The following is a 44,879-nucleotide window of genomic DNA, read 5'->3' as shown; positions in this document are numbered from 1 at the left end:
ATTAGCCGGCTTAGCTCAGTAGGTAGAGCAACTGACTTGTAATCAGTAGGTCACCAGTTCGATTCCGGTAGCCGGCACCATATAAGAACCCGTTATCTCGCAAGAGATAGCGGGTTTTTTATTGGGACAATTTTAATCTTGAAATAGAGAGATTAAACAACACCCCATAAAAAGGATTGGGGTGTTGTTGTGTATTATAATGCTTACCAACCCATCACGGACCAATTAAATACTCGCCCCAAAATTTTCACTTCTTCTAATGTAGAACGCTCATCGGGGTAATCAATAGTATTATAACTACGGATGATAATGGTGTTATTAGGGAGTCGATGTAAAATTTTGACTCTCAAAAGATCGCCTTGTTGAATGGCATAAATACCGCCATCAACAATTTTTGTATGTCCTGTACTGATAGTTACGATCGAGCCATCAGGAATAACGGGGGACATACTGTCACCATGAACTTTAAAAGCAACGGCATCACTAGGTTGAACGCCATAGCGATTAAATGTAGAACGAGAAAATCTCAATAATTCCACCTTTTGATTATCAGTGGTACAACTTCCGAAACCTGCAGCTAATTCAATAGTCGTATAGAAAGGGATCTCGACTTCATCTCGTTCTATCGGCGTATTATTATCCCAATCATCAACGGGGGTCATTTCATTGACTGAAACACCATCGTTTCTTTTCGCTCCTCGCCCATATTCTAACCATTCTGCTCGAACATCGAGCCATTGACTTAATGCTAAGATATTTGTTGGATCGGGAATTGATTCACTGTTTAGCCATTTCCATACCGCTGGAGCACTGACTTTTATACCTTGTTCAGCGAGCGCGTCTGTAATTCTTTTACCTACCCCACGTCCTGCAATCCCTGAATCTAAGCAAGCTTCTTGAAGCCTTTTGGTGAATTCCGTTTTATTATCATTATTAACCATCAGTTAATTTCCTTTGCTACTTGACGTCACTTTGGTTAAAATATAGCATTAACCATTAGTTAATAAAAGTGCAAAAAGCACAAAAAATTAACTAAATAAACCAATGCAAGAGTGGTAAGTAAAAATCACGTTGAGATAACGCCGTAAAATGCGGGTGATTTAGATGCATAAATGCCATGCCTTGTCGTGGTACATGGATGACCAATAAGTAGTGATAGGAAATCAAAAGGAGCATTAAATGAGACTAGCAGACTTACCTAAATATTTTTCACCAAAAAGCCTTGTATTAAGCGATGTAAGAACTGTTAAAGCGGTCGATTCACTTTCAGTCACCGATGTTATGACATCAATCAGTCTCGCTACCCGAAAAGGGCGTATGGGAATAGAGCTATTTTTAGCTAAACATAGTATTAATAACCCAAGCGAAGCGATAGAAAGCCTTTACCAATATGCATTAACGCAAGCTTATCAATATAAAGCGATTGATAAATTAACCGAAAACGATAAAGCTAACGTTTTACATATTATTGCTAATTATGCTTTTCAAGATTACGCAAGAAGTGCTGCAAGTAAAAAAGTATGCCCTGATTGCAGTAATGGATTTATTGAAGTTGATGTTTTTACTACCAAAATCTATACCTCAAAATCGATTAAAGGGCTTGAGCGAAATCTTAAAAATGAGCTTAAAATTAAACCAAAAAATAAGACTTCTTACCGTGAAGTGAGAGAGACAACTCGAGTTGTTTGCCCTACATGTAAGGGAAAAGCTGAAATTCGTTTAGCATGTCGTTGTCATGGTCGTGGTCAAGTGGTGGATAAAAAAGAGAGTGAAAAGCAGGGGATATCTATTTTCAAACCTTGTAATCAGTGTTCAGGACGCGGGTATCCTCGTTTAAAATTCAGCGAAGTATTAGAGCAAGTGCAGACGGTGGTGAATGTTTCTAAAACGGTCGCGTACAGTAACTATAAGCCGTTGTTTGAACATTTAGTTGAAGAATGCTTTAAAGAAGAATCCTTATCAGAAAAAATTCTTCAAGAAGTGACTGTTAAGTAATAATTTTCTCTGTTTATTTGTTTTTGTGGAAACTTATTGTTGACTTTCAGGAAAAATAAGCATACTATAACTCCACAGTGAGAGATTTGTATCTAAAGACCTCACAACAGAATATAAAAGCCCCATTTCAAAAATGGGGCTTTTTTGTATCTTTATTTTCTTAACGAATATAAATTAACGATATCTGTTAAATTCTATCTTCAATGGAAGACCACTATGTGGTCTTTTTTTATATCCGCCATTTATCTAATTAGATAAATAAAACATAAAAATACTCATGTTAAAACAGAGCTTAGATTTAAGTGCTGTGGATGAGTATATCATTTATTACAGTTCCTCCTATTTGGAGGTAAGCCATGAGAAACAATGAAAGAAAATCCAGATCTATGGGAACAGATATTTATTGCCCTTTCTTCAATGAAAGAGCAAGGAGTATCAGCCTCTCTCGCTGGAGGAATGGCTATTCTTCGAGGTTTATATAACGGCGGAGGATGGAAAAAAACCTCTATAGATGGGCTGATGTGTGCAATGTTTGCTTGGTTTATTAAAGATATTTTAATTTTATTTAATATTAATCATGAGTTTGCTTATTTAGCCAGTGTGTTTATTGGCTATGTCGGAGTAGATTCCGTGAGTAAACTCCTTAAAGGAAGAGCAGGAGTTAAAAATGGCTAAAATAGCACGAGGTGAGCGTAATAATAACCCTGGCAATATCCGACACGGTTCGAAATGGCAAGGATTATCCACACAGCAGACAGATAAAGATTTTTGCCAATTTATTTCACCTGAATATGGAATACGGGCTATCTACAAATTATTACAAACATACCAAAAAAAATATGGTTTAAATACGATTAAAAAAATAATTAATCGTTATGCGCCACCTAACGAAAATAATACAGAAGGTTATATTATCCGAGCATCAAAAGAAATTGGTGTTGAGGTTGATAACCCAATTAATACACAGTTAAAAAATATCACTATTCCTTTAGCTGTGGCGATCGTTAATATTGAACTTGGTTATCAACCTTATTCTGAAAAAGTTTTTGAAGATGCTTGGTTGTTATTATGAGTTATTTATCAAAAATAATGGTAATCATGATTTTATGCCTAGGTATAGGATTGCTTTGGCTAATTGATAAAAATAAATCCTTGAGAAATGAGTATAATAATATTAATCAATCTCTTATTCAGCAAATTGCGGAAAATAAAGATTATCAATTAAGAATAAATCAGCTTAATCAACTTGATAATCGTCATTTACAGGAACTTGTTCATGCAAAAAAAGAAATTGATCAGTTGCGTGATATTAGTGAGCGTGCTCCTGAGCGGGTGTATATCAAAGCAGAATGCCCCAAAGTTTCAGCCACTTCCACCACCAGCCTGGTTAATGCAAACACCGCCCGACCTACTGACACCGCTATCCGAAATTATTGGATACTCCGAGAACGAATTGCGCAGTCAGAACGGATCATTTTAGGTTTACAAGATTATATTCGCCAAGAGTGTATTCATTAAAATTCTTTTAATTAAATTATAGGTAATAATAATTTATTTATAAAATAAAAGAGATTAAATTTTAAAAAGAAAAGGAGAATTATATTAAGGAAGTGAAATGAAAGATAATGATATTAATATTGCCATTCGTGAACAACTATTAAAACAATTTAAATCAGCAAATATTCATGTTGATGTTATTGCTGGTTTTCAGCCAGAGAAAAAACAAGATAATAATATTATTATGTTTTTTCCTATAAAGGAGGTTGGTCAAGGTTGGCAAAAAAGGAATTATAATATTCAAGGTAATAATGCAAACCATAAAGAACAACAACTGATCGAATTAACGTTTCAGGTTCAAGGTTTTATTAAACAACACCCAAATTTAACAGCAGGTGATTTAGTTCGAATGACTCGAATGATTATTAATTCGCTGTCTTTTGTTGAATCAATGAGAAAAATGGGAATAGGGATACAGCGAGCGACGGAAATTAGACGAGCGCCGATAATAAATGCTGGAAATAGCTACGAGCATAATCCTTCATTTGATTTTAATGTCACTTTTTCCAGTACGTTATCTTTAGACACTGCTGCAACAAATTTACTTATTTCTAATCTATTTCGTATTTAAGGATAAATATGTCTATTAAACAAACGCGCTATATTGATATTGCGAGTGCGGTTATTGGTGCATCCGCTGCACCTATGCGCAAATTGACCGCTCGTATTTTCTCAACAAATCCTAAAATTCCAGCAGGGAAAGTACTTGAATTTGCGAGTGGACAAGTAGATGAATTACTGGGTGCGGGATCACCAGAAGCAAAATTTGCGCGTCAATATTTTAGTTATGTTAGTCCCGCACCTATTAGTAAACCTAAAGCGCTACAAATTGCTTCTTTTGAACCCGTAGGTCGAGCACCGACATTATTTGGTACGCCAGCCGCCACTCTTGATAAATTAAAGTTAATTGAAGAGGGTGAATTTACTGTCACTATCGGGGATATTTCAAAAAATATAACGGATATTTCGCTAAAAGATGCGGAGTCCTACGCTGATGTTGCTTCTCTGATCCAAGCTAAATTAAACGCGGAAAGCGAGCCTCAATTTGCAAATTGCTATGTTACTTTTAATGCACTTGATGGTGCTTTTTTGATGAGTGGCGGTGTACAAGAAAAAGCAAAAATCATCATGGAACATTCTCCTTTAGCTGATGCTATGGGGTTAAGTGACGGAGAGGCATCTGAAGGTAATGTCGCACAAACGGCACTGCAAGCATTTATCGCTGCCGAAGCGATTTCCGATTCATTTGGTAGTGCAACATTTTTAACTGAGCTTTCAGTAGAGCAAAGTGTTGAGTTAGCAGAGTATATTGCGGGTGAAAATGTCAAATATCAGCTCTATTTGTCAGTTCCAGATAAACAAGCCGAAATTTATAGTAAAGCCTTAATTGGTACTGCATCAACGGGATTAAATTTAAAAACAGAGGATAGCTTTTTTGTTCAAGCTTTACCGATGGCAATCATGGCAGCAACAGATTTTGATCGCACAAACGCGACCACGAACTATATGTATCGTCAATTTGGTATCACTTTCCCCTCTCAAGTTAAGACCGATATAGCAGCGGATCGATTAGATAAATTACGTGTGAACTATTACGGTGAAACGGCGGTTACTGGTACCGAAATCAGTTTCTATCAACGTGGATTTTTATGTGGAAATACGTCTAATCCATTAGATATGAGTGTTCATACTAATGAGCAATGGTTAAAAGCGTATATTGCACAGCAATGGTTAAGCTTATTGCTTTCCACTCGTGGTATTCCCGCGAATAAAGATGGTGAAGCAAGAGCTATGATGGTTATTGCCAGTGCTGTCACGAAAGCATTAAACAATGGCACTATTCTCGCTAGTAAGCCGTTGACTGAATTACAAAAAATCGCCATTACAGATGCCGCTGGTGATGATTTAGCGTGGCACGATGTACAGAATAAAGGTTATTGGTACCACGCTGAAATCGTTGAAGAAACAGGCCCTTCTAATTTACCAGAATACACCATGAAATATGTATTAATTTACGGTAAAGGCGATTGGGTTCGTAAAGTTGAAGGCTCACACAATTTAGTTTAAGGAACAAACAATGAACGATATTTCAGCAACAGGTTTAAGTTTAATTATTCAAGCAAGCAATACATTTCCTGCGGGTATTCCCATTACCACATTTGCAGATGATGGTGATCCTTTAGATTTACCAGCAGTAGATATCACACAAACCGCAGTGGATATTAATGGTAATTTAGTTAGTTGGTCAGCACCTACACCTCAAACAGTAACGATCAATGTATTAGCAGGTAGTGAAGAAGATGAAAACTTGGCGATTTTACTTGATGCAAATACAGCAAGACGAGGCCGTCGTCATACAAGCGATATTATTACGTTAGTCGCTTCTTATGGTGATGGTTCTATGACTACGGCTCGTAATGGTCGAATGACGAATGGTAGCCGTGGTAATTCAGTTGCGAGTGCAGGACGTCTCAAGTCTAAGCAGTACACCTTTATTTTCCAAGATTTTGATCGTGTCAGAGCTCGTTAATTATTAGCGTTATTCTTATTCATCTAATGGCGGCTTCGGCCGCCTTTTTTATGGAATTCACTTATGTTAATTAAACCAAAAGAGATCACGGTTATTGATAGTGATCGTGAAGAACATACTTTTATTATTAGTCGATTACCTGCAACGATTGGGCGAGAGATCCTCGCTAAATATCCTTTATCGAATGCACCTAAAATTGGTGATTATGAAGTGAGCAAAGAAGCCATGTTAAAAATGATGGCTTATGTGGCAGTTGAAAAAGAAGGGCAAGAAATTTATCTAAAAACCAGCACCTTAATTGATAATCATGTGCCTGATGGGGAGGCTTTGATTCGTCTTGAGCTTGAAATGCTGAAGTACAATACCAGTTTTTTCGGCAAAGACGGGAGCCAAAATTTCCTACAATACCTTCTAGGCAAGTTCAGCGGTTCTCTCCCGTCGATTATAAAAACGCTGATGGCTTCTTTGCCGTCATCATCTCCGCGGGTTTCGCCTCCTTCACAGAGCTCAAAACAACCATAGATCTAGAGGAAGCCTTTGATCTGTGGGAGATCGCGATTACTAATCGTTATAACGAGGCGCTTGCGGCGTCAAAGGAGAGATAATGTCTCTATTACAGGTATTTTCTCAGGTACTGATGTTGGAGGCTGAAGTCTCTGATAGTGCATTAGCAAATATCAGAAAATCAGCAGATGAAATTCTTGCTGAAATGAAAAATATTGAACAGGGTGTTTCTGGGGGGATGACTGGTTTCTATAATTTTGTTCAAGAAATTCATCTCAATCTTGGTGAACTACCGGAAGATCATGACATAAGTATTTCATTTAATAGTGATGAAATTATAAGTGCTTCTGTAGCCGTTGAAAATTCAATTCAAAGCATTGTTAAAAGCGCACTAATGGGAACTCAAGAGTTTGATAAATTCTTGCAAGAAATCTTAGTGGGTATGCTGGGTTTATCACTTAATGAGCCAATAAATATTGATCTTAATATTAGTGAAACGCAAGACAAAATTAATTCAGTAACACAACGTATTGATGATCTGAAAAGTTCTATGTCGGTATTAGATTATCAAAGAGGATTGGTCAATAACAACGGTGCAGCTGAAGCGCATATTTTAGCAAGTCTCAATGCTGAATATGATGCTATGGAGGAGCAACTATCCTCACTGAATAATGAATTGGGAGTGTTAACTGAAGCAGAGAAGAAGAATAAAGAAAGTAAAATTGCTATCGATGCACTGATTAAACAATTAGGTGCCGATTACGATACTTTTATTACCACAATGCAAACACAAGGCATTGAGGCTGCAGTTAAAGAAGCAAAGGCTCAACGTCGATTAGGCGATAGTGTTGATGAAACAGGTAAAAGCTATCAAAAAACCGTAGAGAAAATGAAGGATTATATTCTTAACGCCACGGGTGTTAAGGATATTATGGGTACTTTGCAAAAGGTTTTCTCTGCTTCATTAGATCGTGCCAAAGAAATCGAGTCACTAGACAAACTGAGTAAAAAAATAGGTATCGCAGCTATCGATATCGATGCTTTTTCGGGTGCCATGGCTGAAATGGGAGGTACAAAAGAAGCTGCTCAAGCGGATTTAACGGCAATGGCTAATGCATTTAATGATACAGAAGATCCTATTGAACAGCTTTTACAAACCGCCGATAAAGTCAAAGAAATGAACTTTGAGGGGGCCCAAAAAGAGCTAGAAAAATTGGGTGTTGTGGATGAAAAAACCATTGAATTAATGATGAAAGGTCGCGAAGAATTAGAGCGTACAATGGGGGTGCAAAAACAATTCTCTGGTATTAATGATGAAAGTATCGAAAGTTCTATTCAACTTAATGCGGTAATGAATAAATTTGATCAATTAGCGGCACAATTAAAAAATAACTTTTTGGAGATAATTATCCCCGTCCTTGCAAAAGGCATAACGTGGTTTGATAAATTAGTTAATTTCTGTATTGAGAATAAAGATTTTGTTATTGGTTTTTTTTCAGCTATTGGTAGCGCTGTTGCTATTTATTATTTACCCGCGATGGTATCTGCGGCAGTTGCCACACTTGCAACGGCACTTCCTATATTAGCCATTGCCGCTGTTATTGGCCTTTTAGCGACGGCATTTAAACTCGTCTATGACGATATTATGAATTTTATTAATGGTAATGATTCAATGATAGGCAGTATTTTGGATCAATACCCCGCGCTGAAAGACGCCATAATGGTTGTATGGGAAGCATGGCAAGTTTTTGTTCAATCTCTAAAGATTGCTTCAAAGGCTATTGCTGAACATGTTATTGCTGCTTGGAATTATATATCTGATGCATTTGAACAATTTGTTATTGCGCTTAATGCGGGCATTAATAGTATTATCGAGTGGGGACAATCAATAATTAATGTCTTTATTTTTGTCTCTGATGCTGTGGTGAATGTATTTAGTTGGATGTGGGAATATATAGAGAAAATATTAGGTTGGGTTAATGAAGGTATTGATTCCATAAAAGGAATTTGGCAATCAGCAAAAAGCTTTTTGGGAATGGAAGATGCTGAAAAAGAAGTCACTGTTGTTCAGAAAGTAGAACGAAAATTATCTGACGAAGGCAGTCTCAATTATTCCATGCCACAGTCAAACCCTGCGGTACGATATTATAATCCAATACAAGATGTGAATGCGTTAAATCATGGATTAACACTATCTTCGACAAATAGTTTAAACCCGATGACCAGCCAAATGATCAGTAACCAATCAAGCATTAAAAATGAAAGTAATGTTCAAATTGGTGAAATCAAAATTGAAACACAAGCCACGGATGGCCCTGGTGTTGCGAAAGCTTTAGATGACGTATTGAAAGATAAAGGTGCTAAAGAAATTTCACAGCAACACTCTAGTGGATTAAAGAGTTAATTATGATAACTGAAGTTAGAATTTTTGATTTAGAGTCATTTGTAACGCTATTTGATAGCGTTAATCTGACTAAAGTCTCAGTTACTGATAGTCATCAAGCCATTAAATTTGCGATTGAAAATGGTGAAAATCGTAGCGACCACGTTGTTATTAATCCTATTAGTATTGGTGTCGATTTACTATTAACGGGCGATATTGCACATCGCTATTCTATTATAAAACAGCTTTATGACGAACATACGCTGGTGGGCATTCAAACTAGAGTTAGAACCTATCAACCTATGTTGTTAGAAAGTCTGACTCATGATGAAGATCCTGCAAAAGTGGATGCAATGGAATTAAAACTTAAATTTATAGAATGGAAAACAATAGAGCCTGAATATAATAAAAAATCCCCTAAATCGACTAAAAAACCAAAACAAACTTCGACAGTCAATCGTGGAAATATCAAAAGTAAAAAATCAACACGAGCAGGAAAAAACGAAAAATAGGAGATAGACAAAATGCAAGAAATTCCATTACAAGCTATTCCTAATCAACAATTTTCTGTTGAAATATCGGGCGTTGATTGGATATTTACGCTAAAAGTCGCTAATCAAACGATGTTTTGTGATATTGAGCGAGACGGTGAAGTGCTGATGACAGGTATTCGTCTGGTTGCTAATACACCGATTATTCCTTACCGCTATTTAAACCAAGGGATTAATTTAATTTTTCTCACAGAAAATGATGCTTTACCGTGGTATGAGGAATTTACAAAAACACAATCATTAGTGTATTGGAGTAATGAAGATGGATCTTCGACGAATAAGGGTGGGTATTGAGGTCGGAGAAAGGCTTCAATGGTATGAAGGATTACGCATATCAGCAGGAGGAAAAAAATATGCAAATCCATTACAAAACGAATGTAAAGTTGCTATTACAGGGCTTAATGCCGAGACAAGAGATTATTTACTGACGGAAACCAGCCCTTATAATAAAAATAAACAAGTTCGGCGGCTTTATTTAGAAGTTGGTCGAATTAACACTGGTGTGTTTTCGCTTTTTGTTGGCGATATTGTCAGTGCAGAAATAGATTCTCCTCCGAATGTCACCGTAACGTTATCGGCAAAAACTAGTCATCATTGTTCTGGAAAAATTATTTCCTCTAGTGGTGGCGCAATGCAAAAATTAAGTGAAATTGCATTAGCCATTGCTAATGATTGTGGTGTGAAATTAGATTTTCAGGCGACCGATAAGAATATTGCAAATTGGTATTATTGTGGCTCTGCATTACATCAAATAGAGCGTTTACAAGAGTCAGGAAATGTTAAAGCTTTTATTGATGATGATACGCTATTCGTAAAAGATGACGATAAAGCATTAAAAAATCGATTTCGTATTTTGAATATGAATTCGGGCATGATCGGCATTCCCAAAGCCACAGAGAGTGGATTAACGGTGAGCTATCTTATTGATAGTACTTCTGAATTAGGTGGAATGCTCCGCCTTGATAGCAAATTAAATACCTCACTAAATGGTGATTACATTATTGAGCAGCTTGAGTTTAAAGTTGCTTCACATGATGCCGATTTCACCTATACCGCAACGTGTAAACGAGCCTAATTATGAGCAAACCTAATAATGATATTGCCAGTGTTGGTTCATTGGCAGGCGCTTTTTCGTCAGCATTTCGCCATTTAATGATGAATACAGATGATATGTTACCCGCAACGGTAATTAATTATGATGAGCAGACAAATAGAGCCATGATCAAACCGTTAGTCATGATGTTGACTACCGATGATGAAAAAATCTCTCGAGCTCCTGTTGCTAATATTCCCGTGTTTCGCTTTGGTGGCGGTGGATTTTTTATTAGAGCCCCCATTAAACCAGGTGATTTTGGCTGGTTAAAAGCGAGTGATCGCGATATTAGCCTTATTTTTCAACGTGGAGGTTTAGAAGATCAACCCAATACAACGCGATTACATTCGTTTAGCGATGCGATGTTTTTTCCTGACACGATCAAAGGATGGGCAATTGATGGGAAGAACATTGATGCCTTGGTTATTCAATCAATGGATGGCTCAGTCTGTTTTTCTCTTCATAACGATAAAGTGGTATTAGAAACGCCAAAGTATGAAATTAAGTCGCCTGAAACGATATTTACCGGCAATGTTACTGTTAATGGCAACTACGCTGTAAATGGTAATAGCGATTCACAAGGTGGGCTGATGCGCCATAACGGAAAAGATATCGGCTCAACACATACTCATAGTGGGGTGCAAGCAGGAAAAGACAATACAGGGAGTCCAATATGAGGACATTTTCAATAAACCAGCAGAATGATTTTGCGATAGGTGCTGATGGTAATCTCCAAATTTGTGACAACGATGAAGCCGTAAAAAATCTTTGTCAGCATTTTATTAAAGCGGTGCGTGGTGAAATGCTACATAAAAAAGATAAAGGTATTCCTTATTGGTCAGCAACCTTTAGCCGACAAGTTGATCTTCCTTTATTTGAAATGGCGTTTCGACAACGGATTGCTGAAATAGAGGAAGTTGTCTCTATCACCTATTTCCATGCTTTTCTAGAAGAGGGAATATTGAAATATCAGGCAGATATACGCACGATATATGGAGGATTTACATTGAATGGCTGACTATCGTTATATTAATAATAAAGGAGTGATTGTGCCAGATACATCGACGTTACGAAATAACGTCGAAGATGAATTTCGTACTGTATTTGGTCAATCTATTAATTTATCGCCAGAAACCCCACAAGGGGTATTGGCAACCATGGAAATTGAAAATAGAGATGCGATTGTTCGTAATAATGCTGAACTGGCAAATCAAATAAACCCAGATATTGCGGGGGGCATTTTTCTCGATGCAATATGGGCGTTAATGGGCGGAGAGCGTATTAATGCCACACATTCCTATTTAAGTCATGTCGAGTTTACGGGTATTCCCGGTACTATTATTCCTAAAGGCTCTCAGGCAATTACAATAACGGGGGCTGTTTTTGAAACGTTAACACCATTAATTATCGCTAATAATGGAAAAATTAAAGGTGATATGCGAGCCAAAGAATATGGTCCTATTACTTGTGGTATTGGGCAATTAAATAAAGTAGCAAGTTCTGTATTAGGATGGGAAAAAGTGAATAACTTAACCCATGCTGTTGTTGGTCGTCATGCTGAGTCAGATATAAAGGCAAGGCGTCGGCGTAAACAAACACTAGCTAAAAATACAGTCAGTGTTGCAGACGCGATAACTTCTTCATTATATGAATTAGAGGGTGTTAATTCTCTCTCTTTTCGTGAAAATTTTAATGATAACGCATTAATTGTTGATGGTATTTCATTATTACCGCATAGCATTTATGTCTGTGTAGAAGGTGGAGATAGCCATGAAATTGCGAAATCATTATTAAGAACAAAAACAATAGGTGCTGCATTTAATGGTGATATTGAAATAAAGGTAATAGAGCCAGCAAGTGGTCAGGAATATCCTATTAAGTTCTCTCGACCGAAAGAAATACCTGTGTTTTGCCGTGTTTCGGTAAAGAAATCCAATATTGATGCTCAAACCATTATTCCTAATGCATTAGAGAAATGGGTACAGGGTGAAATAGAAGGTGATAATGGGCTGGTGGTTGGGCGAGACGTTTCTCCTTTTGAAATTTCAGCTGCGGTTAATGCGGTTGAGCCTCATTTATTTGTCACTAAAGTTGAGCTTTCAACAGATGGAAAGAATTGGAATGTTGCATTAATTCCTATTGGTCTTAATCAGATTGCCCGATTACCAAAAGGGGCGGTACAAGTGGTGATCGTATGAATATTCAAGAATTTGATTTTCATTCTGATCTACTCAAAGCGATCCTCTGGCAATATGAAAATGCAGATAAGCTAAAAGCATTAGCGCATTTAAAAGCGGCTTACTTTCATCAATCTACAGTTTCATTCTGGCAAAACTGGTATCGAGATGTCTTTAATATTGATACAGCTAACGACTTTGGTTTATCCGTATGGTCACGTATTTTAGATGTGCCTTTAGGGATAGATATTCCACCGAGTGATAAAAATAAAATAGGGTTTGGTTTTGGTAAAAAGAAAACTAATTTTAAGGCAAACTTTCGACGAAATGCTGATTACACTCTATCGCTGACGTTAGATCAAAAAAGAATGTTGGTGAGAATGCGTTATTTCAATCTCACTCAAAGCCCTACCGTAACTAATATTAATGAATTTCTTAAACGTTTCTTCTGGCGTGAAGATAGCAAAGTCTTTGTGCTTGATCCTTTTGATATGACGTATATGTATTACGTTTTTAATTTTAATCCAGATGAACGTTTACGCCTTTTATTAGAGAACTTCGACTTAATGCCGCGTCCTTCTGGCGTGGGTGTCAAATATCGCATCATAACCAAAAAAGCGTTTGGTTATGGTCAATATCGTAAAAACTTTCTGAAGAGTAATTTCGGAGAATAATTCCTATGACTAAAATATTTAAAACCCCCTTTGCAACACAAGGGGATAAAACCGTTGTGCCTGTAGAAATCCAATCTGATGGTTCTGTGTCTTATACACAAGGTTATGGTTATGATTATGAGCGTGACCAAGTGACTGATCCAGCAGCAAAAGATATTGAACGTGAAAAAATGAATAGCTTATTTCACGATATCACCGAATCTATTGGCGAAATGCAATTACAGGGTTTTGCAAAATGGTCTGAAGCGGGCAAGCCTTACCCAATGCGTAGTGTGGTTTATCATAAGAATAAAGCTTGGCAGTCTAAAATAGAAAATAATAATGTCGAGCCAGTTGCAGGTAATGCCTGGATTGAATTAAAAGCGGATATTACCGCCAATGAAGTTGGTGCTTATTCTAAAGGTGATGCAGATAAACGCTTTCAACCCGTAGGTAAATATCAGGCTGAAGGTCACAGTTATTCTAAAGCGGAAACAGATACCAAATATCAACCCAAAGGAAATTATGCACCCGCTGGAAACTACGCGAATAAAGGGGATAGTTACACAAAAGCAGAATCAGAGGGTAAATTTCAGCCAAAAGGAAGTTATCAACCGTCTGGAAATTATGCAACTAAAGGTGAAAGCTATACTAAAGCAGAATCGGATAGTAAATATCAGGGAAAAGGAAATTACCAAGCAGCAGGTTATAGTTACTCAAAATCTGAAGCGGATAATAAATATCAAGCGAAAGGTAATTATGTTGCTACCACGCGTAAAGTTAATGATAAGCCATTAAGTGGTGATGTGACGATAACCTCGCAAGATATTTTTAATGGTCAAGCTATTTCAATTGGCGCTAATCAAAACTTAAATAACTATAAAACGGCGGGTATCTATTTTCAGCCAGCAAATGCAAATGCGACTACAAATTTAAATTACCCAGAAGCCATGGCGGGTACGTTAATTGTTTTAAAAAATGCGGGTATTACTCAGCTTTATTATGTTTATAACACGAGCCGTATTTATTCTCGTAGCCAGTACGGTACTGGAGGTTTTACACCATGGGCGAAAGAGTTTAATAGTCAAAATAAACCGACCGCAGGTGATGTGGGGGCGTATTCAAAAGGTGAGTCTGATGGAAAATATCAACCGAAAGGAAATTATCTAGCATCGGGTTATAGTTATTCTAAGGGCGAATCGGATGGAAAATATCAGCCAAAAGGGAATTATTTAACATCGGGGTATAGTTATTCAAAAGGTGAATCTGATAATAAGTATCAGCCAAAAGGGAATTATGCCATTGCTGGGAGTAGTTACACTAAAGCAGAAAGTGATAACCGATTCGCAAAATATAAAGTAACTGGTTGGAAGGAGCTATATAACGGTGATTGGCTAAGTGATAATGGTGTTAATATAAATGAAGATATTCGAGGAAAAATAGTATGGGTTGATCTAGGTGGTAGTCAGTGGACTTCATTTATAATGCCCCCTGTTGATAATATTCCAATGTGGTGTGGTCACTCTGATAATAACTGGTGTACGTTCAAAACATCTAACAATGGTAAACGAATACATCGTGCTTTTGGTAAGGGAAACACAGGAATAGTCAGAGTTTTTGTTGCTAGTTAATTAACTTTAATATTAAATTTTGTTCTTCTAGCTATTAATATTTCTCAATAGTAGTAAGACTAAGAAACCATGAAAATCACTCCTGCCACATACCATCACCTATCTGCGCTTATTGAGTTAGATACCTATGCTCAACAGAACGCCTCACGTATTGATGAAATTAAAGCTTGGCTTGATAGCCAAGCTGTTTACCTTCTTGAGAGTAATGCGGAAGTGGTGGGATATGGTGTTATTCATCATCACTTTTTTAATAACCCATTTATTGAACTTGTGATGATAGATAAGAAGTATCGCCAGAAAGGTTATGGAAAATGCCTGATTACTTATTTTCAGGAAAATACGCAAGGAGATAAGCTATTTACATCAACCAATAAATCTAATCATGCAATGCGAAATATGTTAATTCAGTCAGGTTTTATTGAAAGTGGTTGCATTGAAAACCTTGATGAAAACGATCCTGAAATTATTTATTGTTTTATTAAGTAAAAATAATTTCTTATAGCGTATTAGACGAAAAAACCATCTAGAAATAGATGGTTTTTAACAAAATTATTTTATCTTATTTTTATCATTTAGCTCAATTTCGATCGGAATATAATAATTCACATCTTTCACTAAAGGAATCGGTTTGTAAGCTAGGTTAGAAACGGGATATTCTTCTTTAAAAATATATTCCTCAATATCCGGTGATCCTTTTTTTCTAGGTATATTTAACTTTCTAAGTAAAATACCATATATATTATAGATAATATCTTTATACTCTAATGTGAGTAATTTTTCAGGGATTGTGAATTTAAGGTATTTGGCATTCTCAATATGTGCTCTATGCAAAAATTGTGTATTATGTATTTCAGGTTTATTTTCCATCATAGTTGCATATTTTATCGTTAATTCATTATTTTTCTTAGATAAAATATTGTGTAAAGCATAAACCCGCTCATGTTTGTAGAGTGCATGTTGAAAGAACACTTTCCAGTACTCTTCTCGTGATTTTTCTGTACTAAAATTCCAATCGATTGCATTGGCTTTATAGGTATGATCTATTCCCGTTAAAGAGAGAGAATCAATAGTAACGATTTCAATATCTAAATTAAAACCACTAAATTTTCTTAATGGCAATGTAAAGCCATGAGCTTGCCAATTTTCTTTTCTACGGTAATTATAGGGCGTCATATTAAATAGCTTTTTAAACGCTCTAGAGAAAGTTTGTTGCGAATCAAAACGGTATTTTAACGCAATATCAAGTAGTGGCGTTCTTTGTAAGCGTAATTCAACAGCAGCACAAGAAAGTCGTCTTGCTCGAATATAAGACGCTAATGTCAATCCTGTTTGCTCTTTAAACATGCGTTGAAGATGCCATTTGGAATATCCTGATTTTTGTGAAACATTCTCAAGTTTTAGATCTTTCTCTAAATTTTCTTCAATCCAATAGATAATATCTGTAATGACATTTTCACTAAACATATTCTAGCTCTAATTAAAAAATTATTATTGGTGATAGTAAATAATACGCGTATCAGACCAATTTACATAAGATACTGTAATGAAATTAAGTTTGATTGTAAATTTATAAAAATATTTACTCTAAAATTAGCGTTTAAAGCGATGCTCTATTTCGATAAGTTTAATATTAATTATAACATGCTGATATTACTTGATAAGGTTGTAATCGACTGAGTAAAATAACGAGCAATTAGATATTCTTTTTTAGATAAAATCTAAGCTAAAAGTGTTATTTTTGCAAATCCATGAATATATTTATTTAAGAATGAAACTATAAATAGCTATTATTCTAATTTAATAGAATATAACTACTTTTATTAAGTTGAAATTGAAAAAATTAGCTAAAAATAGAGAAGATAAGTGCCATAGGAAAGCTAAGAGGCCAAGTTAAGGCGATTAATAATGCACTTAAAAGTCGCATGGCTAGGCTAGGATCTTTGGTTAAAAAGAAAGTAATAATAAACGATATTACAGCTCCAATAAGGTAGCTTATTCCAATAATAGAGATAGCAGACATAACAGATCATTCAGTAAATAGACTGCGACAATTGTACTCCAAAATTGTTAAAGAAACAGAGGAATAGGGCAAACTTTTCAATAAATGTCATGACTAATGTGTGAATTTTAAACATTCATCTCACTTTTGATCTCTAGTTTCTTCAATGGGTAATCACACAAGATAATAACAAGGTTAAAGTCAATAAATCAAAAAAATAAAATGTAATAGATTGATTTAATTTATTATTTATAACAATCTTTATTGTCTCAAAATGAATTTCTATAAAAAATAGAACAGAGTGGTATAGATCTTTTTTAGTGGTTCCACTATAAAAATTAACATTTTTAAATGCTGATTTTTAAGGCAGGATAGTGATGAAGAGATAACGTTGATGTTTGTAAAATGTACAGGCTAATTCTATTACATCATGATATCGACAGAATGTAATAAATGGAGTCAATGCCATTTTATACATACTTGTAGATAAATTGGCTTATGGATGGCGCGACTTAATGGATTTAAGCGTTAGCTAGGAAGCATTTAAAATCCCCTTTCAAGATTGGAAAGGGGATTTATTTTATGTTCATTTCGGATAGGGGTTAATAGCCGTTGCGATATTAAAATGGTAACTTATTAAAGTAGTAACCCGTCAATGACGTTTATTTTGATGAAAATAAACGCTGTTTTGATTAATAAACAACTAGCGTGGTAGTTTTTATGATCCCTTATCAATCAACTTTGACGTTTTGGTTTGAAGAATGTACACCAGAGCAATGGTTTAAAAAAGATCCTCAGTTTGATAAAGAAATTAACCATAGATTTGGTGAATTATGTTTAAGCGCGAGTCGTGGCGAGTTGGCATCATGGAGAGATACGATAGAAGGGCGCTTAGCTGAGGTCATTATTCTTGATCAGTTCTCACGTAATATTTGGCGAGATACGCCAAAAGCCTTTGCCCAAGATAATATAGCATTAATCTTAGCGCAAGAAGCTATCCGGTTACCTGAATATCTGACATTAACACCGGTTAAACGTAAGTTTATGATCATGCCATTTATGCATTCAGAATCGCCTAAAATTCATCAAGATGCGGTTATTTTGTTTTCTCAGCTTAATGATGAAAATACTTATCAATATGAATTAAGACACAAAGAAATTATTGATAAATATGGTCGCTATCCTCATCGTAATGAAATTTTAGGACGAACATCCACACCAGAAGAATTAAATTTTTTACAACAACCTGGCTCTTCATTCTAAAAAAAATGCATACCTTTTTTTCGGGTATGCATTTTGTTTCTTTTCTATGGCGGATTAATCAGCCATAACATCAAGATTACATCGTAATATGCCATAAATTATAGAAGGCGATACGACCGGATAATTCGGCAATGATGACCGCAGCAGCACATGTTGCTAACGTCATTTTTGATGCTTGCGCTTTTACTGCAGTAAATCCTACGATAACCACGCCTAATGCTAAGACAGCTAATTGGAATCCCCAAAAGAGAGATTGATCAGCGCTGAGTTCTGGACCTGTAAAACCAAGGAAGCTGACATAACCAGAGCGAGTAGCAAAAGTAATAATGGCACCGATAATAAAGGACAATGCACCTAAACGTCTTGCACCTGTTGCCATTGCTAAGACACCACCACCTACTAACAGTGTCATCCAGAATTGCAATGTGGTGTAGCCTGTATTCCAGTTAGCAATTGTAGGAATATGATAAACTTGCGGAATAGACCAAACAAATGCTAGACCAAAAACAACGGTAAATAGGTTACAAATTTCACGTAAGCCTTTCCATTTTTTCATTACAGTGAGTGCGACAGTGGCAAAAGCAAAACCTGTAAACACACCACTTAAAAACGCTTCGTTACTCATTGGAGAACGACCAACGCCTAAAAGCATATTGAAAAAACGCAGTGGCTGCCCAACGTGTAATCCACCAATACCTAAGCCAACTAATGTTAAAATCAGGGCTAAAATATTCGCATTACGTAGTTGGTTTTCATCAATTTGACCTAATTTTTTACTGATATAAGCAATAAGAAACAGACCAGCTGCTGACGAACCTAAAACAGTAAAAAAGACTAGAGGAAGTTCATGCATGGTTTATACCTCCGCCGCATTTTGAACTGAGCCGGTTTTATCACCAGAAGGTTTCGCTTCTTTGTGTGCTTTGATCACGATATTTGGATTGGTCAAACTAGGATCAGGCATTGGTGCGATACCACATTCAGTACCATGTTTTGCTCTGATCACTTCAATATCATCAAAATCAAGCGCACGTTGAGGACAAGACTCAACACAAACCGGTTTCATGCCTTGTGCTACACGTTCGTAGCAACCATCACACTTAGACATGAGTTTTTTCTTCTCATCGAATTGTGGTGCACCATACGGGCAACGTAATTCGCAATAACGGCAACCCACACAAATATCTTGGTTAACAACCACTAAACCATCTTCTTCGCGTTTATGCATAGCGCCAGTTGGACAACCGGCAACGCAAGTCGGGTTTGAACAATGGTTACAAGAAATGGATAAATAATAACTATAGATATTTTGTGTCCAGATCCCGTCTTGTTTTGCCCAGCTACCACCACCGTATTCATAAACACGGCGGAATTTAGGGCCTAAATCTAAATCTTTTTCATCCTTGCAACTGACTTGACAGGTTTTACAGCCAGTGCATTTAGTGGAGTCAAAATAAAAACCATATTGCTTCATGAGTTAACTCCTTATGCACGTTTCACTTCAACAAGGTTTGTATGTTGTGGATTTCCTTTAGCAAACGGCGATGGGTGCCAGCTTGTTAATGTATTAATACATCCACCGGTATCTACACCTGTTGTATCAAGTGAACGCCATGCACCTTGCGGTACTGCAATCACACCAGGTAATACACGATCGGTTACTTTGACGAGAATATTTAAACGGCCACGAGCATTATAAATCTCAGCAATATCGCCAGATTTTAATCCGCGTTCAGCCGCATCAATTGGGTTTAACCAGAATTGATGAGGGATAGCTTCACGTAACATAGCAACGTTATAGTAACTTGAGTGAACGTGACCTTTATCGTGGAAACCCGTCATTTGCAGAGGGAATTTCTCTTTAAGCTTAACGTTTTCAACACCTTCTTCATTCTTACAATATTCTGGAATTGCAGGGATACGGTCGCCTTCGGGTAAAACCCAGCCTTCAGTATCTTGCATCAGTTTTTCAGAATAAATTTCAATCTTACCTGACGCTGTTTTCAATGGATTAGCGATAGGATCTTGACGGAATGCCTCAAGTGCAACGTATTGATTACGGTTAGGTAATTTACGATCGATAATTCCTACATCATTAGTTTCTGCAAATGTAGGCAGTGCTGGGTTTTTCTCACGCATTTGGTTATAGCAATATTCAATCCACTCTTCATAAGTACGTCCTTCAGTGAATTGCTCTTTGGTACCCATCTTTTCTGCAATATCGGTTAAGACATCATAGCAAGGGCGGTTTTCCCAAAGTGGTTTAATCGCATTTTGTAAACGGACAACATAGTGGTAAGCACCACTTGCGTAAGAGTTATTGATAAGATCGTTTGTCTCAACGGTTGTCACATCTGGCAGTAAGATATCAGCGTATTTTGCAGAGGGGGTCATGTGGTTATCCCACACTAAAATAAACTCACATTTTGATTCATCTTGCAGTAAATCATGCGTTTTATTCAAGTCAGCGTGTTGGTTACCAATCACGTTACTGGAATAACACCACATAAATTTAATACCCGTATCGAGTTTATCTTTATTTCTGACACCTGCATTTTTGCTGGTCAGTTGATCACCACGAGCAATTGCTTCAGACCACATAAATGTTGGGATCAAGGTCTTAACTGGGTTAGGCAGAGCAAAACTGGCAACTGGATAAGCAACGTTACCCCCCCAACAGCCTGTATTTGTACCAGGGCGACCAATATGACCTGACATTAATGGTAGCATCATAATCGCACGACATGCTTGCTCACCATTTGAAGTACGTTGAATACCCCAACCTTGAGAGATCCACGCAGCTCTTGCACCACCAATTTCACGTGCTAATTGGATAATACGTGCAACAGAAATACCGGTTAATTTACTTGCCCACTCAGGTGTTTTTGCAATGCCATCAGGGCCATTACCTAAAATGTAATCTTTATAAGAGCCATTTTCAGGTGCTGATGCCGGTAATGTTTGTTTATCCCAACCGACACAATATTCGCGTAAGAAATCTTCATCGGTGATGCCTTCTTGGATCATCACATAGCCTAATGCAGCGACTAACGCAGCATCAGTACCTGGATAAATTGGTATCCATTCGGCACCTAATGTTGTCACACTGTCGGTACGACGAGGGTCAATAATGATAACTTTACTTTTGCTCTTATCTAACGCATTTAACGTTTCATAGAACTGACCACCACCAGACATACGTGTTTCAGCGAGGTTATGACCAAACATCACAACTAAGTCTGAATTCTCAATTTCTGTTAATAGTGATTCCAGCATGTCACCATAAACATAAGGCACAATACCGGTTAATTGAGAGTATGAATAAGTACCATAGTCACTTAAAAAACCACCAACAGTACTTAATAATCGTTTACAAGCAGTACGGCCGTGTAAGTTTGCACCTGTAGAGCCTGTACCATATTGGTAATAAATAGACTCATTACCGTATTTTTCGATGGTATATTTTAATTTTTCCGCGATGATTGAAGTGGCTTCATCCCAAGAAATACGCTCAAATTTACCTTCACCACGTTTACCAACACGTTTCATTGGGTATTTTAAACGATCGGGGTTATAGGTTTTCCAGCGTACAGAACGACCGCGTAGACATGGGCGAATTTGGTGAAGACCAAATGTTGAATCGTCATACATCGTTTCATTAGAAATACGACGAATAACGCCATCTTTCACATGCACTTTTAATGGACAACGGCTACCACAGTTCACTAAACATGCACTGTATTTGATGGTTTCAGAAGTCTCATCAGGACGAATACCCTGGGGATTTTGAGCATTAGCAGCGAATGGTAATGAAACCGTTCCTGCAACAGCAGCTGCGCCAGAAATAACGGCTGCAGACTGAATGAATCCACGCCGACTCATTTCAGTAATAGAAGTATTATTTTTAATTTTTGACATTGACATTACCCTAACATTTTTTACAACAAGTAAAGTTGTATATATATGTTAAGTTATAACCCCTCTACCTATAATGATTTATATCAATATAAAAAATGTTAATAACGTTATATAAAAAAATAATTATTAAACAAATGGTTACAATTTCTGATTAATACCACTTTAGTGGTAAATGAAATATCAAATAAATAGGTATTAACAATCGTTCGATATATATAAAATAATATAACGATATTTATTAATAATAGAGAAAAACAAGATTGTTAACATGATAACAAAATAAGAGATTAAAAATATTTGTTAATAAGAAAAGTAAAAAAGAAGAATTATTCTTCTTTTTTACTTAATACTAAATTAATTTATTGTGGATTATTTTTATCAGGAAACCTGAGTGCTCTGACATCATTTCCTGTTGGAGATTGGTGAACCCTTAAGCCAAATTGAGGCAAAATAGCAAAGATATGATCAAATATATCTGATTGAATTGCCTCGTATTGAACCCAAACGGTGGTGTTCGTAAAGGCGTAAATTTCAATGGGAAGCCCATCCGAGGTTGGTGCTAATTGTCTTACCATAATCGTCATTTGCTGATGAACATGAGGATGATTTTTTAAGTAAGCTTCAACATACGCACGGAAAGTTCCAATATTGGTCATGCCTCGTTGATTTAATGGTGTTTGACATTCATTGCCTAAGGTTGCATTGAATTGATTAATTTCACTTTCCTTATTTTTTATATAAGGGGCCAACAAGTGAGCTTTTTCTAGATCATCAAGTTGTTTTTTATCTAAAAAATGGATGCTGTTAATATCAAGAGCAAGACTTCGTTTAATACGACGTCCTCCTGATTTTGTCATTGCTTGCCAGTTTTTAAAGGAATCTGAAATGAGAGAATAAGTTGGAATAGTCGTTACCGTATTATCCCAATTACGCACTTTAACGGTTGTTAAACTAATATCAATGACGGCGCCATCAGCACCATATTTAGGCATTTCTAACCAGTCACCAAGGCTTATCATGTTGTTTGCTGATAACTGAATACCGGCAACTAATCCCATAATAGGATCTTTAAACACCAACATTAATACCGCCGTCATGGCGCCTAGACCACTGAGTAAAATAAGGGGTGATTTACCAATAAGTAGGGAAATAATCATTATCCCAATCAGCACAGAGGCGGCGAGTTTTAAGCTTTGAAAAATACCTTTTAAGGGTAATCGACCAAATGAGGATGAATTTCTCATGATCTGCATGCAGAGATCCATAATAGAGAAAAGCATCAATAAGCCAAAAATTAAGCACCACGCTTGCGCGCTGGTGGTGAGAATTTCTTGTGTTTTACCTGATCCCATCCACACCAGCGCTTGGATATTAACAACAACGCCTTGGATTAAAAAAGCAAAACGGCTAAATAGTTTATTTATTTCTAGAGAAAGCTGCCATTTCTGGTCGTACTGATTTATTGCTTTGGAAATTTTAGGTAAGACTAACTTGTGCAAAATAAAATGAAGAATGATTGCGACAAGAAAAATAATGGCTAAAACGAGTAGGAGAGAAGCGACTTGGGCATACTCCTCATTGAATTGACGTATCCATGTAAGCAGTTGCTGCTGCATAAAATATCCTCATAGTTAATCTAGGTTGTTTATTCAGAGTACAGAAAAGAGAACTTAGTTCAAGGAGGTGAATTTTTTGTTACGAAAAAGGAGGGGGGAAATGAAATGGTAAATAAGCGTAGCAGCGTGAATAAAAGCCAGAAATAGTCTTTTGTGCGATGAGGGCGCTATTTCTGGCTTTATGCTGTATTTTATTTTAAATCAAATAATTACAGTAAACGAGTTGATGATAATTTTACAACAACTTGGTGCAGGTTAGTAATAAAAGAAGTCATTGATTTCATATTAAGTATCCTATTAATAAAATGTGATTCATGTCACAAATATTTTCTGAGATTGATTTTAATCACATTTCCATAACAGTCAATAGCTTTATGCAAAAATATTTTAAATTTTAAATTATTTTTTATTGCGCAGTTGTTTTTTGCGCAATGGACCATACTGAGTGCAATAAGGTATTCGTTTATCTTATTGTTTATAAGGAGTTTTTTTGTTTTCTTTGTTAACAATGCTTAGTTGCCTTTTTTCTATTGTGATTTTCACTCGATTTTTTTACTTTAAGCTAAACATGGAATCGGAACAGAAAGGAAATCACTCAATGAATATCGAGACAAAAGAAGAACGTTTACAAAAAATTTTACAAGGTGAGAAAGATGCAATAGCACCGACACCACCTGTTTATGATGCTCATGCTCAAGTCGTCATTGATCCTAATGTGGAAATTAAATTCAATCAGATAAAATCATCTCCTGATGATCCTGATAATGAAGTCAAAATGAATCGAGTTATCAAATATGAGGTGGTTGTTACGGGAATTAATCTACGTTTGGCTGAATGGCGTACCAGTCCGAAAGGTATTTTAATTTTGCCAAATAACAAAGATGTCTACATTACGATAGTGGATGACAGTAAAACAGAGATCTCTTTAACGGGTAATCGAAGTGGTGTGGCATCATTACAATTGATCTTAAAAGATGAAGATGATGAAAATACGGTTTATTACGCAACGCCAATACAAATTCGTGTTACTCCACCTAAAACCAATCCTAACACCGACTGTTCAGCGTCTAATTGTGAAAAATTTGATGACTTGTTGACAATACGTTCAGAATCTATGCAATGGCCAAGTCAGTGGGAAAGTGTGTCTAAAAGTTTTGTGGTGCATCTGCAAGATAAAGAAGGGGAAGATGTTCAAAATAAAGAAATCAAATTAACTTACGATGTAGAGAATAGTACATTAGCTGTTGAGCCAGATATTTATAATGCCGATGGCGAGAAAAGTAATATTGGTAAAACGAACAAATACGGTATTGCAAATTTTAAAGTCAAATTTAAAAAGAGTGAACCTAAACAAATTGCTATATTCCATGCTGAAACTGAAAATAGCGAAGATCCAACGAAGCCAATTAAATCACGAGATTATTATGTTGAAATGACAACGGAGAAATTACCTTCTCCTAAAGTGCCTGCAACATTAAATGGTATTCTCAGCTATCATAGTGAAAATTATTGCGTTAACGCAAACCTAATTTTAGGTCGTGATATTAGTGAAAGCACACAAGTTGGATTTTATTTTAATGATCAACTTAAGATGTTGCCATGCACTGATAAATCAGCCGTTTCTGTGAGATTAGAAAATCAATCATTAACAAATGGTATTCATTATATTTCTTTCTTTACAGTTGATATCTTCGATAATATCTGTTTTTCTCGACGTGAGCGTATTATTGTTGATAACTCTTTAACGGGGGAATGCAGCAAGCAAATTAAGAATATTGCGCCAAAACCTTGTATTAGTGTCACTATTCCTCAGATTTGCGATCGCTACTTTAATTCTGTCAATATTAGACTTGTTCCTTCTTTATGTTTACAAATTAAAAACCGTGTAGCGCAAATGAATATCCAAAAAATGGTTATCATCTTTAATGGTTATTCTAAGATAAATAGCAGTGAAAGAACGTTGGTATATCGTTCAACATTAGAAATTTATGCCGATGATCCTCGTTTAGGGAATTTCTTGCACGATACAACACCTAATAATGATCCTATTAATATGGTTGAAATTGTTGAACCTGCATTAGAGAGTATTTTGGCGGATGCGTTACCTAATATTGAAGTAGGGCAACTCGGTATTCAGGTGATGGTCTTTGAAAAAACGGGAAATTGCTACTTGTGTGGAGAAAATATGTATACGGTATCTCTGCGTTTACCTTGTGCTTAATATTAATCTATTCTGTTTTCTACTTAAGAGCCACTTTATGTGGCTCTTAGTCTATATAAAATCAATAAGGTGATTATCACTGAGTAGTCAATTAACGAGTCATTCGTTTTATCGCACTGGTTATTGATAACAGGGTGATAGAGCTCAAAATAAGTTGTATACCAATTAACGCCATGACAAGTGCCACTGAAGTTTCAGGACCAAAAGCAAGTAAGAAATAGGCAATGACTAAATCTAAAAATCCAACCAAGATATTAAACCAGCCATAAAAATTATCTTTGATCTGTTTAAAGCCTATATTTAGGCGCAGTATACCCGCAAATATAAACAAAAAACCGATAAAAAAGGCGAGACTAAGCATACCTTTTAGTGGATCAGTGACAAAAATATAACCAAGCAGAAGATAAATAAAACCCGCTAATAGCGTAATCAACATTGACCAACCAGAAGAAACTTGAGCATTAAAACCACCAATAATGCTGGATATCGCACAGGCAAAAAAGACAACACCAAGTAATACACTGATTACAATGCCAGAAGAAAGAGGGTTAATTATGCAGATAAAACCTGCAATAAAACCCAATGTAGCAATAATAGTCATTAAAGTGCATTGTTTTTTAACCAGTTTCTCTGTTAGCTGAGATAAATTGTTTTTATTAATATCTAACATAGCCACCTCTTATCCTTATATTTGGTACATAAGTTAAATTATAGCAATTTTTGCTTATATAACATGACTGAGTTACATAAAACTATAATTAAAAAAAGGTAAGAGTGGGGGAGCATCTTTAAAATAGAAAACTGAAGGAGTAAGGTAGTGGATTAAGATAAATTGTTAATAAAATTTATAACGGAGGTAAAATGTCTGATATTGTGTATTTAAACAGTCACTTTGTACCTAAAGAGCAGGCTAAAATATCTGTTTTTGACCGTGGTTTTTTATTTGCAGATGCCGTTTATGAAGTTACTGCTGTTATTGATGGTCAGCTCATTGATTTTAATGAACATTTTCAACGCTTACAGCGTTCATGCAAAGAATTAGGTTTGTCACTTCCCATTACCAAAGAGTTGTTAATTGATGTCCATCATCAACTTATCGAAAAGAATAATCTTCATGAAGGGCTCATTTATTTACAAATAACACGAGGTGCCGATTCCTCTCGTTTTTTTGATTTTCCATCTTTATCTGTCCCCTCCACAATCGTTGCTTTTGTACAACATTCAACAGTAGTTAATCATCCTAATGCAAAAAAAGGAATTTCAGTAATTAGTGTTGAAGATATTCGCTGGCAACGTTGTGATATTAAAACAGTATCATTATTAGCAGCATGTTTAGCAAAACATCATGCACATCAGCAGGGTGCTGACGATGCTATTTTAATTAAAGATGGCTATATAACAGAAGGCAGTTCAAGTAACTTTTTTATTGTTAATCATGATAATGAAATTATTACACGACCACTGAGCCAAGATATTTTACCTGGTATTACACGCCAAGCGATTATTCAATTAGCACAAGAAAAAGGGCTTAAAATAACAGAACGCCAATTTACACTTGATGAAGCAAAAAAAGCACAAGAAGCTTTTATTAGCTCTGCAACTACCTTAATTTGGCCCGTTATTTCAATTGATAATGAAGATATAAATCAGGGAGTTGTTGGGCATTTATCTCAACGATTACGAGAGATCTATCTTGATAAAGCACTTAAAAAATAATTAACTAGACAGATGTTTTTTATCAAATTTATCGCACTGCTTTCATATTTTTATTGCAATATAGCAGTGCGGTAAATTTATCATTTTATTGCGTTAATTATGATGCTCAATAATCATAACAGCAGTTGTATCAGGCTCTAAAGCTCGTAATACATGAGTGACATCACCGGGATAGCAAATATAATCACCGGGTTGTAATTCTTGCTGATTATCTAAAGTTCCCACCATTGCACTACCACTAATAATAATAATATGTTCAGTGACATTCTTGCTGTGAGGATCAGAAACTCTATCTTTGCCCGGCTGTGCAATGACAGTGTATATATCGCGTTTTGCACCTACAGGGCAGGAAGAAAGTAAAAAAGCATGATAATACGCTTTTTCTGCACTAATTTTAAAACCATCACCTTTACGGATCACCTTAACTTCAGGTTGTGGCGCTGAAATAAGTTGAGAAAAAGGGATATTTAACGCAACACAAATAGCCCAAAGTGTTTCAATACTTGGATTTCCTTGTCCTGCTTCTAATTGAGATAATGTTGATTTTGCAACACCCGCTCGTCTTGCTATTTCAGCAAGAGAAAGACCTGCTTTTTTTCTTTCTCTAGCCAGTGCTTGAGAAATAATTTCAATAGGCGCACAAGGCGATGGCATCATAGCTTCCTTCAAAAATCATCTTGCAAAAAAATAAATCGTTCAACATAATGAACGAATGGTTCGATAAAAAATACTACATTCTATGCAAATTAACAGTCGTCTTGATAATAACGTACTTAGAGATATTGTGCTTGTTTCATTAGCAGATGGTATCGTTGGTATCTCTTATGGTGCTTTGGCACATACACAAGGCTTTGATTTTTGGGTGCCATTAGTGCTATCCATTTTTGTTTTAGCCGGTGCTTCTGAATTTCTTTTTATTGGTGTTGTGGCGATGGGAGGAAGTGCAATATATGCTGCTCTTGCTGGATTAATGGTTAATGCACGACATATTCCTTTTAGTATGGCAGTAAAGGATTTACCAGGAAAAGGGCTTAAATCCTTATTAGGTTTTCATATCTTAAATGATGAAAGTGTTGTCTTTGGTTTATCTCAACGTACCGCTGAACAAAATAAATTAGCGTTTTGGGCTTGTGGCTTAGGCATTTTACTTGTTTGGCCTCTGGGAACCATGCTCGGTGTGTACTTAGGATCATTTATTGTAGATATAAAGATGTTAGGGCTAGATGCAATGTTTCCCGCTATTATTCTTGCATTAAGTTTACCAGCATTAAAAAATAAACTAACACGTCATGCAGCAATAATAGGGAGCATTATTGCACTCGCAACCACATTATTCCTCCCTGCGGGGATACCTGTTTTATTATCGCTATTAGGCGTATTGTTTGTGATAAGGAAAATATAATGTCCACGGCTTCTATTATTACAGGAATTATTATTCTTGCTGTTGGTACATACGCCATGCGTCTTTCCGGAATATTACTTAATAATAAAGCAGCTGTATCAGAGAGAGTTAAAGGAATTCTCTCATTATCAGCGATTGTTATTTTGTTTTCGGTGGCGATGACATCGACATTTTTTGATGGCGACCAACTTGCTGATATTTCAAAAATTATGGGGGTTGGTGTCGCAGGCATACTTACTTGGCAGAAAAAACCTTTCATTATGATTGTGCTTAGTGCCGCAATCGTAACAGCAGGTCTACGCGGGTTAATTAATCTTTGGGGATAACATCCTATAGCGCTTCATCGCGATAAAATATAAAGGAGGCATAATTACCTCCTTCTATTTTGGAATCTCAGTTCTCTATCTATTAATCGCTGTCTGATAATTTAGCTTCTAAAGGTAGAACAATAATAAAACCAATCCCTTTATTATTTAGTCCTTCAGTAATAATTAGCGATGCTTGAATTTTATTAGCGAGATTTTGTGCAATAGATAGACCTAATCCGCTCCCTGTTTCATTAGAACCAGGAACGCGATAAAAACGTGAAAATAGAACATTGAGATGTTCTTTTGCGACTCCAGGGCCATTATCACGCACGATAACATGGATACCTTCCGTGTATCGATTCTCTATAGTTACTTCAACTTGGCTACCTTTCGGACAATATTTAATGGCATTATCAAGCAGATTATTAAATATAGAGAGTAAAGCCTGTTTGTCGGTTTTAAGCGTTAAAGCATGACCTTCATTAAGTGATAACTCAATATTTTTAGTAATCGCATAAGGAACGCGTTGTGCTATTGCATTACCAATGACGTTATAGATATCAAAAGATTCTATTTTTAATGGGAAATCGTCACATTCTAATCGCGCCAAATCAATTAATTGATGAGAAAGAGCGGCTGCTCTATCAAGGGATTGCTTCATATCATCAATAATTTCTTCACGCTCTTGTTGATCATCGACTAAAGTGAGCAGGTGTAATTGTGCGATAACAGCAGCTATTGGTGTTCTTAATTCATGGGCGGCATCTGCCATAAATTGTTTTTCACGAATATTAGCCGCGTCAATTCTAGCCATTAATTGGTTTAGCTCTTTAAAGATAGGTCGAATTTCTTTAAATTGCTGACCTACATTAATCGGTGTTAAATTACGTGGCTTACGATTAGAGATAAGCTCTGCCGCTTGTCTTAAAGGGCGTAAACTAAAATAAGCGGTAATTAAAATTGCAAAAATAACAGTCGCGAGAATAAAGAGGAAAGGCACAAAGGTTCCTTCAACAGGGTTACCAATAACATGACCTCTGTCTTCAACCGATTCACCAATAAACACTTTTATTTTATGTTTTTCTCCCCAGCTAAAAGAGAGTATCCACTTTTCACCTGCGACAGATACTTTTTCTGATGCTAATGAAAGTACTTTGGTAGGGATAGGTAACTCAGGACGATTAGTATAAATCAGAGTATTATTTGCATCTAAGGCAATAAACCATGGTAGATATTGTAGTTCATCATCTTCACCATTGAGCATGGCGTCGATATACATACCTTGTAAATTATGAGCAACTTCTTTGAGAACTTCAGGTTGGTCAGCAACAATCTCTAAAGTATTAGCAAAACCTTCAGCAATAATTTCTTGCTGTTTGTTATACACATCTTCGAAATCAGCAAGATAATCAAATTGTATCCAAGCCAACCAAACGCCCCAAAGCATAACTATGGAGATAATCTGAAGGACTATGGTGTAAATAAAGAAGGAGCGGATCTTCATTTAATGAGTTTCTTTTTTTAGTAAATAGCCTACGCCACGAACGGTGATAATGCGTTCTTTGCCTATTTTTCTTCGTAAATTATGCATATGCACTTCAAGGGAATTGCTCTCAATTTTATCGTCTAAACCAAATAAACGCTGTTCTAATTCTGATTTACGTACCACATTGTCAGTATTACGCATTAATTCATATAATAATTGGTATTCTTTACCTGATAATAAAAGCAATTCGTCATTTAAAGTGACTTGATGGTTTGCTGGATTAAGTTGTAAATTGCCAATAGACCATATTTGTGAAGAGAAACCGGCCATTCTGCGACTCACTGCTTTTACTCGAGAAATAAGTTCAGGCATAGCAAAGGGCTTTGGTAAAAAATCATCGGCACCTGAATCTAATGTTTGTACTAAATTATCAATTTGAGTGCGGGCAGTTAAAATAATAATCGGGATTTTCTCGCCACTTTTTCTGAGTGCAATCAGTTCATCTTGCCCATCACCATCAGGTAGACCTAAATCTAAGAGCATTAAATCGAAAGGGCGCTGTTTTAATTGAACGCGAGCATCCGCAAGCAATCTGACCCAGCATGGTTGAAAACCCGCAATTTCAAGTCCGCGACAAAGCGCTTTACCGAGTTGTAAATCGTCTTCAACTAATAAAATATTCATGATAATACCTACCTAAAATCGTCTTAAGAAAGTATAAGAGCCAAATAAAAATTGAGCAATATAATAAAATATAAAGCAAGGTTTGATTAATCAACTCTTAATGTAAGATAAATTTTTATTTAATATGTTTTACTAAAAATAAATGGTCGAAATTTTTAGGAACAGATTGAGGTAAGTATGCTATTTATTTCATTTTGATCATATCAAGGCATTTAATGTTAATTTTAAAGATTTATTTTAGATAGAATGAGTTTAATTAAACTAATATGGGTAATAAATATTTTACTCTATTATGCTAAGGTAACTTAAATAATTTATTTAAGATGCTTTGAGTTTAAAGGTGATTTTCATTAAAAATCAATATTCAATAAATAAGGTTTTATATTTAAAATAATCTAAATATAAAATTTCAATTTCATTGAATAATATAACTATTAAAGTGACGTCTTATTCTTTTATTGAAAATAGATAATTGTTTTAATATACCCCTGTTGTGCAACATCTTTATTAGATTTAAATTATTTACTCTATTGATCTATACTCTGCAGTAAAATTTAACCACTTGAAAGGAATTGGATTTTCAATAAAAGGAATTTACATGAAACGAGATGGTGTTATTTAGTATAAATTAAATCATTCTGTGTCAGAAATGCTCCCAACCCTCTGGGAGCATTTCACATGATGCAATTACTGACAAAGTGAGCTATCCCACAGCATTAAGTTAAATGGTAAATTTAATGGCGCCACTAATTCATTCACCGTGGTTTGAAGCTCTGCTTTTGCTTGAATCAGCCTCTGTTTATCCCTATCAGGAATATAGTTATCTTTTGCTGGTAAATCATCTAATGTGTACTCTTCCACTAAAACGCCATTAGCCCACCGTTGAAATAGCCAATAACTTTCTGGCATTAGTGTATATTTTGTACCGTCAATAATTGTTGTTTTATCTTCCTGATAACGAACAGAAATAAGCTGATTTTCAACATTATCCCAAATCCAACCTTTGTATGTTCCATCCTCTAGTCGGTTTATCGACCAATGTATATCATTAGGTTGATAAAAATAGAGCTCAGTTAATACAACATAAGGTGTGGTTTTTGTTGATAATGAGGCTTGAATAAGACCATCAGTAAAATAAGAAATATTAAGCGTTTTATTATCAATGTTCAGTTCAATACTGCAAGTATCCCAATGTGTTAGTGTTAAACCTTCTTGAGTTGGTTTTTCTGGAATGGAAATCACGGCATCTGTTGTATCATCTTCTGCTGGTGGGTAGTAATGACCTGTAATATATTCACCGTTATTGCCATAGAAGTACCATGTCGCCAAAGGTGAGCTTTTAAAATATTTATTAATGATCAAAAAAGAGAGCAGTGCAATCGTCAAAAAAAGAAATATAAATCGTATTTTTTTAGCCATTTTAATTAATTGCCTATTTTCCGTTTGCTGGTCAGGATTCTATAAATTCATAGAAATAAAAGCGAGACATTTAATTAATAAACGTAATATACTTTCCAGTAATTAAGATAATAAGTGCACTTTAACGACCTTAAGATAAATACTTAGATAAGGATGTTCTTCATGATTAAAAATAAAGTACTCGCTGCGCATTATTTTTTAAAAGACATGGACAATGATAACTATTATCCCTCACACCTTGTAAAAAAAGGGCAAGATTTATTAAAAGCGCTTTGTATAAAAATAGAAGCGACTTCACCTAAAAATTTGGCAGAACTCTATATTCTAACGCAAGAAACAACAGATCAATTTAATGAATTAGCTGAAGCATTTTATGAAGAAGATAGCGAAATCGAAACAGTAGCAAGAGAGTGTATTGCTGAAGATTTTGGCGTTATCGCGGATGAATATGGTTTTGAAAATGCTGATATAGAAGAGTTAATTGCAACACGAGATTGGTAAAAAAAAGATGAGAAAGCCATATTGTGTTTTCTCATCTTCATTCATCTTAATGTGAACTATTATCCTCCAAATGATAATGAGAATAATTTAGTTGACAAAGAAATATTTATTAATAAACTAGCTCTTAGTTTGGTCAAAAAGACTCGTAAGCGTTTACGTTAATCAACGCATATAACTTTTTTTAGCCTGTTGTATTGGCAGTTATGTGCTGTTGTACAATCGTATTATTGGAGTCTTTATCTATGTCTTTTCAGGACAAAAATCACTTTTTAGGTATTCCTAAACTTCCTACTCGAGCAATGATTTTTCTTGTTCCCTTTTTCCTTTCTTTTATTATGTCCGGTATTGTTGCTTTTATTAGTACCGTCAAATCATTAGGTATGGGAATGTACGTTATCTCCCCATGGTTAACTTCTTGGGGGATTTCTTGGATGATTGCTTTTCCTACGGTTTTGTTTGTCTTACCGATTGCAAGACGCTTTTCACTGTTATTAGTGAAGCCTGCCAAATCTAATGATTAATTAAATAAGAGATCAGCAATTGACGCTGATCTTTTTGTTTTTCACAATGTGAAGTAAACCATCGCCTAAATGAATAAGATCCGATAGCCTTAAACTTGTATATTTAAATGGTATATCGAAAAGTGAAGATATTTTTCTTTGCATAAATTCTTATTGATAGCAGGAGGCTTTAAATGAGTTTGTTATTCTCCCCTAAAAAATTAGGCCCCCATCAGTTAGATAACCGTATAATCGTTGCGCCTATGTGCCAATATTCAGCACAAGAAGGTTACCCGACAGCATGGCACACTATGCATTATGGTCAGTTAGCACTATCTGGCGCTTCACTAGTGATCGTTGAAGCAACCGCGGTTGAGCCTAGAGGCCGTATTAGTTATAAAGATTTAGGTATTTGGTCTGATCAACATGGTAGTGAATTAAAAAAACTTGTTGAGAATATTAAACAATATTCACCTGCAAAAATAGGTATACAGATTGCACATGCAGGACGTAAAGCATCGACCGATTTACCTTGGAATGGTGGAGCATCATTAGCACCTGATTCTCCTAATGGATGGCAAAAAGTCGCACCTTCAGAAATTCCTTTTAGTACTCATCATCAGCCTCATGCTATGGCTATTGATGAAATTGAAGAAATAAAACGAGCTTTTGTAAATGCGGCAAGAAGAGCTGAGTTAGCAGGATTTGATGTTATTGAAATCCACGGTGCTCATGGGTATTTATTGCATGAATTCCTATCTCCATTATCAAATCACAGAACAGATCAATACGGTGGCGATTTCAATAATCGTAGTCGGTTATTAGTGGATATCTTTGTTGCCGTAAAAAATGCGGTTTCAGAGAATGTCTGTGTCGGTGTTAGAATTTCTGCGACAGATTGGGTTGAAGGTGGCTGGGACTTAGAAAGTACAATTGCTTTAACACAGCATCTTGAAGAATTAGGTTGCCATTATATTCATGTTTCTTCTGGTGGATTATCAGAAAAACAAGAAATTAAACTGGGACCTAATTACCAGGTGCCATTTGCTCAAGCAATTTATAATGAAACGCAACTGCCTGTTATTACTGTTGGCCTAATTACGGAGCCAGAACAAGCTGAAGCTATTTTACTTACAGAGCAGGCCGACTTTATCGCTTTAGGTCGAGGTATTCTTTATGATCCTCGTTGGCCTTGGCATGCGGCGGAAAAACTCAAACAAACCATAAAAGTAGCGCCTCAATATTTACGTTGTGCGCCTCATGGTAGCAAAGGCTTTTTTAAATAGTGATATTAAGCCACGGGGAATAATAGGATGTTATTAAGTGTATCCGTGGCTTTTTCTTTAAAAATTATTATGATGCTGTAGAGAAACGGCAAACAGAAGTATATTGCGTTGTAAAAATGGGGCGTAAATAAGATGAAAAAAGAACCTTTATTGCTTCAACCAAGAATTGCTTAAGACGATGTGTTTTGAATGCGGACACATCATCAGAGAATTAAGCATTCTTTGATGACTCATTAATTTATAGCGAGTCAGATTATGAAAAATAAACATTGGTCGCGTGTAGAATATCTACACGAAACAGTTAAAAATAAAAACATTATCATTAAAGGGCAACACAGTTATTACAGTGATTGTTGGGATGATGGTTTTGAAGCGTCTGTAGTTCGTTATCTTTATGGTGATGAAATTAGCCTACAATGGGAGCCATTGTGGGAAATTGATAAATTATATATTGGCGATTATGTCTGTATTGGCGCACAGGCGGTTATATTAATGGGTGGAAATCATACACATCGTATGGATTGGTTCTCACTTTATCCTTTTATGGATAAAATTGAGGAGGCCTATATTGGTAAAGGTGATACTCATATTCATGATGGTGCATGGATAGGAATGCGTGTAATGATAATGCCTGGTGTAACTATTGGAGAAGGTGCTATTGTTGCGGCTAATAGTGTTGTGTCCAAAAATGTTGAGCCTTACAGCATTGTGGGAGGAACACCTGCGCGACACCTTAAATATCGTTTTGAGCCAAAGATCATTGAGCAACTTTTATCTTTAAAGATCTACCAATGGTCAGAAAAGAAATTTGAAGCACTTAGACCTTTTTTATGCCAATCATCAATTGATAAATTATTAATCGCAGAAGCACAATTTATGGAATAATACGAAGCCCCTAAGCATGAATAAGCTTAGGGGTTTTTACTTAGAGTTTCTTTTAATAAATAGCATTAACATTTATAGAATGGAGTTGTCTTTTATTTGATCATTATCTCAAAATTAAAAATATTTTATTTTTATAAACAATGAACAAATTTATTTTTTTTAATTTACATTTTATTTCTTATTTTCCGTCTATTCTCTTTAGTTGTTGATTATTATTTGAATATAAATTAAAAAAAGTATTTTTTATTTATAATAAAGCTAATTATATGGTGGTGTTATTATCTTTAATTAATAGAGTTTCAAATTATTATTAGTTTATTTCATAAGATATATAATGTGTAAAAAATAAAATACATATTATTCTATATATGACTTTATTAATTTTGGAGCGATTTTGATATGACTAAAAATAAAGGTTTTAAGGTGAAGTTATTAGTTGTTTCATTATTATTATCACCTTTATCTTATGCAAATAATACGACCTTATTAGGTGGAAATAGTAAAGCGGATGGTAATGAATCTACGGCGCTTGGATATAATACTTGGGCACATTCAGACCAATCAACTGCAATTGGTGCTAATGCAGGTGCCGAGGGTGAAAATGCAACGGCAATAGGTCACAAAAGTACAGCAATAGGTGATAATGCGTTGTCGTTGGGAAGTGGTGCTATGGCTATAGGTGAAGGCTCCCTTTCTATTGGTTCTCAAGCTTATAGTGAAAATAAAGATTCCATTAGTATAGGGAAAGGGGCAATAAATAATGCTGAAAATGGCGTTATTTTAGGGAGTGGCAGTCGCCTTTCTGATAATGCAGATAATTCAGTTATTATTGGTAGTAAATCTTCTGGATCAGCAAGTAATGCGATTATATTAGGCGATAACAGTAGCAATAATCGCAATAATACATTATCAATCGGCAGTGATAAAAATCAGCGACAAATTATTAATGTAGCTGCAGGGACTGAAGATACCGATGCAGTAAATGTATCTCAATTAAAAAAAGAAAAAGATAATATTCTTATTGAGGCAGATAAACGTATTAATGACAACAATCAGAATATTTATAATAAAATTGAGCAAGAAAAGGATCGCATTCTTAAAGAAACAAATAATCAAATAAATGATAACAATAAAATAATAAAAGGTGATATTACTAAAGCAAATGAGGAGGTATTAAAAAGAAGTGAAATAAAAGCAAATGAATTAGCCAATAGCGCAGAGAAAAAAGCAAATCAATATACTGATAGTAAAATAGAAAAAAACCAAGAAAATACGATTAATTATATCAATGAAGCAAAAAATGAATTTTATATCTATAGTGATAATCAATATGCTGAAATAAAATCAGGCGCCGAAGATTATATAAATAATCGAGTTAATGAAGTGAAAGGCGATATTGAAAAAAACACCAACGATAAAGTTGATAAATCTGAAAGTAGAATTAAAGATTATACCAATAATGAAATAATAAAAGTTGAGAATAGTAGTAAAGAATATACGGATTTTAAAGTAAATGAACATCATGAGAAAACAGTGGAACATATCACCAACACTAGGGATGAAATTATTAGCTCAACAGACAGTAAAGTCAGGAAATTTGAAAGAAATGCCAATAATTACACGGATATAGAAATTAGTAAAATAGCCTCAGGTGTAGAAGGACTTATTGGTAAAAATAATGAGAAAATCATTAAAGAGCGTGAAAAATATATTACTCAAAAAGGAAATGAATATCTTAATATCACCAATAATGTTATTAATGAACGAGATGAATCCTTAAGAGAATACATTGATTCGTCAAAAAAAGATTCTATCTCTATTGCGAATGAATATACCAATAATAAGATTAAGAATATCTTTATTGATAATGATGTCGCACTCAATAATATGGATAATAAAATAGACAAAGCAGACAAAAGAGCAAGTGCGGGTATTGCCTCTGTCGCAGCGATGGCTAATATTCCCTACGTTTCAGCTCACACTTTTAGCCTTGGTGTGGGTGTCGGGAATTATCGTGATGCCAATGCGTTTGCAACGGGTGCTCAATATCAAATAACAGAGAGTGCTGTTATTCGTGTTTCTGCTTCATGGAATACGGAAGATCGTGCTGTTGTCGGTGGTGGTATGTCATATGGTTGGTAAATATTTTTTATATCGTATTACTTAGGATAAAAAGCAGAGATAGGTTGTTGCCTTTTTATAGATTCAACTGGCTTTTATGTGGTGGATTTGAATAATAAAGGTAACAGCCTTTGTTTTTTATAATGAGTAAATTATGATCTATCTTCATTCTGGTGGTGGCGTTTTTGAAAAACAAGCAAGAGTGAATCAGGCAGCAACGGAAAAAGCGCAAGAAATTGCTGAAAATAAGATAAAACAAGTAGTACAAGTGAGATCACTTTCAGACTTTCCAGTTGATATTGAACAGATTGGGGTGATATTACTGATTGAACCCACTATTGAGTTAGCGCTTGAAGTGGGGCGGCAGTATTCACAATTAGCGGATATTGTTATTGCTGAAAGTGCAACAGTAGGAAGGAAGCTGACTATTTGTCAGATTGAATTTGCAGTAACAAAAATTTGTGTTCTCTGATTTTTAGATTTATTCAGTTATCCACATTAACTGTGGATAACTCTTGCCTTACATGTTAGTAATCTTATTATATATTGATTTTATTGAATATTTTATATTGATTGAAAAATATCCATTTAATTTAGTGTTCTTATTGCTTTGTTATTATTCAAGATAATAAAGAACATCATAAAATAATGAAGTTTTTCATTAAGAGAGATAAAAAGTATAATCAATCTCTCTATAAGATACTATTTGTCGAATAATGGCGTTGGTTTTCCGTCATGATCAACCGCAACGAAATTAAACTGACCATGGATCACTTCTTCACGACCTTCTGCGTACATATCTTCAAGAAAAATAGAAACATTTACTGTCAAACTTGTACGCCCAACACGAATAACTTCTCCCACTAATTCAATAATCGTACCTGATGGAATAGGGTGGTTGAAATTTATTTTTTCGGTTGAAACCGTCACTAGACGTTTACGACTAAAGCGAGTGGCGGTAATAAATGAAACTTCATCCATCCAAGCTAATGCCGTGCCACCAAAGAGTGTTGAGTGGTGATTAGTTGTGGTGGGGAATATAACTTTAGATACACGGGTGACTGAATTTTTAATTTTATCTTGTAGCTCAGGAGATAAGTCAGAGATGGACATAACAATAAAGCCTTTTTCTTTTATACGGTAGGGATAAATTCCCCACAGTATAAAATAGAGTAAATTGAAAGCAAAGCAGATGAATGACTGATTATGGCGTTTATAATTAAAAGGTTATTTTGCCAGTTAAAAAGAGTGCAGCATCTCCTGTTAGTAAAACTCGATTATCTTTTAGTTCACAGTCGATATTTCCACCTCGTTTTGAAACTTGTCTTGCTTGTAACTGTGTTTTATTGAGTTTATTCCCCCAAATTGGTGCTAATACACAATGTGATGTACCTGTAACAGGATCTTCATTCACACCTTTTACAGGGGCAAAGAAGCGAGAAATAAAGTCAAAAGGAGAATGACCTTTCGCTGTGATAATAACACCAGGTAAAGGTAGCTGTGAGATTTGAGTGAAATCCGGTTGGTAGTTAATGACGGTTTCTGGATCGGATAAAAAGCAAACATAACGATCATGTGCTTGCCAAACTTCATCGATTTGTAATGCTAATTTTTCTTCAAGCGTTGATTTTATCTCGTTATTTAATGTCGCAGGTATCGCTGGAAAATTCAGTGTGAAGAGAGGATCTTGACAAGAAACAGTGAGCTCACCTGAAAGAGACTGGAATTTAAAGCACTTATTAGGAGACTGTTTTATTGTTTTTAATACAAACGCTGTGGCTAATGTTGCGTGTCCACAAAGAGGAACTTCAATTTTAGGTGTAAACCAACGAATATGATCGCCAACTAAAAACGCGGTTTCAGGTAAATTAATCTCACTAGCAAGTGTAATTAAGGTGTCATCAGGCAACCATTCTTCTAACAAAACGACAGCAGCGGGATTTCCTGAAAAAGGCAGAGAGGAAAAAGCATTAACATAATAAATAGGAAGAACTGTCATCGCATTACCTTAGTGATAAACTGTCAATAAATAGAAGGTAATGAGATTAAGTGTTTTAAATATCGGGTGCAATACTTAAAAATAGTGTTCGAATTGTAAGATATAAAAGCAAAAAGCCATGCCTCAGTATGAGATAGACATGGCTTTAATAATTAACCTATTAGATTAAGCTTGTGCTTTCTCTTTGCTGTCTGCACTTTGTAAAAGCTTACGAACTGGAATAATCAGTGCCGCAAGAACAACAGCACAAATCACCAGAGCGATAGAAACATGAGAGAAGAAATCAGGCATTACATCCAGTTTGTCTGGACGGATATTTCCCCCCATTAGACCTGCTGCCAAATTACCTAATGCACTTGCACAGAACCATAATCCCATCACCTGACCACGCATTTTAGCAGGCGCTAAAATAGTCATTGTGGCAAGACCAATTGGGCTTAAGCATAATTCACCCAATGTTAGCAATAAAATACTGCCAATTAACCAAAGCGGTGAAACACCTTGTCCTGTTGCAATCACACTTTCAGATGCAAACATCATGACGGTAAAGCCACCCGCTGCAAATAAAATACCAATCACAAACTTAGTCATACTGCTTAAATTCATATTCTTACGTGCCATCATTGGCCATAACCAGCTAAATACAGGCGCAAGAATAATAATAAACAAGGCATTAACAGACTGGAACCATACTGCAGGGATCTCAAAACCCATAAAGTTTAAGTCAGTATAGTCATTGGCAAATAAGTTAAATGAGGTCGGTTTTTGTTCGAATGCAGACCAGAAAAGGGCTGCAGAAACCAGCAAGAGGAAACAAACAAATAAGCGAGAACGGTCGCTACTACTTAATCCTGCAAAGAGGAATAAATAGATAAAATAGGCGATAACACTACCGGAAATCACATAGACCATAAAGTTAGCCACAATAACTGGGTTAAAAGGAATAACACCAGAAATAATAAGACCAACAATGGCGATAAGAACGACAGATAACGCTAAGATCCACTGACCGACATTACGACGAACAACGGTTGGGCGATCCCAACTTGAATCTAAACCGACTTCACTATCAAAGCGACGCATGGTCGGTACTGCGTAAAAGCGGAAAATCAGTAACGCAACAAGCATACCAATTCCACCAATCCCAAAGCCCCAATGCCAGCCATAATCACGTACTAAGAAACCGGTGATGAGTGGTGCAATAAATGAGCCCATATTGATACCCATATAAAATAAGGAGAATCCGCCATCACGACGAGTATCATCCCTTTTATATAAGGTTCCTACCATCACAGTGACACAGGTTTTAAATAGCCCTGTACCCAATACAATCAGTAATAAACCGATAAAGAACAGATCTTGTGACCAAAACGCTGAAAGTGCGATGGATAGGTGCCCTAACGCGATAAAGATAGAGCCATACCATACTGCTAGGCGCTGACCTAACCAGTTATCAGCTAGCCAACCTCCAGGTAGCGATGTTAAATACACACCGCCTGCGAAAATACCCACAATAGCAGATGCCTGCTCTCTGGGGATTTCCATGCCACCCTCATAAACGGTTGCCGCCATAAATAGAATTAATAATGGGCGAATACCATAGAAAGAAAAGCGTTCCCACATTTCGGTGAAGAAAAGGGAGCTTAATGGATATGGGTGGCCAAAGAAAGTTCGGCTAGATTTTGAGTGAGTAGATTGCATCTTAAATTCCCAAAAAAAACCTCTACAGGTCGTTTGCAAGTAAAAAGAACAAAATATTAGCTAATGGTGAAACAAAATTATTTCATTCTGTTATCAATATCCACTGCATTTAATTAATATATTTTTAACATACTTTCGTCAGAATTTAGCGACTAAAAGTATATTTAATACTTTATAAACCATTTTTTGGTGCAAAAGTCGATAAAAATCTCATTTTGCAATAGTTAACCTTGCAATTTTTTGAAAAAAGAGCACAAGAAAATTTTAGATGCCTTAACAAATGGGTGATGAGAATGTTCTTAATAAACAATAAATTATAAAAAATAGAATAAAAAAAATAACAATTGAGCCTTTAAATGTAAAAGTGTAATTTTTGGAAGAAAAAAAACGCTTAACTTATCTTATTTGTGGATTTTTTGACTACTTTCCTTGTGGTGTTCTAAAGCTTAACCAAGAGTAAATAAGATTAAAAAAGACAACGGCAGCGGTGAAATAAAAAACAGCTCTAAATCCATAGCTTGCCGCAACAAAAGCCCCCATTAACGGTCCTGTAACATTTCCAACATCTCTGAGTGCTTGGTTATAGCTGAAAATTCGACCCGCAATAGCAGGGGTAATATTATAGAGAATAAGCGTTTGTACCGCAGGTAACATGGCCGCATTGACTGCGCCAAGTAAAAAACGTAGTGCGCCAAGTTCCCAATAGTTACTGACCAATGCCATTGGAATTAGCATAAAAATAGAGAGTCCGAGGGTAAAAAGAAGGACTTTATCAGGGCCAATTCGGTCACCTAATTTACCGAAACGAGGTGCACTGATCAGTGCGGCAATACCCGGTACGGAGGCAACAACACCACTGATAAAAGCAAGGTTGCTGACTGAACCTGTTAACTCACGGATATAAAGTGTCAAAATAGGCGTCACAGAGCCTGTTGCTACTTGGATGATCATTGTGGTGAAAAACAGGCATACAACGAGTCTTTTATTCTTAAGTGATGAAAAGACCTGTTTTGTGGTGAGTGCATCTTTTTTAGAAACAGGCGTGAAGTTTTCACTTACGAAAAAAAGAGTGACTAAAAAGCAAATAAATAAAACCGCAGACGTAATAAAAAAGACAGGTCGTAAACCATAGAGATCGGCAAGCATACCGCCAATTAAAGGGCCTATTAATGCGCCACTCACAGCACCTGTTGAAAGTGTACCTAATGCCCAGCCGCTTTTTTTAACCGGAACCTGGGTGGCAATTAACGCATTTGCATTCGGAACAAAGCCACCTAATACACCAAGCAAAGCTCGTAGTACTAATAATTGCCATATATTTTGAGCAAATCCAATTAATACCATTACAATCGCCATACCAAGGGCAGAACGTAACAGCATTAATTTTCGTCCTTTTCTATCTGATAATTTTCCCCAAAAAGGTGCTGCGATGGCTGAAAAAAGGAAGGTAATACTAAAGGCAACCCCCGTCCAAAGATTAAGCTCTTCGTGATCGGTTATACCAAGTTCTTCTACATAGAGTGGAAGAAAAGGCATGATCAAGCTAAAACCTGCACCAGTTAGAAAACAGCCAAACCAGACAATATAGAGATTACGTTTCCAAGAATTATTTCGGGGTTTGAGATCCATGTTACTCCTTTAGCCGAGAACGAGAGAGTAAACCAAGAAAATAGACTGAAAATAACCGTAGCGATGTTGAACGTGGCAACAACGAGTCGGTTTTCTTATTTTATGATGAATAAGAATATAGCCATGATACAGAATAAGTGCGATAGGTCTTGCTCTTATAATGTGTTTTGCAGGAGTTTACAGCTTGTGCTGTTATTGGTTTTATTATTGTTATTTCAGTGCATTGCAATATGACAAAGTGGCTGTTTGAGCGTAAAACAGCCACTCTGTAATTAGTGTACTTTCTTTATTTCGTTATATAAAGAAGCCTCACCTTCTGGGCGAGTTTTAAAGCGACGATGCAACCACATATATTGGTCTGGTGCGCGTAAAATCTCTTGTTCAACCACTTTATTCATCGCTTTAGCTGTATTTTCCTCATTATCAATAGGAAAATCAGCAACAGGTGGGGAGATAATTAACTCATAACCTTTGCCTTCAGGTAAGCGTTTTGGGGTAAATGGAATTAATGCGGGATTGCTGGTTTTTGCCAGAATATAAGTGCCTGTTGTTGTTGCCGCTTTATCAACTGCAAACAACGGTACAAAAACACTTTTACGAGGACCATAATCATGGTCAGGTGCATACCAAATAATTTCACCTGCTTTTAAACTACGGATCATGCCTTTGACATCTTTTCTGTCGAGCATAAATTTATTAGAGCGTAGTCGACCCCATGTTTGTAGCCAGTCCATAACGGGATTATCGTTAGGGCGATAAACACCCACGCCAGGATTACAAATACCAAAAATCCTAGCGCCAAGCTCTAGTGTCAGAAAATGGATCCCAATAAGTAAGATCCCTTGTCCTGAGTCTTTAACCTTTTTGATATGTTCAAGCCCACTGACTTTAAACCAGCGTTTAACTCGCCATTCAGGCCAAAACCAAGCCATTCCTGTCTCAAATAATCCCATGCCAACAGATTCAAAATTTTTATTAACTAAGGCTTCTCGCTCGCTTTTCGGCATCTGTGGAAAACAGAGTTCAAGATTACGTTCCGCTATTTGGACGCGTTTTTTTAAAAAAACTTTCGAAAAACGACCTAGGCGTGTACCTAGCCAATAAATGACAGGATAAGGAAGGAGAACCAGAATATAGAGTAATCCAATCCC

General features: G+C 35.9%; 46 protein-coding genes, 1 tRNA gene and 1 pseudogene (1 of these 48 cut by a window edge). 31 read left to right on the top strand and 17 right to left on the bottom strand.

Features of this window, described 5'->3' with window-relative positions; translation table 11 throughout:
• Window positions 1-4: 4 nt before the first annotated feature.
• A tRNA-Thr gene (locus DK865_RS06710) sits at window positions 5-80 on the top strand.
• A gap of 123 nt (window positions 81-203) precedes the next feature.
• On the opposite strand, the gene DK865_RS06705 is transcribed toward DK865_RS06710, so the two are convergent.
• A complete protein-coding gene (locus DK865_RS06705; RefSeq protein WP_023581753.1) occupies window positions 204-941 on the bottom strand; it encodes a LexA family transcriptional regulator in 738 nt (245 codons plus the stop codon).
• Window positions 942-1,179: 238 nt separating this feature from the next.
• Here DK865_RS06705 and DK865_RS06700 point away from each other — a divergent pair, with 238 nt between their 5' ends.
• From DK865_RS06700 to DK865_RS06605, 19 genes and pseudogenes are all read left to right on the top strand, one after another.
• Window positions 1,180-1,995 (top strand): antitermination protein Q, encoded by an 816-nt coding sequence (locus tag DK865_RS06700; protein ID WP_109391497.1) that lies wholly within the window; start codon window positions 1,180-1,182, stop codon window positions 1,993-1,995.
• 366 nt (window positions 1,996-2,361) lie between these two features.
• Entirely contained in the window at window positions 2,362-2,670 is a 309-nt protein-coding gene (locus DK865_RS06695; RefSeq protein ID WP_023581755.1) for a phage holin, lambda family, read from the top strand.
• Window positions 2,663-3,067 (top strand): phage protein, encoded by a 405-nt coding sequence (locus DK865_RS06690; protein WP_023581756.1) that lies wholly within the window; start codon window positions 2,663-2,665, stop codon window positions 3,065-3,067. Before DK865_RS06695 ends, DK865_RS06690 begins: the two co-directional genes overlap by 8 nt.
• Window positions 3,064-3,513: a lysis protein gene (locus DK865_RS06685; protein ID WP_023581757.1), complete on the top strand. Its 450-nt coding sequence runs from the start codon at window positions 3,064-3,066 to the stop codon at window positions 3,511-3,513. Before DK865_RS06690 ends, DK865_RS06685 begins: the two co-directional genes overlap by 4 nt.
• 97 nt (window positions 3,514-3,610) lie before the next feature.
• Window positions 3,611-4,123 (top strand): phage gateway protein, encoded by a 513-nt coding sequence (locus tag DK865_RS06680; RefSeq protein WP_109391496.1) that lies wholly within the window; start codon window positions 3,611-3,613, stop codon window positions 4,121-4,123.
• Between the two features lie 8 nt (window positions 4,124-4,131).
• Entirely contained in the window at window positions 4,132-5,619 is a 1,488-nt protein-coding gene (locus DK865_RS06675; protein ID WP_109391495.1) for a DUF3383 domain-containing protein, read from the top strand.
• 10 nt (window positions 5,620-5,629) lie between these two features.
• The gene (locus DK865_RS06670) at window positions 5,630-6,082 is read left to right on the top strand and encodes a phage tail fiber protein (RefSeq protein WP_109391494.1); all 453 of its coding nucleotides are present in this window, start codon (window positions 5,630-5,632) and stop codon (window positions 6,080-6,082) included.
• Window positions 6,083-6,145: 63 nt separating this feature from the next.
• Window positions 6,146-6,604, top strand: a complete 459-nt coding sequence (locus tag DK865_RS06665; protein WP_109391493.1) for a hypothetical protein — start codon at window positions 6,146-6,148, stop codon at window positions 6,602-6,604.
• A gap of 82 nt (window positions 6,605-6,686) precedes the next feature.
• On the top strand, window positions 6,687-8,990 hold the full coding sequence (locus DK865_RS06660; RefSeq protein ID WP_109391492.1) for a coiled-coil domain-containing protein: 2,304 nt from the start codon (window positions 6,687-6,689) through the stop codon (window positions 8,988-8,990).
• Between the two features lie 2 nt (window positions 8,991-8,992).
• Entirely contained in the window at window positions 8,993-9,481 is a 489-nt protein-coding gene (locus tag DK865_RS06655) for a phage baseplate protein (protein ID WP_109391491.1), read from the top strand.
• A 12-nt stretch (window positions 9,482-9,493) separates the two neighbouring features.
• Window positions 9,494-9,814 (top strand): phage baseplate plug family protein, encoded by a 321-nt coding sequence (locus DK865_RS06650; protein WP_109391490.1) that lies wholly within the window; start codon window positions 9,494-9,496, stop codon window positions 9,812-9,814.
• On the top strand, window positions 9,783-10,595 hold the full coding sequence (locus DK865_RS06645; RefSeq protein ID WP_109391489.1) for a baseplate hub protein: 813 nt from the start codon (window positions 9,783-9,785) through the stop codon (window positions 10,593-10,595). The genes DK865_RS06650 and DK865_RS06645 overlap by 32 nt, the downstream gene beginning before the upstream one ends.
• Window positions 10,596-10,597: 2 nt before the next feature.
• Window positions 10,598-11,290, top strand: coding sequence for a Gp138 family membrane-puncturing spike protein (locus DK865_RS06640; protein WP_109391488.1), 693 nt, complete (start codon window positions 10,598-10,600; stop codon window positions 11,288-11,290).
• Window positions 11,287-11,631 (top strand): hypothetical protein, encoded by a 345-nt coding sequence (locus tag DK865_RS06635; RefSeq protein ID WP_109391487.1) that lies wholly within the window; start codon window positions 11,287-11,289, stop codon window positions 11,629-11,631. Before DK865_RS06640 ends, DK865_RS06635 begins: the two co-directional genes overlap by 4 nt.
• A complete protein-coding gene (locus DK865_RS06630) occupies window positions 11,624-12,811 on the top strand; it encodes a baseplate J/gp47 family protein (RefSeq protein WP_109391486.1) in 1,188 nt (395 codons plus the stop codon). Before DK865_RS06635 ends, DK865_RS06630 begins: the two co-directional genes overlap by 8 nt.
• Window positions 12,808-13,464, top strand: coding sequence for a DUF2612 domain-containing protein (locus DK865_RS06625; RefSeq protein WP_109391485.1), 657 nt, complete (start codon window positions 12,808-12,810; stop codon window positions 13,462-13,464). The genes DK865_RS06630 and DK865_RS06625 overlap by 4 nt, the downstream gene beginning before the upstream one ends.
• Window positions 13,465-13,469: 5 nt before the next feature.
• Window positions 13,470-13,841 (top strand): annotated as a pseudogene (locus DK865_RS18730) (hypothetical protein); the annotation flags it as partial.
• Window positions 13,815-15,074 carry a pyocin knob domain-containing protein gene (locus tag DK865_RS18805; RefSeq protein ID WP_407681495.1) on the top strand — a complete coding sequence of 420 codons (1,260 nt, stop codon included), beginning with the start codon at window positions 13,815-13,817 and terminating at the stop codon, window positions 15,072-15,074. The pseudogene DK865_RS18730 and the gene DK865_RS18805, both read left to right, overlap by 27 nt.
• 69 nt (window positions 15,075-15,143) lie before the next feature.
• The gene (locus tag DK865_RS06605) at window positions 15,144-15,560 is read left to right on the top strand and encodes a GNAT family N-acetyltransferase (RefSeq protein ID WP_023581760.1); all 417 of its coding nucleotides are present in this window, start codon (window positions 15,144-15,146) and stop codon (window positions 15,558-15,560) included.
• 63 nt (window positions 15,561-15,623) lie between these two features.
• Here the strand turns inward: DK865_RS06605 and DK865_RS06600 are convergent, their stop codons facing one another.
• Window positions 15,624-16,538 (bottom strand): helix-turn-helix domain-containing protein, encoded by a 915-nt coding sequence (locus DK865_RS06600; protein WP_023581761.1) that lies wholly within the window; start codon window positions 16,536-16,538, stop codon window positions 15,624-15,626.
• Window positions 16,539-16,914: 376 nt separating this feature from the next.
• Window positions 16,915-17,094 carry a GhoT/OrtT family toxin gene (locus DK865_RS06595; protein ID WP_036912664.1) on the bottom strand — a complete coding sequence of 60 codons (180 nt, stop codon included), beginning with the start codon at window positions 17,092-17,094 and terminating at the stop codon, window positions 16,915-16,917.
• A gap of 699 nt (window positions 17,095-17,793) precedes the next feature.
• Between DK865_RS06595 and DK865_RS06590 the strand changes: the two genes are divergently transcribed.
• Window positions 17,794-18,336 carry a DUF924 family protein gene (locus DK865_RS06590; protein WP_109391484.1) on the top strand — a complete coding sequence of 181 codons (543 nt, stop codon included), beginning with the start codon at window positions 17,794-17,796 and terminating at the stop codon, window positions 18,334-18,336.
• A gap of 76 nt (window positions 18,337-18,412) precedes the next feature.
• On the opposite strand, the gene DK865_RS06585 is transcribed toward DK865_RS06590, so the two are convergent.
• The 4 genes from DK865_RS06585 to DK865_RS06570 all read right to left on the bottom strand — a co-directional run bounded on the left by DK865_RS06585 (window position 18,413) and on the right by DK865_RS06570 (window position 23,870).
• The gene (locus DK865_RS06585; RefSeq protein ID WP_109391483.1) at window positions 18,413-19,189 is read right to left on the bottom strand and encodes a dimethyl sulfoxide reductase anchor subunit family protein; all 777 of its coding nucleotides are present in this window, start codon (window positions 19,187-19,189) and stop codon (window positions 18,413-18,415) included.
• Between the two features lie 3 nt (window positions 19,190-19,192).
• Window positions 19,193-19,810 (bottom strand): DMSO/selenate family reductase complex B subunit, encoded by a 618-nt coding sequence (locus tag DK865_RS06580; protein WP_023581764.1) that lies wholly within the window; start codon window positions 19,808-19,810, stop codon window positions 19,193-19,195.
• A gap of 11 nt (window positions 19,811-19,821) precedes the next feature.
• Window positions 19,822-22,254 (bottom strand): DMSO/selenate family reductase complex A subunit, encoded by a 2,433-nt coding sequence (locus DK865_RS06575; RefSeq protein ID WP_023581765.1) that lies wholly within the window; start codon window positions 22,252-22,254, stop codon window positions 19,822-19,824.
• A 359-nt stretch (window positions 22,255-22,613) separates the two neighbouring features.
• On the bottom strand, window positions 22,614-23,870 hold the full coding sequence (locus DK865_RS06570; RefSeq protein ID WP_109391482.1) for a mechanosensitive ion channel family protein: 1,257 nt from the start codon (window positions 23,868-23,870) through the stop codon (window positions 22,614-22,616).
• Window positions 23,871-24,468: 598 nt separating this feature from the next.
• On the opposite strand from DK865_RS06570, the gene DK865_RS06565 reads away from it, so the two are divergent.
• Window positions 24,469-26,091 (top strand): hypothetical protein, encoded by a 1,623-nt coding sequence (locus tag DK865_RS06565; protein ID WP_109391481.1) that lies wholly within the window; start codon window positions 24,469-24,471, stop codon window positions 26,089-26,091.
• 91 nt (window positions 26,092-26,182) lie between these two features.
• Here DK865_RS06565 and DK865_RS06560 read toward each other — a convergent pair whose 3' ends face one another.
• On the bottom strand, window positions 26,183-26,761 hold the full coding sequence (locus DK865_RS06560; protein WP_109391480.1) for an HdeD family acid-resistance protein: 579 nt from the start codon (window positions 26,759-26,761) through the stop codon (window positions 26,183-26,185).
• 191 nt (window positions 26,762-26,952) lie between these two features.
• On the opposite strand from DK865_RS06560, the gene DK865_RS06555 reads away from it, so the two are divergent.
• On the top strand, window positions 26,953-27,807 hold the full coding sequence (locus DK865_RS06555) for a D-amino-acid transaminase (RefSeq protein ID WP_109391479.1): 855 nt from the start codon (window positions 26,953-26,955) through the stop codon (window positions 27,805-27,807).
• 93 nt (window positions 27,808-27,900) lie between these two features.
• Here DK865_RS06555 and DK865_RS06550 read toward each other — a convergent pair whose 3' ends face one another.
• Window positions 27,901-28,461 (bottom strand): helix-turn-helix domain-containing protein, encoded by a 561-nt coding sequence (locus DK865_RS06550; protein ID WP_036912670.1) that lies wholly within the window; start codon window positions 28,459-28,461, stop codon window positions 27,901-27,903.
• Between the two features lie 85 nt (window positions 28,462-28,546).
• On the opposite strand from DK865_RS06550, the gene DK865_RS06545 reads away from it, so the two are divergent.
• Entirely contained in the window at window positions 28,547-29,209 is a 663-nt protein-coding gene (locus DK865_RS06545) for an AzlC family ABC transporter permease (protein ID WP_023581771.1), read from the top strand.
• Complete coding sequence (locus DK865_RS06540) at window positions 29,206-29,535, top strand: AzlD domain-containing protein (protein WP_109391478.1); 330 nt, start codon at window positions 29,206-29,208, stop codon at window positions 29,533-29,535. The genes DK865_RS06545 and DK865_RS06540 overlap by 4 nt, the downstream gene beginning before the upstream one ends.
• A gap of 82 nt (window positions 29,536-29,617) precedes the next feature.
• Here the strand turns inward: DK865_RS06540 and DK865_RS06535 are convergent, their stop codons facing one another.
• From DK865_RS06535 to DK865_RS06525, 3 genes are all read right to left on the bottom strand, one after another.
• Window positions 29,618-31,021 carry an ATP-binding protein gene (locus tag DK865_RS06535; RefSeq protein WP_109391477.1) on the bottom strand — a complete coding sequence of 468 codons (1,404 nt, stop codon included), beginning with the start codon at window positions 31,019-31,021 and terminating at the stop codon, window positions 29,618-29,620.
• Window positions 31,022-31,687 (bottom strand): response regulator, encoded by a 666-nt coding sequence (locus tag DK865_RS06530; protein ID WP_023581774.1) that lies wholly within the window; start codon window positions 31,685-31,687, stop codon window positions 31,022-31,024.
• A gap of 687 nt (window positions 31,688-32,374) precedes the next feature.
• Window positions 32,375-33,106 carry a hypothetical protein gene (locus DK865_RS06525; RefSeq protein ID WP_109391476.1) on the bottom strand — a complete coding sequence of 244 codons (732 nt, stop codon included), beginning with the start codon at window positions 33,104-33,106 and terminating at the stop codon, window positions 32,375-32,377.
• Between the two features lie 162 nt (window positions 33,107-33,268).
• On the opposite strand from DK865_RS06525, the gene DK865_RS06520 reads away from it, so the two are divergent.
• The 6 genes from DK865_RS06520 (at window position 33,269) to DK865_RS06495 (ending at window position 38,871) form a co-directional block, all read left to right on the top strand.
• The gene (locus tag DK865_RS06520) at window positions 33,269-33,607 is read left to right on the top strand and encodes a DUF5713 family protein (protein ID WP_109391475.1); all 339 of its coding nucleotides are present in this window, start codon (window positions 33,269-33,271) and stop codon (window positions 33,605-33,607) included.
• Between the two features lie 242 nt (window positions 33,608-33,849).
• Complete coding sequence (locus tag DK865_RS06515) at window positions 33,850-34,128, top strand: DUF2798 domain-containing protein (protein WP_036912673.1); 279 nt, start codon at window positions 33,850-33,852, stop codon at window positions 34,126-34,128.
• 173 nt (window positions 34,129-34,301) lie between these two features.
• Window positions 34,302-35,393 carry an NADH:flavin oxidoreductase/NADH oxidase gene (locus tag DK865_RS06510; protein WP_109391474.1) on the top strand — a complete coding sequence of 364 codons (1,092 nt, stop codon included), beginning with the start codon at window positions 34,302-34,304 and terminating at the stop codon, window positions 35,391-35,393.
• Window positions 35,394-35,648: 255 nt separating this feature from the next.
• On the top strand, window positions 35,649-36,278 hold the full coding sequence (locus DK865_RS06505) for a CatB-related O-acetyltransferase (RefSeq protein WP_023581778.1): 630 nt from the start codon (window positions 35,649-35,651) through the stop codon (window positions 36,276-36,278).
• Between the two features lie 399 nt (window positions 36,279-36,677).
• Complete coding sequence (locus DK865_RS06500; RefSeq protein ID WP_109391473.1) at window positions 36,678-38,420, top strand: YadA-like family protein; 1,743 nt, start codon at window positions 36,678-36,680, stop codon at window positions 38,418-38,420.
• 133 nt (window positions 38,421-38,553) lie between these two features.
• On the top strand, window positions 38,554-38,871 hold the full coding sequence (locus DK865_RS06495; RefSeq protein ID WP_023581780.1) for a hypothetical protein: 318 nt from the start codon (window positions 38,554-38,556) through the stop codon (window positions 38,869-38,871).
• A 230-nt stretch (window positions 38,872-39,101) separates the two neighbouring features.
• Here the strand turns inward: DK865_RS06495 and DK865_RS06490 are convergent, their stop codons facing one another.
• From DK865_RS06490 to DK865_RS06470, 5 genes are all read right to left on the bottom strand, one after another.
• Complete coding sequence (locus DK865_RS06490) at window positions 39,102-39,512, bottom strand: acyl-CoA thioesterase (RefSeq protein WP_023581781.1); 411 nt, start codon at window positions 39,510-39,512, stop codon at window positions 39,102-39,104.
• A gap of 106 nt (window positions 39,513-39,618) precedes the next feature.
• Window positions 39,619-40,398 (bottom strand): PhzF family phenazine biosynthesis protein, encoded by a 780-nt coding sequence (locus DK865_RS06485; RefSeq protein WP_109391472.1) that lies wholly within the window; start codon window positions 40,396-40,398, stop codon window positions 39,619-39,621.
• 165 nt (window positions 40,399-40,563) lie between these two features.
• Window positions 40,564-42,099 (bottom strand): peptide MFS transporter, encoded by a 1,536-nt coding sequence (locus DK865_RS06480; RefSeq protein ID WP_109391471.1) that lies wholly within the window; start codon window positions 42,097-42,099, stop codon window positions 40,564-40,566.
• Window positions 42,100-42,519: 420 nt separating this feature from the next.
• Window positions 42,520-43,728, bottom strand: coding sequence for a multidrug efflux MFS transporter MdtG (gene mdtG / locus DK865_RS06475; protein WP_023581784.1), 1,209 nt, complete (start codon window positions 43,726-43,728; stop codon window positions 42,520-42,522).
• Between the two features lie 272 nt (window positions 43,729-44,000).
• Window positions 44,001-44,879, bottom strand: partial view of a Kdo(2)-lipid IV(A) acyltransferase gene (locus DK865_RS06470; protein ID WP_109391470.1) — the 3' portion only. The gene runs 63 nt beyond the window's last position; 879 of the gene's 942 nt are visible here — the last part of the coding sequence; its start codon lies off the right edge, out of view — the gene reads right to left on this strand; its stop codon occupies window positions 44,001-44,003.

The sequence above is a fragment of the Proteus cibi genome (assembly GCF_003144405.1).
Classification (GTDB): Bacteria; Pseudomonadota; Gammaproteobacteria; order Enterobacterales; family Enterobacteriaceae; genus Proteus; species Proteus cibi.
The sequence above is the reverse complement of the archived record's forward strand: the minus strand, read 5'-3'. Positions and strand labels throughout refer to the sequence as shown.

Bases quoted from the DNA above. Each gene is read 5' to 3' on its own strand.
- DK865_RS06705 (WP_023581753.1), bottom strand. From the start codon at position 941: ATGGTTAATAATGATAATAAAACGGAATTCACCAAAAGGCTTCAAGAA.
- DK865_RS06700 (WP_109391497.1), top strand. From the start codon at position 1,180: ATGAGACTAGCAGACTTACCTAAATATTTTTCACCAAAAAGCCTTGTA.
- DK865_RS06695 (WP_023581755.1), top strand. From the start codon at position 2,362: ATGAAAGAAAATCCAGATCTATGGGAACAGATATTTATTGCCCTTTCT.
- DK865_RS06690 (WP_023581756.1), top strand. From the start codon at position 2,663: ATGGCTAAAATAGCACGAGGTGAGCGTAATAATAACCCTGGCAATATC.
- DK865_RS06685 (WP_023581757.1), top strand. From the start codon at position 3,064: ATGAGTTATTTATCAAAAATAATGGTAATCATGATTTTATGCCTAGGT.
- DK865_RS06680 (WP_109391496.1), top strand. From the start codon at position 3,611: ATGAAAGATAATGATATTAATATTGCCATTCGTGAACAACTATTAAAA.
- DK865_RS06675 (WP_109391495.1), top strand. From the start codon at position 4,132: ATGTCTATTAAACAAACGCGCTATATTGATATTGCGAGTGCGGTTATT.
- DK865_RS06670 (WP_109391494.1), top strand. From the start codon at position 5,630: ATGAACGATATTTCAGCAACAGGTTTAAGTTTAATTATTCAAGCAAGC.
- DK865_RS06665 (WP_109391493.1), top strand. From the start codon at position 6,146: ATGTTAATTAAACCAAAAGAGATCACGGTTATTGATAGTGATCGTGAA.
- DK865_RS06660 (WP_109391492.1), top strand. From the start codon at position 6,687: ATGTCTCTATTACAGGTATTTTCTCAGGTACTGATGTTGGAGGCTGAA.
- DK865_RS06655 (WP_109391491.1), top strand. From the start codon at position 8,993: ATGATAACTGAAGTTAGAATTTTTGATTTAGAGTCATTTGTAACGCTA.
- DK865_RS06650 (WP_109391490.1), top strand. From the start codon at position 9,494: ATGCAAGAAATTCCATTACAAGCTATTCCTAATCAACAATTTTCTGTT.
- DK865_RS06645 (WP_109391489.1), top strand. From the start codon at position 9,783: ATGGATCTTCGACGAATAAGGGTGGGTATTGAGGTCGGAGAAAGGCTT.
- DK865_RS06640 (WP_109391488.1), top strand. From the start codon at position 10,598: ATGAGCAAACCTAATAATGATATTGCCAGTGTTGGTTCATTGGCAGGC.
- DK865_RS06635 (WP_109391487.1), top strand. From the start codon at position 11,287: ATGAGGACATTTTCAATAAACCAGCAGAATGATTTTGCGATAGGTGCT.
- DK865_RS06630 (WP_109391486.1), top strand. From the start codon at position 11,624: ATGGCTGACTATCGTTATATTAATAATAAAGGAGTGATTGTGCCAGAT.
- DK865_RS06625 (WP_109391485.1), top strand. From the start codon at position 12,808: ATGAATATTCAAGAATTTGATTTTCATTCTGATCTACTCAAAGCGATC.
- DK865_RS06605 (WP_023581760.1), top strand. From the start codon at position 15,144: ATGAAAATCACTCCTGCCACATACCATCACCTATCTGCGCTTATTGAG.
- DK865_RS06600 (WP_023581761.1), bottom strand. From the start codon at position 16,538: ATGTTTAGTGAAAATGTCATTACAGATATTATCTATTGGATTGAAGAA.
- DK865_RS06595 (WP_036912664.1), bottom strand. From the start codon at position 17,094: ATGTCTGCTATCTCTATTATTGGAATAAGCTACCTTATTGGAGCTGTA.
- DK865_RS06590 (WP_109391484.1), top strand. From the start codon at position 17,794: ATGATCCCTTATCAATCAACTTTGACGTTTTGGTTTGAAGAATGTACA.
- DK865_RS06585 (WP_109391483.1), bottom strand. From the start codon at position 19,189: ATGCATGAACTTCCTCTAGTCTTTTTTACTGTTTTAGGTTCGTCAGCA.
- DK865_RS06580 (WP_023581764.1), bottom strand. From the start codon at position 19,810: ATGAAGCAATATGGTTTTTATTTTGACTCCACTAAATGCACTGGCTGT.
- DK865_RS06575 (WP_023581765.1), bottom strand. From the start codon at position 22,254: ATGTCAAAAATTAAAAATAATACTTCTATTACTGAAATGAGTCGGCGT.
- DK865_RS06570 (WP_109391482.1), bottom strand. From the start codon at position 23,870: ATGCAGCAGCAACTGCTTACATGGATACGTCAATTCAATGAGGAGTAT.
- DK865_RS06565 (WP_109391481.1), top strand. From the start codon at position 24,469: ATGAATATCGAGACAAAAGAAGAACGTTTACAAAAAATTTTACAAGGT.
- DK865_RS06560 (WP_109391480.1), bottom strand. From the start codon at position 26,761: ATGTTAGATATTAATAAAAACAATTTATCTCAGCTAACAGAGAAACTG.
- DK865_RS06555 (WP_109391479.1), top strand. From the start codon at position 26,953: ATGTCTGATATTGTGTATTTAAACAGTCACTTTGTACCTAAAGAGCAG.
- DK865_RS06550 (WP_036912670.1), bottom strand. From the start codon at position 28,461: ATGCCATCGCCTTGTGCGCCTATTGAAATTATTTCTCAAGCACTGGCT.
- DK865_RS06545 (WP_023581771.1), top strand. From the start codon at position 28,547: ATGCAAATTAACAGTCGTCTTGATAATAACGTACTTAGAGATATTGTG.
- DK865_RS06535 (WP_109391477.1), bottom strand. From the start codon at position 31,021: ATGAAGATCCGCTCCTTCTTTATTTACACCATAGTCCTTCAGATTATC.
- DK865_RS06530 (WP_023581774.1), bottom strand. From the start codon at position 31,687: ATGAATATTTTATTAGTTGAAGACGATTTACAACTCGGTAAAGCGCTT.
- DK865_RS06525 (WP_109391476.1), bottom strand. From the start codon at position 33,106: ATGGCTAAAAAAATACGATTTATATTTCTTTTTTTGACGATTGCACTG.
- DK865_RS06520 (WP_109391475.1), top strand. From the start codon at position 33,269: ATGATTAAAAATAAAGTACTCGCTGCGCATTATTTTTTAAAAGACATG.
- DK865_RS06515 (WP_036912673.1), top strand. From the start codon at position 33,850: ATGTCTTTTCAGGACAAAAATCACTTTTTAGGTATTCCTAAACTTCCT.
- DK865_RS06510 (WP_109391474.1), top strand. From the start codon at position 34,302: ATGAGTTTGTTATTCTCCCCTAAAAAATTAGGCCCCCATCAGTTAGAT.
- DK865_RS06505 (WP_023581778.1), top strand. From the start codon at position 35,649: ATGAAAAATAAACATTGGTCGCGTGTAGAATATCTACACGAAACAGTT.
- DK865_RS06500 (WP_109391473.1), top strand. From the start codon at position 36,678: ATGACTAAAAATAAAGGTTTTAAGGTGAAGTTATTAGTTGTTTCATTA.
- DK865_RS06495 (WP_023581780.1), top strand. From the start codon at position 38,554: ATGATCTATCTTCATTCTGGTGGTGGCGTTTTTGAAAAACAAGCAAGA.
- DK865_RS06490 (WP_023581781.1), bottom strand. From the start codon at position 39,512: ATGTCCATCTCTGACTTATCTCCTGAGCTACAAGATAAAATTAAAAAT.
- DK865_RS06485 (WP_109391472.1), bottom strand. From the start codon at position 40,398: ATGACAGTTCTTCCTATTTATTATGTTAATGCTTTTTCCTCTCTGCCT.
- DK865_RS06480 (WP_109391471.1), bottom strand. From the start codon at position 42,099: ATGCAATCTACTCACTCAAAATCTAGCCGAACTTTCTTTGGCCACCCA.
- mdtG (WP_023581784.1), bottom strand. From the start codon at position 43,728: ATGGATCTCAAACCCCGAAATAATTCTTGGAAACGTAATCTCTATATT.